This window comes from Streptomyces griseoloalbus (assembly GCA_014650015.1).
Classification (GTDB): Bacteria; Actinomycetota; Actinomycetes; order Streptomycetales; family Streptomycetaceae; genus Streptomyces; species Streptomyces griseoloalbus.
Genome location: BMUD01000016.1, coordinates 57,084 through 114,754, shown reverse-complemented (window position 1 = coordinate 114,754; position 57,671 = coordinate 57,084). Strand labels below are relative to the sequence as shown.

General features: G+C 72.1%; 41 protein-coding genes and 1 pseudogene (2 of these 42 cut by a window edge). 19 read left to right on the top strand and 23 right to left on the bottom strand.

Annotated elements, in window-relative coordinates; all coding sequences use genetic code 11:
• The 3 genes in view from IE178_RS23815 to IE178_RS23805 are tightly spaced (at most 3 nt apart) and all read right to left on the bottom strand, a layout consistent with a single transcriptional unit that may run on beyond the window.
• Window positions 1-4,363: the 5' end (the start) of a non-ribosomal peptide synthetase gene (locus IE178_RS23815; RefSeq protein ID WP_193513720.1), read on the bottom strand. Its footprint begins 4,604 nt before the window's first position; the window shows 4,363 of its 8,967 coding nt (coding positions 1-4,363); its start codon is at window positions 4,361-4,363; the stop codon falls past the left edge of the window.
• Window positions 4,360-12,123, bottom strand: a complete 7,764-nt coding sequence (locus IE178_RS23810) for a non-ribosomal peptide synthetase (RefSeq protein WP_193513719.1) — start codon at window positions 12,121-12,123, stop codon at window positions 4,360-4,362. The genes IE178_RS23815 and IE178_RS23810 overlap by 4 nt, the downstream gene beginning before the upstream one ends.
• 3 nt (window positions 12,124-12,126) lie before the next feature.
• The gene (locus tag IE178_RS23805) at window positions 12,127-19,815 is read right to left on the bottom strand and encodes a non-ribosomal peptide synthetase (protein ID WP_193513718.1); all 7,689 of its coding nucleotides are present in this window, start codon (window positions 19,813-19,815) and stop codon (window positions 12,127-12,129) included.
• A gap of 283 nt (window positions 19,816-20,098) precedes the next feature.
• Between IE178_RS23805 and IE178_RS23800 the strand changes: the two genes are divergently transcribed.
• From IE178_RS23800 to IE178_RS23790, 3 genes are all read left to right on the top strand, one after another.
• Window positions 20,099-21,322, top strand: a complete 1,224-nt coding sequence (locus IE178_RS23800; protein WP_193513717.1) for a cytochrome P450 — start codon at window positions 20,099-20,101, stop codon at window positions 21,320-21,322.
• A gap of 5 nt (window positions 21,323-21,327) precedes the next feature.
• Window positions 21,328-21,525, top strand: coding sequence for a ferredoxin (locus tag IE178_RS23795; protein WP_184765391.1), 198 nt, complete (start codon window positions 21,328-21,330; stop codon window positions 21,523-21,525).
• Window positions 21,526-21,649: 124 nt separating this feature from the next.
• The gene (locus IE178_RS23790) at window positions 21,650-22,450 is read left to right on the top strand and encodes a hypothetical protein (RefSeq protein WP_184765390.1); all 801 of its coding nucleotides are present in this window, start codon (window positions 21,650-21,652) and stop codon (window positions 22,448-22,450) included.
• Window positions 22,451-22,505: 55 nt separating this feature from the next.
• Here the strand turns inward: IE178_RS23790 and IE178_RS23785 are convergent, their stop codons facing one another.
• The 5 genes from IE178_RS23785 to IE178_RS23765 are packed head-to-tail and all read right to left on the bottom strand — an operon-like array spanning window position 22,506 to window position 24,889.
• Entirely contained in the window at window positions 22,506-23,435 is a 930-nt protein-coding gene (locus tag IE178_RS23785) for a 3-hydroxyacyl-ACP dehydratase FabZ family protein (RefSeq protein WP_193513716.1), read from the bottom strand.
• Window positions 23,432-23,857 carry a hypothetical protein gene (locus IE178_RS23780; protein WP_184765388.1) on the bottom strand — a complete coding sequence of 142 codons (426 nt, stop codon included), beginning with the start codon at window positions 23,855-23,857 and terminating at the stop codon, window positions 23,432-23,434. Before IE178_RS23780 ends, IE178_RS23785 begins: the two co-directional genes overlap by 4 nt.
• Complete coding sequence (locus IE178_RS23775; protein ID WP_184765387.1) at window positions 23,857-24,267, bottom strand: hypothetical protein; 411 nt, start codon at window positions 24,265-24,267, stop codon at window positions 23,857-23,859. Before IE178_RS23775 ends, IE178_RS23780 begins: the two co-directional genes overlap by 1 nt.
• On the bottom strand, window positions 24,267-24,638 hold the full coding sequence (locus IE178_RS23770) for a Rossmann-fold NAD(P)-binding domain-containing protein (RefSeq protein ID WP_318280214.1): 372 nt from the start codon (window positions 24,636-24,638) through the stop codon (window positions 24,267-24,269). The genes IE178_RS23775 and IE178_RS23770 overlap by 1 nt, the downstream gene beginning before the upstream one ends.
• Entirely contained in the window at window positions 24,638-24,889 is a 252-nt protein-coding gene (locus IE178_RS23765; protein ID WP_193513715.1) for an acyl carrier protein, read from the bottom strand. Before IE178_RS23765 ends, IE178_RS23770 begins: the two co-directional genes overlap by 1 nt.
• A gap of 232 nt (window positions 24,890-25,121) precedes the next feature.
• Here IE178_RS23765 and IE178_RS23760 point away from each other — a divergent pair, with 232 nt between their 5' ends.
• The 3 genes from IE178_RS23760 (at window position 25,122) to IE178_RS23750 (ending at window position 28,428) form a co-directional block, all read left to right on the top strand.
• The gene (locus tag IE178_RS23760) at window positions 25,122-26,267 is read left to right on the top strand and encodes a beta-ketoacyl-[acyl-carrier-protein] synthase family protein (RefSeq protein ID WP_193513714.1); all 1,146 of its coding nucleotides are present in this window, start codon (window positions 25,122-25,124) and stop codon (window positions 26,265-26,267) included.
• Between the two features lie 142 nt (window positions 26,268-26,409).
• Complete coding sequence (locus IE178_RS23755) at window positions 26,410-27,399, top strand: beta-ketoacyl synthase N-terminal-like domain-containing protein (protein WP_193513713.1); 990 nt, start codon at window positions 26,410-26,412, stop codon at window positions 27,397-27,399.
• Window positions 27,400-27,546: 147 nt separating this feature from the next.
• Window positions 27,547-28,428, top strand: coding sequence for a hypothetical protein (locus IE178_RS23750; protein ID WP_221492651.1), 882 nt, complete (start codon window positions 27,547-27,549; stop codon window positions 28,426-28,428).
• Window positions 28,429-28,530: 102 nt separating this feature from the next.
• On the opposite strand, the gene IE178_RS23745 is transcribed toward IE178_RS23750, so the two are convergent.
• From IE178_RS23745 to IE178_RS23725, 5 genes are all read right to left on the bottom strand, one after another.
• On the bottom strand, window positions 28,531-29,328 hold the full coding sequence (locus tag IE178_RS23745) for a thioesterase II family protein (protein ID WP_318280213.1): 798 nt from the start codon (window positions 29,326-29,328) through the stop codon (window positions 28,531-28,533).
• A 4-nt stretch (window positions 29,329-29,332) separates the two neighbouring features.
• Window positions 29,333-29,551, bottom strand: a complete 219-nt coding sequence (locus IE178_RS23740) for an MbtH family protein (RefSeq protein ID WP_184765382.1) — start codon at window positions 29,549-29,551, stop codon at window positions 29,333-29,335.
• A 47-nt stretch (window positions 29,552-29,598) separates the two neighbouring features.
• Entirely contained in the window at window positions 29,599-29,889 is a 291-nt protein-coding gene (locus IE178_RS23735; RefSeq protein ID WP_184765381.1) for a LysR family transcriptional regulator, read from the bottom strand.
• Window positions 29,890-30,518: 629 nt separating this feature from the next.
• A complete protein-coding gene (locus IE178_RS23730) occupies window positions 30,519-31,250 on the bottom strand; it encodes a DUF7873 family protein (protein ID WP_193513711.1) in 732 nt (243 codons plus the stop codon).
• Between the two features lie 60 nt (window positions 31,251-31,310).
• Complete coding sequence (locus IE178_RS23725) at window positions 31,311-32,849, bottom strand: hypothetical protein (RefSeq protein WP_193513710.1); 1,539 nt, start codon at window positions 32,847-32,849, stop codon at window positions 31,311-31,313.
• A 296-nt stretch (window positions 32,850-33,145) separates the two neighbouring features.
• Between IE178_RS23725 and IE178_RS23720 the strand changes: the two genes are divergently transcribed.
• Window positions 33,146-34,372 carry a cytochrome P450 gene (locus IE178_RS23720; protein WP_193513709.1) on the top strand — a complete coding sequence of 409 codons (1,227 nt, stop codon included), beginning with the start codon at window positions 33,146-33,148 and terminating at the stop codon, window positions 34,370-34,372.
• 117 nt (window positions 34,373-34,489) lie between these two features.
• On the opposite strand, the gene IE178_RS23715 is transcribed toward IE178_RS23720, so the two are convergent.
• The 7 genes from IE178_RS23715 to IE178_RS23685 form a co-directional block, all read right to left on the bottom strand.
• A complete protein-coding gene (locus IE178_RS23715) occupies window positions 34,490-35,755 on the bottom strand; it encodes a cytochrome P450 (RefSeq protein ID WP_184765372.1) in 1,266 nt (421 codons plus the stop codon).
• Entirely contained in the window at window positions 35,752-36,369 is a 618-nt protein-coding gene (locus tag IE178_RS23710) for a GTP-binding protein (RefSeq protein ID WP_184765371.1), read from the bottom strand. The genes IE178_RS23715 and IE178_RS23710 overlap by 4 nt, the downstream gene beginning before the upstream one ends.
• Complete coding sequence (locus tag IE178_RS23705; RefSeq protein ID WP_184765370.1) at window positions 36,350-36,706, bottom strand: DUF742 domain-containing protein; 357 nt, start codon at window positions 36,704-36,706, stop codon at window positions 36,350-36,352. The genes IE178_RS23710 and IE178_RS23705 overlap by 20 nt, the downstream gene beginning before the upstream one ends.
• Complete coding sequence (locus IE178_RS23700; RefSeq protein ID WP_184765369.1) at window positions 36,703-37,122, bottom strand: roadblock/LC7 domain-containing protein; 420 nt, start codon at window positions 37,120-37,122, stop codon at window positions 36,703-36,705. The genes IE178_RS23705 and IE178_RS23700 overlap by 4 nt, the downstream gene beginning before the upstream one ends.
• A gap of 116 nt (window positions 37,123-37,238) precedes the next feature.
• Window positions 37,239-39,059, bottom strand: a complete 1,821-nt coding sequence (locus IE178_RS23695; RefSeq protein WP_193513708.1) for a sensor histidine kinase — start codon at window positions 39,057-39,059, stop codon at window positions 37,239-37,241.
• Window positions 39,060-39,785: 726 nt separating this feature from the next.
• On the bottom strand, window positions 39,786-40,748 hold the full coding sequence (locus tag IE178_RS23690; RefSeq protein ID WP_318280212.1) for an NAD-dependent epimerase/dehydratase family protein: 963 nt from the start codon (window positions 40,746-40,748) through the stop codon (window positions 39,786-39,788).
• Window positions 40,745-41,359, bottom strand: a complete 615-nt coding sequence (locus IE178_RS23685) for a ScbR family autoregulator-binding transcription factor (protein ID WP_193513707.1) — start codon at window positions 41,357-41,359, stop codon at window positions 40,745-40,747. The genes IE178_RS23690 and IE178_RS23685 overlap by 4 nt, the downstream gene beginning before the upstream one ends.
• A gap of 107 nt (window positions 41,360-41,466) precedes the next feature.
• On the opposite strand from IE178_RS23685, the gene IE178_RS23680 reads away from it, so the two are divergent.
• From IE178_RS23680 to IE178_RS23650, 7 genes and pseudogenes are all read left to right on the top strand, one after another.
• Window positions 41,467-42,441 (top strand): ScbA/BarX family gamma-butyrolactone biosynthesis protein, encoded by a 975-nt coding sequence (locus IE178_RS23680; RefSeq protein ID WP_184765366.1) that lies wholly within the window; start codon window positions 41,467-41,469, stop codon window positions 42,439-42,441.
• 197 nt (window positions 42,442-42,638) lie between these two features.
• The gene (locus tag IE178_RS23675) at window positions 42,639-43,397 is read left to right on the top strand and encodes a TnsA-like heteromeric transposase endonuclease subunit (RefSeq protein ID WP_193513706.1); all 759 of its coding nucleotides are present in this window, start codon (window positions 42,639-42,641) and stop codon (window positions 43,395-43,397) included.
• A gap of 97 nt (window positions 43,398-43,494) precedes the next feature.
• Complete coding sequence (locus IE178_RS23670) at window positions 43,495-45,285, top strand: Mu transposase C-terminal domain-containing protein (RefSeq protein ID WP_318280211.1); 1,791 nt, start codon at window positions 43,495-43,497, stop codon at window positions 45,283-45,285.
• Window positions 45,282-46,334 (top strand): TniB family NTP-binding protein, encoded by a 1,053-nt coding sequence (locus tag IE178_RS23665; protein ID WP_193513705.1) that lies wholly within the window; start codon window positions 45,282-45,284, stop codon window positions 46,332-46,334. Before IE178_RS23670 ends, IE178_RS23665 begins: the two co-directional genes overlap by 4 nt.
• Window positions 46,331-46,996: a TniQ family protein gene (locus IE178_RS23660; protein ID WP_193513704.1), complete on the top strand. Its 666-nt coding sequence runs from the start codon at window positions 46,331-46,333 to the stop codon at window positions 46,994-46,996. The genes IE178_RS23665 and IE178_RS23660 overlap by 4 nt, the downstream gene beginning before the upstream one ends.
• Window positions 46,997-47,361: 365 nt before the next feature.
• Window positions 47,362-48,798 (top strand): carboxylesterase family protein, encoded by a 1,437-nt coding sequence (locus IE178_RS23655; protein WP_193513703.1) that lies wholly within the window; start codon window positions 47,362-47,364, stop codon window positions 48,796-48,798.
• A gap of 73 nt (window positions 48,799-48,871) precedes the next feature.
• Window positions 48,872-49,916, top strand: a pseudogene (locus IE178_RS23650) (alcohol dehydrogenase catalytic domain-containing protein).
• An 82-nt stretch (window positions 49,917-49,998) separates the two neighbouring features.
• On the opposite strand, the gene IE178_RS23645 reads toward IE178_RS23650, so the two are convergent.
• On the bottom strand, window positions 49,999-50,619 hold the full coding sequence (locus tag IE178_RS23645) for a TetR/AcrR family transcriptional regulator (RefSeq protein WP_193513702.1): 621 nt from the start codon (window positions 50,617-50,619) through the stop codon (window positions 49,999-50,001).
• Window positions 50,620-50,744: 125 nt separating this feature from the next.
• Between IE178_RS23645 and IE178_RS23640 the strand changes: the two genes are divergently transcribed.
• The gene (locus IE178_RS23640; RefSeq protein WP_193513701.1) at window positions 50,745-51,737 is read left to right on the top strand and encodes an aldo/keto reductase; all 993 of its coding nucleotides are present in this window, start codon (window positions 50,745-50,747) and stop codon (window positions 51,735-51,737) included.
• 54 nt (window positions 51,738-51,791) lie between these two features.
• Here the strand turns inward: IE178_RS23640 and IE178_RS23635 are convergent, their stop codons facing one another.
• Window positions 51,792-52,622, bottom strand: coding sequence for a helix-turn-helix domain-containing protein (locus IE178_RS23635; RefSeq protein WP_193513700.1), 831 nt, complete (start codon window positions 52,620-52,622; stop codon window positions 51,792-51,794).
• A gap of 237 nt (window positions 52,623-52,859) precedes the next feature.
• Between IE178_RS23635 and IE178_RS23630 the strand changes: the two genes are divergently transcribed.
• The 3 genes from IE178_RS23630 to IE178_RS23620 all read left to right on the top strand — a co-directional run bounded on the left by IE178_RS23630 (window position 52,860) and on the right by IE178_RS23620 (window position 55,034).
• Window positions 52,860-53,255, top strand: a complete 396-nt coding sequence (locus IE178_RS23630; protein ID WP_193513699.1) for an MmcQ/YjbR family DNA-binding protein — start codon at window positions 52,860-52,862, stop codon at window positions 53,253-53,255.
• On the top strand, window positions 53,252-53,620 hold the full coding sequence (locus IE178_RS23625) for an MmcQ/YjbR family DNA-binding protein (protein WP_193513698.1): 369 nt from the start codon (window positions 53,252-53,254) through the stop codon (window positions 53,618-53,620). The genes IE178_RS23630 and IE178_RS23625 overlap by 4 nt, the downstream gene beginning before the upstream one ends.
• A gap of 100 nt (window positions 53,621-53,720) precedes the next feature.
• Window positions 53,721-55,034, top strand: coding sequence for a replication-associated recombination protein A (locus tag IE178_RS23620; protein ID WP_193513697.1), 1,314 nt, complete (start codon window positions 53,721-53,723; stop codon window positions 55,032-55,034).
• A gap of 614 nt (window positions 55,035-55,648) precedes the next feature.
• On the opposite strand, the gene IE178_RS23615 is transcribed toward IE178_RS23620, so the two are convergent.
• Window positions 55,649-57,175: an MFS transporter gene (locus IE178_RS23615; protein WP_184765364.1), complete on the bottom strand. Its 1,527-nt coding sequence runs from the start codon at window positions 57,173-57,175 to the stop codon at window positions 55,649-55,651.
• A 103-nt stretch (window positions 57,176-57,278) separates the two neighbouring features.
• On the opposite strand from IE178_RS23615, the gene IE178_RS23610 reads away from it, so the two are divergent.
• Window positions 57,279-57,671 carry the 5' portion of a helix-turn-helix domain-containing protein gene (locus IE178_RS23610; protein ID WP_193513696.1) on the top strand. The gene runs 474 nt beyond the window's last position, so the window shows 393 of its 867 coding nt (coding positions 1-393); the start codon lies at window positions 57,279-57,281; the stop codon falls past the right edge of the window.

The following is a 57,671-nucleotide window of genomic DNA, read 5'->3' as shown; positions in this document are numbered from 1 at the left end:
CGCCGGGTTCGACGGGCCGGCCGCCGACGGTGATCCGGTCGTCGGTACGCCCGACGAGCTCGACGGTGCCGTCCCGGGTGATGCGGGCCAGGTCGCCGGTGCGGAAGAGGCGGGAGCCGGGCGGGCCGTACGGGTCGGCCACGAACCGCTGCGCCGTCAGGTCCGGCCGGCCGGCATAGCCGTGCGCCACCTGTACGCCGCCGACGTAGAGTTCGCCGGTGCTGCCGAAGGGCAACGGGGCGAGGTGCCCGTCGAGGACGTAGACCCGGGTGTTGCGGACCGGCCGGCCGGCCGGCGGGTGGGCGGCGGGCGTGCCGGTGGTGCCGTTCCAGGCCAGGGCGTCGAAGGACGCCTCCGTGGGACCGTGCAGTACGTGCAGTTCCGCTCCTGCCGACAGCGCCCGGAACCGTTCGGGCAGGCCGGCCGGCAGGGGCTCGCCGCCGCACAGCACGCGGCGCAGCCCGGTGCGGTGGGCGGCCTCCGGCTCGGCGAGGAACACCTCCAGCACGGACGGCGCGAAGTGGACCGTGGTCACGCCGGTACGGCGGATCAGCCGGGCCAGGTGGACCGGGTCGCGGTGGCTGCCGGGCCCGGCGACCACCTGGGCGGCGCCCGCGACCAGCGGGGCGAACTGCTCCCAGACGGACACGTCGAGGTCCTCGGGGGCCTTGTGCAGCACCCGGTCGTCGGGGCCGAGGCCGTAGGCGTCCCGCATCCACAGCAGCCGGTTCACCAGGCCCCGGTGGGGCACGAGGACGCCCTTCGCGCCGGACGTGTGGATCAGGTAGGCGGGTGAGTCCGGCAGCGGGCCCGGCAGCTCACGGACCGCGTCCACGGTCACGGCCGCGGGTTCGTCGACGAGCACCGGCTCCCGCACGGAAGCGGGCAGGGAGGGCAGTGTGTCCCGCGTGGTGAGGACGGCGGCGGGCGCCGCCGCGGCGAGGATGCCGGCGATCCGCCGGGCCGGGTCGTCCGGCTGGATCGGCAGGCAGACGGCGCCGGCCCGCAGCACCGCGAGGTGCCCCACGGTCAGGGCCGCCGAGCGCGGCACGGCGACGGCGACGACATCGCCCCCGCGTACGCCACGGGCCGCGAGCAGCGCGGCCAGGCGGCCGGAGCACTCGTCGAGCTCGGCGTAGCTCAGCTCGGCGTCCTCGGCGACGACCGCCGTCCGGTCCGGGGTCCGCGCCACCTGGGCCGCGAAGAGCCCGGGGACGGTGTCGGAGGATGCGGTCCCGTCGGAGTGCTCGGGCCGCTCGGAGTGCTCGGGTCCGCCGGAGCGTTCGGGTCCGCCGGTGTGCGCGATGCCGGGCCGGCCGGTCAGCAGCTGCTGCCACTCGCGCGGTTCGAGCAGGTCGAGCCGGCTCAGCGGCATGGCGGGGTCGGCGACGGCCAGCGTCAGCATGCGTACCAGGCGCCTGCCGAGGACGGCGACCGTGTCCTCGTCGAACAGGTCGGCGCTGTACTCGACCGTCACCTCGACACCGGCGGGCGCGCCCATGGCGTCCTTGCGTTCGACGAAGTTGAAGCCGAGGTCGAACTTCGCGGCCCCGATGTCCCCGTCGATCGGACGGGCGGTCAGTCCGGGCAGGTCCAGCGAGGCGACCGCGTTGTTCTGCAGCACGATCATCACCTGGAACAACGGGTGCCGCGCCAGCGACCGCGTCGGCTGCACCGCGTGCACCAACTGCTCGAACGGCAGGTCCTGATGCGCGTACGCCGCCAGGTCCGCCACCCGGACCCGCTCGACCAGCTCCCGGAAGCCCGGGTCCCCCGACACGTCGGTGCGCAGCACCAGCGTGTTCACGAAGAACCCGACCAGATCGTCCAGCGCGGCGTCCGTGCGGCCCGCGATCGCCGTCCCCAGCGGGACGTCCGGCCCGGCACCCAGCCGGGACAGCAGCCCCGCCACACCGGCCTGCAACACCATGAACAGGCTCGACCGCGTCGACCGCGCCAACCCGACCAGGTCCCGGTGCAGCCGCGCTCCCAGCTCCACGGACACCAGACCACCGCGGTACGACGCCACCGCCGGACGCGCCCGGTCCACCGGAAGGTTCAACTCGTCCGGCAGACCGTCCAGCGCGTCGCGCCAGTACGCCAGCTGCGCCGCGATCGGCGAATCCTCGTCGTCCTCACCGCCGAGCACGTCCCGCTGCCACAGCGCGTAGTCCGCGTACTGCACCGGCAGCGGGGCCCACTCGGGCGCCGCGCCGTCGGCCCGCGCCCGGTACGCCGCCCCGAGATCCCGCGCCAGCGGCGCCTGCGACCAGCCGTCCCCCGCGATGTGGTGCACCACGACGCACAGCACGTGCTCGGTCTCGGCGACCCGGAACAGCGACGCCCGCACCGGCAGGTCCACCGCCAGGTCGAAGCCGGACGAAGCGGCCGATCCGAGCGCCGCCGCCAGGCCCTCCTCGGTCACCTCGACGACCTCGAACGGCAGGCTCACCTCGGCGACCGGCACCACCTGCTGCCAGGGCTGCCCGTCCGCGTCGGGGAACACCGTGCGCAGCGACTCGTGCCGCCCCACGACATCCACCAGCGCCGACCGCAGCGCCGCCACGTCCAGCGTCCCCGACAGCCGTACCGCCAGCGGGATGTTGTACGTCCCGCTCGGCCCCTCCATCCGGTTCAGGAACCACAGCCGCCGCTGGGCGAACGACAGCGGCACCCGCTCCGGGCGCTCCTGCGCCGCGCGGACCGGCGGACGCCCGCCCGTCGACGAGCCGACCACCCGCTCCGCGAGGGCGGCGACGGTCTGCGCGTCGAACAGGGCACGGACCGGGAGTTCGATGTCGAAGACGCTGCGCACCCGGCTGACCAGCCGGGTGGCGAGCAGCGAATGGCCGCCCAGGTCGAAGAAGTTGTCGTCGACGGAGACCGAGGGCACGCCCAGGGCCTCGGCGAACAGTCCGCAGAGCACCTCCTCGTGCGGGGTCCTCGGGGCCCGTCCCCCGCCGGAGACGACGGTCAGGTCCGACACCGACGGGCCGGTACCGCCACCGGTCTCCGCCTCGGCGGCGGCCGTCCACCCCTCGGGGACGGCGATGGACGCCAGCGCGTCGGTCACCGCCCGCGTGTCGTCGTCGGCGAGGGCCGTCAGCAGCCCCTCCAGCGCGGCCAGCAGACCCCCCGCGACCTCGGGGGTGAACAGTCCGCCCTGGTACCCCAGACGCAGTTGGAGGCGCTCGCCGGGTACGACGATCAGGGTCAGCGGGTAGTGCGTGGCGTCGTCACCGGAGACACCGGTCACGGTGAGGCCGCCGATCGACGACTGGAGCGAGTCGGCGTCCACCGGGTAGCTCTCGAAGGCCACCAGGCTGTCGAAGAGGCGGCCGTGGCCCGCCGCGCCCTGGACCTCGGTCAGTCCGATGTAGTGGTGGTCGAGGAGGGCGGACTGCTCGTCCTGGACCCGCAGCAGCAGGTCGCGCAGGGACTCGCCGGTGCCGAGCCGGACGCGGACCGGCACGGTGTTGATGAACAGGCCCACCATGGTCTCGACGCCCTCGATCTGGGGCGGGCGCCCGGAGACGGTCGCGCCGAACACGACGTCGTCGGTGCGGGTGAGCCGGGCCAGCAGCAGGCCCCAGGCGACCTGGACGGCGGTGTTGACGGTGATGCCGAGCCTGCGGGCGAGCGCGGTCAGGCGCGCGCTCGGTCCGGCGGGCAGGTCGACGGTGAGCCGGCCGGGCAGCGCGGCCACGGAGTCGTCGGCGTCGGGGGCGACCAGGGTGGCGCCGGGGAGGCCGTCGAGCGCGGACCGCCAGGCCGCGAGGCCCTGCCGCTTGTCCTGCTTGCGCAGCCAGGCCAGGTACAGCTTGAAGGGGGCGGCGGGCGGCAGGGCGGACGCGTCCCCGCCCGCGCCGTACAGCGCGAACAGTTCGCCGAGGACGATCGGCATGGACCAGCCGTCCAGCAGGATGTGGTGGCAGGCGAACATCAGCCGCCAGCCGGCCTCGGCCGTGCGCACCACGGTGAACCGCAGCAGCGGCGGGGCGGTGAGGTCGAAGCGCACCTCCCGCTCGGCCGCGTCCAGTTCGGCCAGCCGCGCCGCCCGTTCCGGCTCGCCGAGGCCGGACAGGTCGTGCACGGCGACGGGGGTCTCGAACGCGCGCGGGACGACGCTGACGGGCCTGCTCAGGTTCTCCGAGAGGAAGCCGGCCCGCAGGTTGCCGCGGCGGATCAGCAGCGCGCGGACGGCGTCGCGGAAGACGTCCAGGTCGAAGGGGCCCTCGAAGTCGATGGCCAGCCGCACGGTGTAGACGTCGAGGGCGTCTTGGTCGTAGGTCGCGTGGAAGAGCATCCCTTCCTGCAGCGGTGCCAGGGGAAGGATGTCCTCGAAGAGGTCGTTGCTGGTCACTGGGTCTTCCTCCACTCTGCTTCCAGCACCCCGAGGTCGTCGAGTTCGAGGTCGATCAGTGACAGGTCCGAGGGGGTGAGCCCGGTGGGCTGTTCCCCGGCCGCGTGGTCGGCGAGCGCGGTGAGCGCGCGGAACCATCCGTCGGCCAGCCGGCGCAGCTCGTCGGGCTCCAGCAGGCGGCGCGGCCAGGTCCAGTGGGCGACCAGGCGCGGTCCGGCGGGGCCGTCCTCGACGACGACGTTGAGGGAGACCGCGTGCGGGGCCGGCATGTGCGGGTCGCCGCCGCCCAGTTCGCGCAGCACGTCGCCGTCGGCCGACATGCTCCAGTCGTCACCGGCGAAGTCGCCGGCGGACGCGTCGGCGACCGCCGTGCGGCCCAGGTAGTTGAAGCCGAACTGGGGCGGGTCGTAGGCGGCCAGCTCGTCGCGGGTGCGCGGGTTGAGGTGGCGCAGGAGGCCGTATCCGATGCCCTCGTCGGGCATCTCCCGCAGGGTCTCCTTGACCCGGGAGAGGGCCTTGTGCAGGGCGGTGGGGTCGTTGAACACCTGGCCCCAGGAGACCGGGCCGAGGTCGAGGCGCACCGGGGCGAGGCTGGTGAACCAGCCGACGGTGCGGGAGACGTCGAGGTCGTGTCCGGGCGGTATCTGCCGGCCGTGCCGTTCGACGTCCACCAGGACGTCGGTGCCCGCGCCGAGTCCGCGCCGCCTGCGCCAGTCGGCGACCGCGAGCGTGAACGCCGTCAGGAACACGTCCTCCACCCCGCAGCGCGCCGCGGTCGGTACGGCGGTCAGCAGCCGCTCGGTGACCTCCTCGGGCAGGGTGAGGGCGAGGGCGCTCTGGGTGCCCATGGTGTCGACGGCCGGGTCGCGCCGCTCGGCGGTCACCGGTACGTCCTCGTCGCGCAGTTGCTCCGCCCACCAGGCGACCTGCGCGGCCCGGGCGGGCTGGGCGGCCAGTTCGCCGAGCCACTGCGCCCAGCGCCGCCACGCCGTGCCGACCGGCTCGAGCGCGGGCTCCGTACCGGATGCGGCGGCCTGCCAGGCGGCGGCCAGGTCGGGGACCAGGATGCGCCAGGACACCCCGTCGACCACCAGGTGGTGGGCGACGAGCAGCAGCCGGCCCGGGGTGTGCGCCCCGGCGTCGAACCAGACGACCCGCAGCATCGCGCCGTCCGCCGGGGACAGCGCGGCCACCGCCTGCTCGGCGTGGTGCGCGATCGCGGCCCGCAGCTCCCCGGGCCCGGCGCCGGTGACGTCGACGCGGGTGACGCAGCCACCGGCGTCGACCGCGCCGCGCGCCCGTACCTCGTACGACCACTGTCCCGCCGTGTCCGACAGCGTGAGCCGCAGCGCGTCGTGGTGGTCGAGCACGGTGCGCACGGCGGTGGTCAGCGGCTCCTGGCCGAGACCGGCGGGCACCCGCAGCAGCACCGACTGGTGGAACCGCTCGGTACGGCCGCCCAGTTCGCGCAGCCAGTGGGTCATCGGGGTGAGCGGCACCTCGCCGATGCCGGCGTCCGGGTCCTGCTCGGGCAGGTCGTCCACGCTGCGGGCGACCGCCGCGAGACCCGCGACGGTCTTGTGCTCGAACACGTCCCGGGGCGTGATGACCAGGCCGCCCTTGCGGACCTCGCCGACCAGCTTGATGGAGACGATGCTGTCGCCGCCGAGTTCGAAGAAGCCGGTGTCGACGCCGACCTCGGACAGCCCCAGCACCTCGCGGAACGCCTCGGCGACGACCTTCTCCGCGTCGGTGGTCGCCGCCCGGCCGCCGTCGCCGGCCCCGAAGTCGGGTGCGGGCAGCGCCGCGTGGTCGAGCTTGCCGTTCACCGTCAGCGGCAGCGCGTCCACGACGACGACCGCCTGCGGCACCATGTACTCCGGCAGCCGCCCGGCCGCGTGGGCGCGTACGGTCTCCGGCGTCCCGTCCGCGTCGCCGTCGGGTACGACGTAGGCGACCAGCTGCCGTACGCCGGGCCGGTCCTCGCGGACGACGACCGCGGCGGAGTCCACCCCGGCGCAGCCCGAGACAGCCGCCTCGATCTCGCCGAGTTCGATGCGGAAGCCGCGCAGCTTGACCTGGTTGTCGCGGCGGCCGACGAACTCCAGCATGCCGTCGGGCCGCCACCTCACCACGTCGCCGGTGCGGTACAGCCGGGCGCCGGGCTCGCCGAACGGGTCGGCGACGAACCGCTCCGCCGTCAGCGCGGGCCGGCGCAGATAGCCGCGCGCCAGGCCGGTGCCCGCCACGTACAGTTCGCCCGCGACGCCGACCGGGCACGGGTTCAGTGCGCCGTCGAGGACGTACACCCGGGTGTTGGCGACGGGTCCGCCGATGGGCGGGGTGACGGTGCCGTCCACCGGGCCGGACGCCGTGGCGCACACGGTGGTCTCGGTGGGGCCGTAGGCGTTGATCACCCGGCGTCCGGGTGCCCAGCGGGCCACCAGGTCACGGGGGACCGCCTCACCGGCGAGCACCAGGGTCAGGCCGGTGGGCGCGGACTCCGGGTCGGCGCCGGACAGGGCGGTCGGGGTGAGGGTGGCGTGGGTGACGGCCCGCTCGCGCAGGAAGGCGGTGAGGGCGTCGCCGAGGACCGGTCCGTCGGCCGGGGTGAGCACCAGGGCGGCGCCGTTGAGCAGCGCCATCACGGTCTCCCAGGCGGCGGCGTCGAAGCTGGGCGCGGCGAACTGCCCGACCCGGCTGTCGGCCCTCACGCCGAGGTGGTCGGCCTGCCAGGCGGCCAGGCTGCCCAGCCCCCGGTGCCCGACGACGACGCCCTTGGGCCGGCCGGTGGATCCGGAGGTGTAGATCACGTAGGCGGGGTGGTCGGCGGAGAGCGGGGCCCGCCGGTCGGCGTCGGTGACCTCGGCCCCGCTGTGGCGGGCGAGGGCCGCGACGACGTCGGGGCTGTCCAGGAACACCGGCTCGGCGATCTGGTCAGGGAGCCGGTCGGCCAGCCCGGTGAGGGTGACCACGAGCACCGGGTCGCCGTCGGTGAGCATGTACTCGATGCGGTCGGCGGGGTGGTTGGGGTCGACCGGTACGTAGGCGGCGCCGGCGGTCGTCACCGCGAGGAGGGCGGTGGTGAGGTCCACGGAGCGCGGCAGGACGAGCGCGATCCGGTCCTCCGGTCCCGCCCCGCGTTCGATCAGCAGCCGGGCGAGCCGGTTGACCCGGTCGGCGAGCGTGGCGTAGTCGATGTCGCCCGCGTCGGAGACGACGGCGGTCCGGGTGCCGTGGTCGGCGGCCCGTTCGGCGAACAGTTCCGGGACGGTGGCAGCGGGCACCGGCCGGCGGGTGTCGTTCCAGCCGGTCAGCAGCTGCTCGCGCTGGGCGGGCGGCAGGATGTCCAGCGCGCGCACCGGCCGGGCCGGGTCGGCGACGGCGGCCCGCAGCAGCGCCACCAGATGGGCGGCGACGCGCTCGGCGCTGCTCCGGTCGAACAGGTCGGTGGCGTAGTTCAGCAGGCCGGAGATGCCGCCGCCGGCGGTGTCCTCGACCAGGGTGAGTTCCAGGTCCACCTTGGCGACCGGCAGCAGCATCTCGTGCGGGGTGACCCGCAGGCCGGGCAGCTCGACCTCGCGCAGGTCGTTGTTCTGGTAGGCCAGGATCACCTGGAACAGCGGGTTGTGGGACAGCGAGCGGTCGGCGCCGACCAGGTCGACCAGCCGCTCGAAGGGCAGGTCCTGGTGGGCGTAGGCGCCCAGCGCGGTCGCCCGTGCCCTGCGCAGCAGGTCGACGAAGCTCGGGTCGCCGGACACGTCGGTGCGCAGCACCAGGGTGTTGACGAAGAAGCCGATCAGGTCGTCGGCCGCCGCGTCGGTGCGGCCGGCGACCGGGGTGCCGATCGGGATGTCGTCGCCGGCGCCGAGCCGGGACAGCAGCGCGGCCAGGGCGGCCTGGAACACCATGAAGGGCGTGGTGTCGGTTTTGGCGGCCAACGCGCGCAGGGCGGCGGTCAGTTCGGCGTCGACGCGCACCGGCACGGCACCGCCCCCGTGACCGGCGACCGCCGGGCGCGGGCGGTCGGTGGGCAGGTCGAGTTCCTGCGGGGAGCCCGCGAGCCGTTCGGTCCAGTACGCCAGTTGGGTGGCGGCCGTGCTGTCGCCGGCCTGCTCGTCGCCGAGCAGTTCGCGCTGCCAGAGCGTGTAGTCGGCGTACTGCACCGGCAGGGGCCGCCAGTCGGGGGCGGCGCCGTCGAGGCGGGCCCGGTACGCCGTCGACAGGTCGCGGACCAGCGGCGCCTGGGACCAGCCGTCGCCGGCGATGTGGTGCACGACCGCGCAGAGCACGTGCTCGTCCGGGGCGACGCGGAACAGCCATGCCCGCACCGGCAGGTCGACGGCGAGGTCGAAGCCGGCCGTGCCGGCCGCGTGGAGGGCGGCGGACAGCCCGGCCTCGGCGATGTCGGAGACCTCGATGTCCACGACGGCACGTTCGGCGGGCAGGACCTGCTGCCACGGTTCGCCGTCGGCGTCGGGGAACACGGTGCGCAGGGCCTCGTGCCGGGCGACCACGTCGTTGAACGCGGCGGTCAGCGCGGGCACGTCCAGCGCGCCGGACAGGCGTACGGCGAACGGGATGTTGTAGGTGGCGCTCGGGCCTTCCATGCGGTTGAGGAACCAGAGCCTGCGCTGCGCGAAGGACAGCGGCACCCGCTGCGGACGGTCCGCCGGGCGCAGCGCCGGGCGGGCGGCCAGCGGGGTGTCGGTGAGCCGGGCGGCGAGCGCGGCCACGGTCGGTTCCTCGAAGACGCGGCGGATGGGCAGTTCGACGCCGAGCACCGAGCGGACCCGGCTGACCAGGCGGGTCGCCAGCAGCGAATGACCGCCCCGCTCGAAGAAGTTGTCGTGCACGGAGACCGACTCGAGGCCGAGCACCTCGGCGAACAGCCCGCACAGCAGCTCCTCGTGCGGGGTGCGCGGCCGCCGGGTCTCCTCCTCGGTGTGTTCGGGCGCGGGCAGCGCCTGGACGTCCAGCTTGCCGTTGGTGGTCAGCGGCAGGGCGTCCAGGGCGACGACGGGCCGGGGCACCATGTACTCGGGCAGCCGCTCGGCCGCCCACGTGCGCAGTTCCTCGGTGTCCAGCCGGGCGCCGGCGGCCGGGACGGCGTAGCCGACCAGGTGGCGCACTCCGGGCCGGTCCTCGCGGACGACGACGGCGACCTGGCCGACGGCGTGGTGTCCGGCGAGCACGGCCTCGATCTCGCCGAGTTCGATGCGGAAGCCGCGCAGCTTGACCTGGTTGTCGGTGCGGCCCACGAACTCCAGCCGGCCGTCCTCGCGCCAGCGCACCACGTCGCCGGTGCGGTACAGCCGGGCGCCCGGCTCGCCGTACGGGTCGGCGACGAAGCGCTCGGCGGTCAGGTCGGCCCGGCCGACGTAGCCGCGGGCCAGTCCGACGCCGGCGACGTACAGCTCGCCCGCGACGCCGACCGGGCACAGCCGCAGGTCGCTGTCGAGGACGAGGACGCGCTTGCCGTCGAGGGGGCGGCCGATGGGCACCGGTTCCGGTACGGGCTCGCCCGGCGGCAGGCGGTGCGCGGCGGCCATGACGGTGACCTCGGTCGGACCGTAGGCGTTGACGACCGTGAGGTCGGGGCAGGCGTCGAGGACCTGGCGTACCGAGGCGGCGGGCAGCGCTTCGCCGCCGGTCCACACCTCGCGCAGCGGCCGGAGGATCTCGGGTGCCTCGGCGGCGATCAGCCGGAACAGGCCGGTGGTGAACAGGGTGGCGGTGACCCGGTTGTCGACGAGGGTGCGGCCGATGGTGGCGATGTCCAGGTCACCGGGCGGGCCGACCACGAGGGTGCCGCCGTTCAGCAGCGGGATCCACATCTGGTAGGTCGAGGCGTCGAAGGCGTGCGCGGACTGGAGCAGCACCCGCTCCTGCGCGCCGCCCGCGAACAGGCCGTCGGCGGCCAGGTCGCCGATCCCCCGGTGGGTGACGGCGACGCCCTTCGGCCGGCCGGTCGAGCCGGAGGTGTACATGATGTACGCGACGCGATCGGCGCCCGGCGGCATCGGGACGCCGCCCTCGGGCAGCGGGTGGTGGTCGGGCAGGTCGCCCTGCTCCAGGATCAGCGAGATGCCGCTGTCGGCGAGGACGTGCGCGCGCCGGGCCGGCGGCCAGCGGTGGTCGACGGGGACGTACACGGCGCCCGCGCGGATCACGCCGAGCACGGCGAGGACGTACTCGGCGGAGCGGTCCATGGCGATGCCGACGGGCTCCTCGGCGCGCACCCCGCGCTCGCGCAGCCAGGCGGCGATCCGCTCCACCCGGTCGGTGAGTTCCGCGTACGTCAGCGAGAGGTCGCCGCAGACCAGCGCCTCCCGGTCGGGTCCCTCGGCGGTGCGCAGGGCCAGCAGTTCCGGCAGCGTGCGCGGCTCGGCGGGGACCGGCCGCGGGCTCCACTCGCCGAGCAGCCGGGACCGCTCGCCGGCGTCCAGTACGTCGACCGTGCCCGCCGTGACGGCGGGGTCGGCGACGAAGGACTCCAGTACGGCGGTCAGCGCGCGGCTGTACGCCTCGACACGGGCCTCGTCGAAGGCGTCGGCGCGGTAGGTGAAGCGCAGTTCGAGCTCGTCGCCCGGGATGACCATGAGGGCGAGCGGGTAGTGCGCGCCGTCGGTGGAGAAGACCCCGGCGACCGACAGCCCGCCGGGGAGGGTGAGTGCCGCCGGGTCGACGGGGAAGTTCTCCGTCACGGTGAGGGTGTCGAACAGGTCGCCGTGCCCGGCCGCCCGCTGGATCTCCGCGAGGCCCAGGAACTGGTGGGCCATCAGGGCGCGTTGCTCGTCCTGGATCCGACGGCACAGCGCGAGCAGCGTCTCACCGCGGTCGAGGCGGACCCGTACCGGCACGGTGTTGAGGAACAGGCCGACCATGGTGTGCACGCCGGGTATCTCCGCCGGGCGGCCGGCGAGGGTCATGCCGAAGGTGACGTCGGTGCGGTCGGTCAGCCGGCCGAGCAGCAGGCCCCAGGCGGCCTGCACGACGGTGTTGAGGGTGAGGCCGAGCTCGCGCACGCGCCGGGTGAGCCGGTCGGTGGTCCCCGGTGACAGCCGGACGCCGACCTTGCTGGGCAGCACGGAGGTGGACCGGTCGTCGGGCAGGGCGGCCAGCAGGGTCGGCCCGTCGAGCCCGTCGAGCGCGTCCCGCCAGGCCCCGGTGGCGGCGGCGCGGTCCTGCTTGGCGAGCCAGGCCAGGTGGTAGCGGAACGGCGTGACCGGGGGCAGTGCCGTCGCGTCGCCGCCGGCCGCGTACAGCTCGAACAGTTCGCGCACCAGGACGGGCGCGGACCAGCCGTCGAGCAGGATGTGGTGGTTGGTGACCAGCAGCCGGTGCCGCAGCGGTGCCGTGCGGACGACGGTGAACCGCAGCAGGGGCGGCCGGTGCAGGTCGAAGCGGGCGGCCCGGTCCCGCTCGGTGACCTCGCGCAGCGCGGTGTCCCGCTCCGCCTCGGGCAGGTCGGTCAGGTCGACCTCCCGCCAGGGCGGTTCGGCCGACACCGGGATGAACTGCAGGGGGCGCGCCCCGCCGTCCCGGAAGCCCGCGCGCAGGTTGCCGTGCCGCTGGAGCAGGGTGCGGGCGGCGGCGCGCAGGGCGGGGACGTCGAGCGGACCGTCGATGTCCATGCCGAGCTGCATGACGTAGACGTCCGGGCCGTCCTGCTCGTCGTACTGGGCGTGGAAGAGCAGGCCTTCCTGCAGCGGGGTGAGCGGCAGGACGGCTTCCAGCGACGAGGGCTCGGTGCTCATTGACTAAACGCTCCAATTCGATGCGAACTCGTCCAGCTCGTCCTGGGAGACCAGGGGGATGTCCCACTCGCCGGCGGCCGGCCGGTCGCCGGTGCCGGTGTCGTCGGGTGCCGGTGTGGCCGCCGCGGCGATGGCCCGTACGGTGCGGTGGGCGAAGACGTCCTGCGCGGTCAGGGAGAGTCCCGCGGCCCTCGCCTTGCTGACCACCTGGATGGAGACGATGCTGTCGCCGCCCTGGCGGAAGAAGTCGTCGTCCGCGCCGACCCGGGAGAGCCCGAGCACCTCGGCGAAGATCCGGGCGATGGTCTCCTCCTCGGGCGTGGCGGGCGCCAGGTGCGAGGCGGAGGCGGCGGCGTCGGGGGCGGGCAGCGCCTTCTGGTCGAGCTTGCCGTTCGGGGTGACCGGCAGCGCGTCCAGGACGACCAGCGCGGCGGGCACCATGTAGTCGGGCAGGCGTCCGGCGAGCGCGTCGTGCAGTTCGGTGACCAGGGCGCCGTCCCTGCGGCCGGCCAGCGGGTCGTTGGCGTAGCGCTCGGGGGCCGGTCCCGTCCGGTACAGGTCCCGGTAGGCGGGCGCCGGTTCGCCGGTGTCGGCGGCCGGGACGAACACGGCGTCCAGCCGGCCGTCGGTGACGCCGGCCGTCCAGGTGACCAGCGTCCGGTAGCCGCTGCGGGATCCGATGTCGGTGAGCGCGCTCACGCCGACCCCGTCCGGTGCCGGGACGCCGTCGATCTCGGCGAGTGCCACCAGGTCCGCGGCGAGCCGCCCGTTGGGGATGCCGGTGACGCGCAGCGGGGCCGGGTGGGCCTCGCGCAGGCGCGTGGCCAGTCCGGTCAGGCCGTCGGCGTCGTCCCAGGTCAGGGACGGCACCGAGGCGAGGGAGACGGTGTCCGACGGGCGCTTGTGCAGCACCACGTCGTAGCGGTAGCGGCTCAGCTCGTTGTCGTAGGCGCCCTGCTTGATCCGGATGTCGACGCCGCCGAAGCCGTCCAGGGCGTCGGCGAGGGAGTCGAACAGGCCCGGGTCGACGAGCAGTTCGGTCTCCCGCTCGACGGCCCGGTCGACCGCGGACCGCGCGGCGGCCGGGCTGTCGCCGGGGTGGGCGACGCGGTGGACGCCGGCCCGCATGCAGCGCAGCAGCCGGAGGTCGCGGAGGTCGCCGAGGAAGACCGCGCCCGTGTCGCCCAGCAGACCGAACGCCTTGCCGATGACCTCGGTCAGGTAGTCGGCGCTCGGGAAGTACTGCGCCACGGAGTTGATGACGACGGTGTCGAACGTCCCCTCCGGCACCCCGTCCAGGCGGTGCGCGGGGGCCGCGGTGAACCGGGTCCGCCCGGCCAGCACCGGGTCGGCCGCGGTCTGGCGGCGCAGGGTGTCGATGACCGTGCCGGACAGGTCGGTGCCCCAGTACAGGTCCACGTGCGGGGCGACCGGCGCCATGATCAGACCGGCGCCGACGCCGATCTCCAGCACCCGGCGCGGCCTCAGTTCCATGATCCGTTCGACGGTGGCGGCCCGCCAGGCGCGCATCTCCTCCTCGGGGAGCACGGAGCCGTCGTAACTGCTGTGCCAGCCCGCGAAGTTCTCGCCGAGCGGCGGTCCGTCCTCGGCGGCGGCGCCGTACACCTCGTCGTTGATGACCTGCCACTTGTCGACCTGGTCGGTCTCCAGGCCGGTGTCGCGGACCTCGGCGGTGTGCTGCGCGGGCACCACGTAGCCGACGAGCCTGCGCTCCCCGGGCCGGTCCTCGCGGATCACGACGGCCGCCGACGCCACCTGCGGCTGGTCGGTCAGCACACCGGCGATCTCGTCCGGCTCCACGCGGAAGCCGCGCAGCTTCACCTGGTCGTCGGCGCGGCCGACGAACTCCAGCTGCCCGTCGGCGCGCCGGCGCACCACGTCTCCGGTGCGGTACATCCGCTCCCCCGGCGTCCCGAACGGGGCGGCGACGAACCGCTCCGCGGTCAGACCGGGCCGGCCCAGGTAACCGCGGGCCAGGCCGACGCCGGCCACGTACAGCTCGCCGTCGACACCGACGGGGACCGGGCTGAGCCGGGAGTCGAGGACGTACGCCCGCATGTTGGCGATCGGGGTGCCGATGGGCGGGACGGCCGCCTCGGTGAGCGGCTCGCTCATCGTGGCGCAGACCGTGGTCTCGGTGGGGCCGTAGGCGTTGATCATGCGGCGGCCGTGGGACCAGGTCCCGGCCAGTTCCGCCGGGCACGCCTCACCGGCGACGGTGAGCACCAGGTCCGCGGGCACGGCGGCCGGGTCGAGGCCGGTCAGCGCGACCGGTGGGATGGTGGCGTGGGTGACGCGGTACTCGGTGAGGAACCGGGCCAGGGCGTCGCCGAGCAGCAGGCCGGTGTCGACCGGGAGCACCAGCGCGGCGCCGCGGAGCAGGGCGATGCAGGTCTCGGACACGGCCGCGTCGAAGCTCGGCGTCGCGTACTGGACGACCCGGCTGTCCCGCTGGATCGCGAACCGCTCGATCTGCGCGGCGGCCAGGTTGCCGATGCCCCGGTGGGTGACGACGACGCCCTTGGGGCGGCCGGTGGAGCCGGAGGTGTAGATGATGTAGGCGGCGTGGTCGACCGAGGCGGGCCGCAGCCGCTCGGCGTCGGTGAGCCGGGTGTCCGCCCGTGCGGCGATCTCCGCGGCGGTGGCGGGGTCGTCGACCACCAGCCGGGGCGTGCCCGGGATCACCTCGGCGGCCATCCGCGCGACCTCGGCGCAGGTCAGCATCAGGGCGGGCGCGCAGTCCCCGGCCATGAACGCGACCCGGTCGCGCGGGTACGCGGGGTCGACCGGCACGAACGCGGCTCCCGCGGTGACCACGGCGAGCTGGGCCACGACCAGGTCGACCGACTTCGGCATGACCAGCAGGACACGGTCCTCCGCGCCGATCCCCCGCGCGACGAGCTGCCGGGCGAGCCGGTTGACCCGCACCTCCAGATCGGCGTACGACAGCTCCTCGGCGCCGGCGACCAGGGCGAGGGCCTCGGGCGTACGGGCGACCTGGGCGGCGAACAGGGCGGGCAGGGTGTCGAAGTCGACGGCGCGTGCGGTGTCGTTCCAGTCGACGAGGACGCGGCGGCGCTCGTCGTCGCGGAGCACGTCCAGTGCGCTCAGCCGGGTCCCCGGCCGGGTGGTCGCCGCGTCCAGCATCCGCACCAGCCGCTCGATGAGCAGCTCGACGGTGGAGCGGTCGTACAGGTCGGTCGCGTACTCGACGGCGCAGACCATGTGGTCGGGTGCGTCGCCCTCGCCGTGCACCTCGCGGAAGTCGAAGAGCAGGTCGAGCTTGGCGGTGTGGGTGACGGCCGGCTCGATCCACGCGTCGAGGCCGGGCAGGTCGAGGGTCGGCGTCGCGTTGTTCTGGAAGCCGAGGCCGATCTGGATGAGCGGGTGCCGGCCCGCCGACCGCTCCGGGTTGACGGCCTCGACCAGCCGCTCGAACGGCAGGTCCTGGTTGGCGAAGGCGGCGAGGCCGTCCGCGCGCGCCTTGCCGAGCAGGTCGTCGAACCGGGGGTCGCCGCTGAGGTCGGTGCGCATCACGAGGGTGTTGACGAGGAAGCCGACCAGGTCGTCCAGTGCCTCGTCGGTGCGGCCCGCGATGGAGATGCCGAGCGGGATGTCGTCCCCGGCGCCGAGCTTGCTCAGCAGCGCGGCCAGCGCGGTCTGCACGACCATGAAGGGGCTGACGTCGAACTCGCGTGAGCAGCGCATGAGGTGCTGGTACTGCTCGGGTGTCAGCGCGAAGCGCAGCGTCTCGCCGCGGTAGGAGGCGACGGCCGGCCGGGGCCGGTCGGTGGGGAGGGTGACCTCCTCGGGCAGCCCGGCCAGGTACTGCTTCCAGTGGGCGAGCTGGGCGGAGATGGCCGAGGACGGGTCGTCCTCGTCGCCGAGGATCTCGCGCTGCCACAGGGTGTAGTCCGCGTACTGCACCGGCAGCGGCCGCCAGTCGGGGATCCGGCCCTGGCTGCGGGCGGTGTAGGCGGTCTCCAGGTCGCGGGTGAGCGGCACCAGGGACCAGCCGTCGCCGGCGATGTGGTGCACCGGCATGAGCAGCGCGTGGTCCTCCGGCGCGACGCGGAAGAGGTGGGCGCGCACGGGGGGCTCGGTGGCCAGGTCGAAGCCGATGCCGGCCATGTCGGCCATGGCGCCGTCCAGTTCCTCCGCGGCGATCTCGGTGACGCCCATGACCGGGGTGGCCTCGGCGGCGGACAGGATGTGCTGGCGCGGGGTGCCGTCCCGGTCGGGGAAGACGGTGCGCAGGCTCTCGTGCCGGGCGATCACGTCGCCGATGGCGGCCTGCAGCGCCTCCTCGTCGAGCGAGCCGCGCAGCCGCACCACGAGCGGGATGTTGTACGTGCCGGCCCCGCCGTCGATCTTGTCGACGAACCACAGCCGCAGCTGGGCGAAGGACAGCGGGATGTCCTGCGGCTTGTCCATGACGGTGAGCGGGCGGCGGGCCTCGGGCACGTTGCCGGTGCCGGCCAGCCAGGCGATCAGCGCGGCCGGGGTGGGCTGCTCGAAGACGGTGCGGATCGCCAGCTCCACGCCGAACGCGGCGCGGATGCGGCTGACCAGCCGGGTCGCGAGCAGCGAGTGGCCGCCCAGGTCGAAGAAGTTGTCGTCCATGGAGACCGACGGCAGGCCGAGGATCTCCGCGAACAGGCCGCAGAAGATCTCCTCCTCCGGCGTGCGCGGGGTGCGGCCGGCCGTGCTGCCGCCGAAGTCGGGGGCGGGCAGCGCCCGGGTGTCGAGCTTGCCGTTGGTGGTCAGCGGCAGCGCGTCCAGCGGGACGAACCAGGACGGCACCATGTGGTCGGGGAGTTCGGCGGCGGCGTGTTTGCGCAGCGCCGCCGTCTCCGGCACGGTGCCGTCGCCCTGGCCGCCGACGACGTAGGCCACCAGCCGCTTGTCGCCGGGGGTGTCCTCGCGCACGACGACCGCGGCCTGCCGCACGTCCGGGTGGCGCAGCACGGCGGACTCGATCTCGCCCGGCTCGATGCGGAACCCGCGGATCTTGACCTGGTGGTCGGAGCGCCCCAGGTACTCCAGGTTGGCGGTGCCGTCCACGGCCCAGCGCACCACGTCACCGGAGCGGTACATGCGCTGCCCGGCGGGGCCGAACGGGTCGGCGACGAACCGGGTGGAGGTCAGGTCGGGGCGCCCGAGGTAGCCGTCGGCGACGCCGGGCCCGCTGACGTACAGCTCGCCGGGGACACCGGGCGGGGCCGGGCGCAGCGCGCCGTCGAGGACGTACAGGCGCAGGTCCCGGATGCCGAGGCCGATCATGCTGCCGGTGCCGGCCGAGGCGTCGGAGGCGTTGAGCATCAGCTCGGTGGTGTGCACCGTGGTCTCGGTGATGCCGTACATGTTCACCAGCCGGGGCGTGTCCTCGGCGTGCCGCTCGTACCACTGGGCGAGCCGGCCGAACTCGAGGGCCTCACCGCCGAAGATGACGTAGCGCAGGGCGAGTTCGGCGCCGGTCTCCGGCTCGTCGGCGTCGGCCTGGATCAGCTGGTAGAAGGCGGACGGGGTCTGGTTGAGCACGGTGACCCGTTCGCGGGCCAGCAGCCGCAGGAACTCGTGCGGCGAGCGGGTCACGTGGTGCGGGGGCACCAGGAGGCCGGCGCCGTGCAGCAGGGCGCCCCAGATCTCCCACACGGAGAAGTCGAAGGCGTAGGAGTGGAACAGCGCCCAGGTGTCGTCCGGTCCGAAGCCGCTCCAGTGGCGGGTGTGGTCGAGCAGCCGGATCACGTTCTGGTGGGCGACCACGACGCCCTTGGGGCGGCCGGTGGAGCCGGACGTGTAGATGACGTAGGCGGCCTGGTGGGGCAGGACCGGGCCGCCCCGGTCGCCGTCGCCGACGGGGGCGTCGGACAGGGCGGCGAGGGCGATGCGGATGAACGGGTCGTCCAGCACGATCGTGGGGACGTCGCCCGCGGGACGCGCCGCCAGGGTGTCCTGGTGCGCGGTGACCATGGCGGTCGGGCGGGCGTCGCCGAGGATGTAGGCGGCCCGGTCGGCCGGGGAGTCGGGGTCGATCGGCAGGTAGGCCGCGCCGGCCTTCACCGTGGCGAGCAGGGCCACCGGCAGGTCCACCGAGCGGGGCATGGCCAGGGCGACGAGGTCCCCGCGCCGTACGCCGCGGGAGATCAGCAGCCGGGCCAGCCGGTTGGAGCGTGCGTCGAGTTCCCGGTAGGTCAGGGTCCGGCGGTCGTCGCCGTCGAAGGCGATCACGGCCGTGTTGTCCGGGTGGGCGGCGGCCGCCCCGGCGAACCGTTCGGTGAGCGTCGACAGCACGGGCTCCGGCGTCGAGTCCACGCCGCCCCACTCGTGCACGAGCCGGGTCAGCAGCTCGTCGTCGACCGTGTCCAGGGCGCCGATCGGGCGGTCGGGACGGGCGGCGAGTTCGCCGAGCAGCCGCAGCACGAGGCGGTGGTGACGCTCGGCGGCGCCCGAGGGGTAGACGTCCGGGTTGGCCGACATGTCGAACCGGAAGCCGCCGTCCGGCTCGGCCATCACGATCAGGGAGAAGTCGTCGTCGTGACCGGCCGTCAGCGGGTGCAGGGTGGCGGGGATCCCGGCGAACTCCACGGAGTCGGAGGCCACGTGCAGGTTGAGGCGCGGGCCGAGCAGCCGGCCGTCGGAGCCCAGCAGTTTCAGGTCGCGCCGCAGGTCCTCGTAGCGGTACCGCTTGTGCCGGGACGCCTCGCGCATCCGGCGGTGGGCGTGCCGGATGAGTTCGGCCGCCGTCATCTCCGGCCGCACGTCCAGGCGTACGCCGATCACGTTGGAGACCATGCCGGGCACGGCGCGGCCCGCGACGGTCGTGCGGGCGGCGACGGACAGCGCGACGACCACGTCGCTGCTGCCGGTGACACGGCTGGTGTAGGCCGCGAGGGCGGCCAGCACGGCGGCGGGCCAGCCGACGCGCACCGAGCGGGCCGCGTCGCGGATCTCGGCCCCGGTGCCGGCCGGGACGTGCGCGCTGCCCCGCACCTGGCGGTGGGGCATCGCCGTGGGCCGGTCGCCGAGGCTCGGGACGGCCGGGGTGTCGGCGAACTCGGCGGTCCAGTAGTCCCGGTCGGCCTCGAAGGCGGCGGACCGCCGGTAGGCCGCCTCGTCCTCGATCAGTGTGCGCAGCGGCGGGAACGCGCCGACGGCGGTGTCGTCGCCGGCGACGAGCCGGGTGTAGATCTCGGCGACCCGGGCCGCGACGAGGCTCGCGCCCGCGGCGTCCATCACCACGTGGTGGTAGCGGTAGTAGAACAGGCTCCGGTCGTCGCCGAGCTTGATGAGGGCGAACCGGTACAGCGGCTCGCCGCCCATGTCCAGCGGGGTGTCGGCGTCGGCCCACATCCACGCCTCGGCCTCCTGCCACGGCCGCTCGGCGGACGTGAGGTCGAGGACGTGCACGGGCTGTTCGGACCAGTCACCGATCGGCTCGACGACCTGCGCGGGGCCGGTGCCGTCGTCGGTGATCCGGGCCCTGAGGGCCTCGGCCTCGGTGACGGCCTGCCGCATCGCGGACACGAACAGCCGCTCGTCGACGGCTCCTTCGATGTCCAGGTACAGGGCCGCGTTGAACGTCGCGTTCGGGCCGCTCAGGCTCTGTGCGTACCAGATCCCGGCCTGGCCGGCGGTCAGTGGCAGAACCGTGGCTGACGAGTCAGACATCTGTCCTCTGTTTTCTTCGGGCCGGGCCGATGGATGTTCGGCGGTCAGGGCGTGAAAGGCCGTTACTCAGACGTACTGACTCAACGGATACACGATCGGATATTCGCTGTCGCGGGCCGGTGCAATTTCCGGAAACGGCCCCGACCCGGGCCGCCCGCACGGGAATTCAGCTTCTTCGAACCGACTCCTCTGCAGCTAGCGGCAAGCGGCTCCGAGAAGCGCGGGCGGCTCCTTAGGATCGGCCCGCAGGAAATGTCCTCAGCTCAGATATAGGGGTAACGTCATGAGCGACGCCGAGACCAGGATGGCGACGTGCCCTGTCGCCCCGCACGGCTGGCCCAACCCGCTGCTGCCGGAGTACGACCAACTGCCGGAAGGCCGCCCGCTGACCCAGGTCACCATGCCGTCGGGCAGCACGGCGTGGCTGGTCGCGCGGCACGACCAGATCCAGCGTCTCCTGGCCGACAACCGGTTCAGCGTCGAGCCGCACCCGACGTTCCCCATCCGGTTCCCCGCGCCGCAGGAACTGCTCGACATGATCGCCCGCGACGCGAAGAACCTGCTGGTGACCATGGACCCGCCGCGGCACACCCGGGTCCGTCAGATGGCTCTGCCGGACTTCACCATCAAGGCCGCGGAGAAGCTCCGGCCGCGGATGCAGGACCTGATCGACTACTACCTGGACCGGATGGAGGCCGAGGGCGGCCCGGCCGACCTGGTCCAGGCGCTGGCGCTCCCCTTCCCCGCGCAGGTGATCTGCGAGCTGGCCGGCATCCCCGAGGGCGACCGGGAGATCTTCACCCGGAACGCGGCGATCATGGTGGGCACGCGCCACTCGTACACCATGGAGCAGAAGCTCGCCGCCAACGACGAGCTCATGAAGTACTTCGCGACCCTCGTCACCGACAAGCAGAACAACCCCACCGACGACATGCTCGGCAACTTCATCGCCCGGGCGGGCAAGACCGACGAGTTCGACCACCACGGTCTGACCCTGATGACCAAGATGCTGCTGCTCGCGGGCTACGAGTTCATCGTGAACCGCATCGCGCTCGGCATCCAGGCACTGGTCGAGAACCCCGAACAGCTCGCCGCGCTGCGCGCCGACATGCCGGGTCTGATGCCCAAGACCGTGGACGAGGTGCTGCGGTACTACAGCCTGGTGGACGAGATCATCGCCCGCGTCGCGCTGGAGGACGTCGAGATCGACGGCGTCACCATCAAGGCGGGCGAGGGCATCCTCGTCCTCAAGGGCCTGGGCGACCGCGACCCGGCCAAGTACCAGGACCCGGACGTCTTCGACATCCACCGCGACTCCCGCGACCACCTGGCCTTCGGCTACGGCGTGCACCAGTGCCTCGGCCAGCACGTCGCGCGCCTCATGCTGGAGATGTGCCTCACCAGCCTGGTCGAGCGCTTCCCCGGGCTGCACCTGGTGGAGAGCGACGAGCCGCTCGAGCTCATCGACGGGCTGCCGCCGGTGCACAAGCTGACGATCGGCTGGTAGCCGCGATGAAGGTCCACGCCGAGCGCGACCGCTGTATCGGGGCCGGGCTGTGCACGCTGCACGCCCCGTCCGTCTTCGACCAGGAGGACGACGGGATGGTGGTCGTCCTGAACGAGACGCCCACCGGCACCGACGCCGACGACGCCCGCAAGGTCGCGGAGCACCTCTGCCCGGGCAAGGCAGTCCGGATCTCCGGCGGCTGATCCCGTCCCCCGTCCCCGGGCCGCGGGTCCGGTGCCCTCCTCGACGTCTCCTCGGGCGTCGGCGAGGCACCGGACCCGCGGCCGTTTCCCGTGTTCCCGCCCCCGTACTGGAGTGGACAGACCCATGACACAGCTCAGCGGATGGAAAGTGCTCAACCCCGGCCGGGGCGGCGGCGGCCTGGTGCTCGCCGTCGACTTCGCCACCACGGGCCGGTCCGACTCGGCCTTCTCGGACCTCGCCCCGCGCCTCGACCCGGCGCTCGCCCTGTGGGAGACCCGGCAGCCCGCCGGCACCGCCCGCCCGACGGCCGAGGACTACCTCGCGCTGTGGGACGGCGAGGCGGCGGCCGACGGCCGTACGGTACGGGCCGTGCTCGGCTACTGCGCCGGCAGCGTCTTCGCCGGCGAGCTCGCCGCCCGGATCGCCGCCCGGCAGGGCGAGGCGCCCCACCTGGTGCTGTTCGAGCCGGAGGTGCCGGCCCCGGCCGGCCTGTACCGGGACTTCGCCGCGATGATGAACCAGTTCGCCTCGGTGCTGACCGCCGACGAGGTGAGCGCCGCCCAGCAGGAGGCGGACGCCGCGCGGAGGGACGCCGTGGACTTCGGCGACTACGGCGGCATCCTCGAACGGATCTTCATGGAGCGGGCCGGTGCGGCGTTCACCCGCGAGGAGCTGGACACCGAGCTGCTGGACGAGTTCGTCGCGGTGTTCCGGTCGTACGTCTCCTACCTGGACGCCGCGCGTCGCGTCGACCCGGCCGCCGCCTGGCGCACCGGGACCGCGGTGAGCTCCCGTACGCCCTCGGCGGGTGCGGCGCTGGCCGGGCGGACCGTGGACGTCGACGTCGACCACGCCGACATGCTGCGCGACGGCCGCGTGGCCGAGGTGGTCAACGGGATCATCGGCACGTACGCGGCGCCCTGAGACGGCGAAGCGGCCCCCGCCGGGAGGGTGGCGGGGGCCGCTTCGAGGCCGGAATTCAGGAGGCGGAGGTCAGCGCGCGGTCGACCCGCTCGCGCGGCCGGCTCGACCCGACGAGGGCGCCGACCGTCATCACGCACCGGTCGCCGTCCCAGGTCTGTCCGGAGACGAAGACGTTGTCGGCCATCAGCCGGTCGATCCGCGACACATGGCGCAGCACGGCGCCGGGGCGCACCTCGCCGAAGAAGCGGCAGTCGCGGAAGGCCGCGGCCACGGGCACGCCCTCGGCGGTGCCGGTGGACAGCCACAGCAGCACCGAGGCCTGCCCGAAGGACTCCAGCATCAGCGACCGGGGGTACATGTACCGCGACAGGGGCAGTCCGTCGGGCAGCCCCTGGTAGCAGGGTTCGGAGCCGGAGACCGCCTTGGTGACGGTGATCACGCGGCCGGGGTCGAGGGCCTCGACCCGGTCCACCATGAGCATGGGGTGACGGACCGGCAGCAGGCCGAGGATCCCCGTGTAGTCGGGTCCGGGCGGCCCGTCGGCGGCGGGGGGCGCCAGGTCCGCCGGCGGCTGCGCGGCGAGGACGGCGTCACGGTCGCCGAGCGTCGCCTTCACCGCCGCGACGGGTGTGCCGTCCTGCCGGACGCCGTCCGCGGTCACCAGCCGGCGCCCGGCGCCGGCCTGTGTCACGGTGACGTCCAGGCGGATCTCGTCGCCGCCCTGCATCGGCGCCAGCCAGCGCCCCGACCGCACCTCGAGCAGGTTCAGCGGCTCGTCCGCGCCGACGAGGGTGGTCACCGCCTGCCGCAGCGCCTCGAGGACGAACACGGCCGGCAGCAGGGTCAGCCCCGGGAAGTGCCCCGCCATGTACGGGTCGTCGGGGTCGACGGTCTTGTGCAGCACGAGCCTCGCATCGGGCCCCTCGGACAGCACCTCGATCCGGTCCACCGCGCGCAGCGGTGCCGCGTAGGCAGCCCCGGTCATACGAACCACACCTGGTCGTACTCGGGCCAGCGCAGCGCCAGTTCGGCCGCATCGACGCAGATCGTCCCGGCGACGAGCCGTTCCGGGGCGAATCCCAGCGCCGTCACCGCGTCCCGGTCCACGTAGACGGTGAAGTCCTCGGCGATCAGGTCGCGCACGGAGCCGCGGTAGTCCGGCAGCGTGTCCAGCGTCATCGTGCCGAGCCGCACCGACGGCCGGTAGACGTCCTCCTCGACGGCCATGGTGACCGCGGCGCCGCGCAGCGCGACGTCCACCCGCTGGAACTGCCCGTGCAGATCGAGCAGTCCGTACAGGGCGTGGAAGAACTGCACCTCGACGGCGCCCCGGTAGGCGCGGTCCAGGACGCACAGCACGGGCGGGCCCAGCCCGGTGCGGGCGGCGGCGGTGGTGGTGCTGCTCATCAGGCCCCTCCGAGGTAGAGCGTCTGCCGGGCACTCGCGATGGTCCTCGCCAGCCGCAGCGGCGAGCGGTGCCGTACCTGGGGGACGTGGTGCACGGCACCGCGCTCCTCGGAGCAGGCGGTGCAGGCGATCCAGCCGAAGCGGCCCTCGCCGTCGGCGATCATCCGCTGCACGACGGCCGACGGGGACGGGTAATGCCCCTTCGGGTCACGGGTGTTGGGCAGCTTGGTGTCCCCGAAGGTGTCCTGGGTCATCATGTTGGCGTAGCCGCAGGCCCAGACCCGTACCGAACCGCCCCGGTCGAGTACGGCCTGGGACAGGCGCAGTGCCGAGGTCACCACGTCGCCGGAGTGCGGGGCGGCGGTGAGGATCAGCAGCAGGTCCCACATCCGGCGTTCCATCACCGCCATCAGTGCCACACCCCCCGGCAGCCGTCCTCGGTCAGCGCGGCGGCGGCGACGTCCATGCCGGCGAGCCTGACGTGCGGCGACAGGGTGGTGGCGGACAGCGCGCGCTGCGCCGCCGAGAAGTCGTCCACGAGGATCTCGACCCCGGCCCCGGCGAGCCGCCGGATCTCGGGGGCGTCGGTGCCGACGGCGGTCAGTACGCCGTCCTCCACGAGGAGGACCCGTACCCGGTGGCCGGCTTCGGCGAGCGCCACGGCGTCCAGGAGGAAGGTGCCCGCGTTGGGGCCGGCCCAGTTCCCCTTGCTCTCGATCAGGAAGTAGGACGCGGCGCCGGTGGGGGTACCGGCGCCGGGGGCCGCCGTCCGCGCGTCCATCAACCGCCCAGCTTCCGGTTCAGCAGACCGCGGATGTCGGGGAACGTGCGGACCGTGCCGAGTTCCTCCTCGGGAATCCTGATCCCGTAGCGCTGCTCGAGCGTGACCGCGAGCTCCAGGGCCACGACCGAGTCGACTCCCAGTTCCTCGATGAGGAGGATGTCGTCGGTCAGCGCCGACAGTTCGACATCCAGCGTGTCCGCCACCAGCTCGCGAAGTTCCGACACGTCCAGCGTGGTTTCGGCACTCACCGGAATTCCCTTTCCTCGGGTAGTTCGCGCAGTTTTCCGAATCGCGATTCCTTGAATTGCGTTTCGCCGTTGGATGCTAGATCAGCGCGGCGGAAGGCGACGAGGCGCGCGGCTGATCGCTGCAGGTACTTGCAAGCGCGGCGGGCCGCGAATCCCGGGGAATGCATCCTGAATGGTGTCGGCCATTGTGCCGCGCCATCGGGAAAGACCGGACAGCGAGGCAGGTGCACAGGTGACGGTGGTGGTCACGGGACTGGGCGCGGTGAGCTGCTTCGGCAGCGGCACCGGGGCCCTGTGGGAGGGGCTGCTGGGCGCGAGCCGGCGGCCGGATCCCGCGCCGGACGTCTGCGGCCTGCCGGCCCGCCCGCACCTGTACGCGGCACCGGACACCGGCGGCCCCGAGGGGGGCACCGGGCGGACCGGTGCGCTGCTGGCGACCGCCGTCGCCGAGGCCGTCGCGGAGGCCGGGCTGACTCCGCAGGACCTGTGCGACGCCGGCCTGACCGTGGGCACCTCCCTGGGCGACATCGATCTGGCCGAGCGGCCCGAGGGGACGGCCCCGCCGTTCCCCGCCACCCACCGGGTCACGGCCTCACTCGCCACCCGGTTCGGCATCGGCGGCCCCGGCCAGACCCTCTCCACCGCCTGCTCCGCCGGCGCCTACGCGGTCGCCTGGGGCGCCGAGCTGATCGAGACGGGCCAGGCCGACATCGTCGTGGCGTGCGGTGGGGACGCCTTCTCCCGCGTCGCGGTCGGCACGCTGGAGCGCTTCGGGCTGCTCGACGGCGAGTGCTGCCGTCCCTTCGACGCCGACCGCGCCGGCATGGTCACCGGGGAGGGCGCCGCCGCCCTGGTGCTGGAGTCCGCCGCGTCCGCCGAGCGGCGCGCAAGGCCCGCGCAGGCCGTGCTCGCCGGACACGGCTGGAGCTGCGACGCCCACCATCCGATGGCCCCGGAACCGTCCGGGGAACAGCTGCGCCGTGCCACCGCCCGGGCCCTCGCCGGCCTCGGCACCACCCCGGGCGCGGCCGTGCTGCACCGCGCCGGGGTGGCGCTCAACGACACCGTGGAGGCCACCGCGGTCAGTGAGGCGGTGACCGCCGCCGGCGGGACGGGCGGCGAGGTGCTCGGCTACGCGCCGAAGGCCGTCATGGGGCATACGGCGGGCGCGGCCGGCGTGTTCGGCTGCGTGATCGCGACGCTCGTCCTGCGCCACCGCCTGGTCCCGCCCAACGCCCACGTCACCACCCCGGACCCCGACTGCCCGTTGTCGGTCCCGCTGGACGGACCGGCCCCGCTCCCCCGCCCCTCGGTCCTGGTGAGCGGCACCGGCTTCGGCGGCAACAACGCGGTGCTCACCTGGCGGGCCGCCGCATGAGCGCACTCACCGCCGCCGTTCCCGCTCCCGCTCCCGCTCCCGCTCCCGCTCCCGCTCCCGCGACACTCGCCGGCCCCCCGGTCCTGGCGAACAGAAGCGGCTTCGGCGGCGACCACGCCGTACCCACCCGGAGGGCCGCCGCATGAGCGTGCAGATCATCGGGGCCGGCGCCGTCGCCGAGGAGCCGCGCCCGGGCGGGTGCGACCCGTGGTTCGACCCGGCCGCCCACCTCGGCCGGCGGGGCTGGAAATACCTCACCCCGGCCACCCGCTACCTCCTGGCGGCGGGCAACGAGGCCCTCGGCAGACGCCATGACGACCCGCCGCTCACCGGAACCGCCGCCGAGCGGTTCGGTGTGGTCACCGGGACCCAGTACGCGATCGCCCGTGTCCACCACCGGATGAACTCCGTGCTGAGCACCGAGGGCGTCCACGGGATCAGCCCCGCCGAGGTCCCTGGTTTCTCGATGAACACGCCCGGCAGCCAGCTGGCCATCAGCACCGGCGCCCGCGCCTTCTCGGTCACGCTCACCAACCCGGTGACCGCGGGTCTGGAGGCCGTGCAGTTCGCGGTGACGGCGCTGCGCACCGGCCGGGCGGACACGGTGGTGGCCGCCGCGACCGACCAGGCCCCGGAGGACCACGGCGGCAGCGGCGAGTACGACGCCGCCGCGGCCGTCGTCCTGTCCGTGAGGGGGCGGACTCCCGGCCCGGCAGGCGCCGCCCGCCCCCTCGCCACGGTCACCGGCGGGCTCTCCCGGTTCCTCCCTCCGGGACCCGCCGGTGACGCGGATCCCGCGGCCCTCGCCGCGAGCGCCGCCCGCGTCGCCGCCCTGGCCCGGGGGACGGGCGGCGTGCGCCTGGCGGTCGGCGCACCGCCGGCCGCCGCCCCCCTCGCGACAGCGGTCCACGACGCCGTGACCAAGGCCCTCGCCGACGACGGGACCCCGGTACGGGACCCGGCCGCCGGCGGGATACGGCCGGCACGGCACTGCGCGGCATCGGGCCTCCTGGACCTGGTCACCCTGGCCCGCGCGGGCGGACCGGCACTGCTGCTGTCCATTTCAGAACTCGGGCATCTCACCGCAATAGGACTCCACAGCGCCGATACCGTTGGTTCAGAATTCATCTGAGTGGCGGATATCAGCGGATGCGCCGGGAAGGTTTTGACCCGTCCACCGACCCCCGGATAGCGTGCCGATATGACAGTAAGGGCAGAACAGCCGACCGACCGATTGACCAGGTTTCGCCAAATCGGCGGCCTTGGAGCAGCCATAGCGGTGACACCGTACCTGCTCATCAAAATCGTCTGGACTTTCGGTTTCTTCATTCCGACCGAGGAAATGGGCGGCGCGGACTGGCGTGCGATCAACGCGGCGACCGCGTTCCTCGCCGCCGTCGGCATCGTGCTGGCGATGGCGTTCTCCCGGCCCTGGGGCGAGCGCCTGCCCGCGTGGCTGGTGGCGCTGCCCGTCTGGGTGGGCACCGGTCTGCTCGTGCCCATGCTGCTGCTGGCGCCGGTCCTCGGCCCCGCCGCGATGAACCGCGACCAGGATGCCGGCTCCCCGGACTTCTGGATCTACGAACAGATCCTCGTGATGATCTCGCTGGTCGGCGTCGGCGTCGGCCTGCCCCTCGCCCTCGCGGGCTACGCCAAGGCACGCTGGCCGGAGGCCCTGGGCGGACCCCTGGCGTACGACGAACCGGTGGGCGGCACCCGTGAGTTGCAGGTGACGCTGGCCCGGCTGGTCGCGGCCGGCTGCGTCCTGCTCGCCTGCGGCAAGATCTTCTGGGCGGCGGGCGGCACCCTGGGCCTGGACCCGGACGAGCTGGACCGCCGCGACCTGTGGTGGCACATGCTGTCGCTGAGCACGGCCGTCTGGGCGCTCGCCGGGGCCTGGGGCATCCTCGTCCTGACCGCCCGCCGCGGCACCCGCGGGTTCCTCCCGCCGATGGTCGCCGCCTGGGTGTCCTCGGGCATGCTGTTCTCCTACAGCGTCTACAACCTGCTCACCCTCACCGACATGCAGCAGCCCTCCCCCGAACTCCCCATCGCGGGAGCACTGGCCCGGGACGTCAGCGCGGTCCTCGGTGTGATGATGGGCATGACCCTGCTGCTGGTCCTGCACGACCGCAGGCGCGCCCTGCGCACCACGATCTGACCCGCACCGAGCAGACGGAGGACGCCGTGTGCTTCCCCGCCCGCGAGGTGCGGGAAGGGGAAGCACACGGCGGTTGCGCACGAGGCGCTGGGGCGCACCGGTTCAGCGGGTGGCCCGGGGGGCGCTCCCGGGCACGGGCAGCACGCACCACTGCGGCAGCGTCGACCACACGTCGGGCGTGTAGAAGTGCCCGCCGGGCAGTTCCACGGCCTGGAAGGGACCGTCCGTCAGCGGCCGCCAGTGCCGCTCGACATCGGCGAAGGGCGCGGCGTCCTCGGTCCCGTACAGCACCCGCAGCGGCACCGACACCCGCGAGCCCGGCACGTACCGGTAGGACTCCGACACCGCGAGATCCGCGCGGAGCAGATCCACCGCGATCTTGACCAGTTCCGGTTCGGCGGCGATCGCCGGGGACACCTGCCCCAGGTCGCGCATCCACCGCACCAGGGCCTCCGTGCTGTCGTCCGACCGCGGTACCACGTCACCGGACACCTCCCGGCGCCTGGGCGGTGCCACACCGCCCGACACCACGAGCGCCTCGGGCGGTGTCATGCCCAGCCGCTCGAGTTCCGCCGCGGTCTCGAAGGCCACCCAGGACCCCATGCTGTGTCCGAACAGGAGGTAGGGGCGCCCGGTGAGACCGCGTACGGCGCGCACCACGTCGTCCCGCAGGTCCGTCCAGTCCCGTGCGAACGGGGTGCCGAACCGCGCCTCCCGCCCCGGGTAGCAGATCAGCGCCAGTTCCACGTCGTCCGGCAGGACGTTCGCCCACTGCCGGAACGGTGCGGTGCCGCCGCCGCAGTAACTCAGGCACACCAGGACCCGCTCGGCGTCCGGCCGGGGCCGGGGCCGGTGCACGGCGGCGCCGCCGGCCGTCTGGAGGATCGTCGGTCTCGCCACCGGCTTACTTGGCGTCTTCCATCTGGCGGACCAGACTGAGCGGGCGCATGTCGGTCCAGTTCTCGTTGACGTAGTCGAGGCAGGCCTGCCGGCTGTCCTCGGGGTGCGCCACCGTCCAGCCCGCCGGGACCTCGGCGAACGCCGGCCACAGCGAGTGCTGGCCCTCGTCGTTGACCAGCACGCGGTACTGGGCGTCGTTGTCCTCGAAAGGATTGCTGCTCATCGTCCACTCTCCAAGCAAGGTCGCTATTCGTTCCCTGAACGGCGATGTCAGGCGCTGCGCTCCAGGTCCCGGCCCTCGCCGGACTGCGAGCCGTGCGCGTCCCGCATGCTGTCGATCAGCAGGAGCACCGCACGCACCGACGGCAGAATCATCCGCCCGTCCCCCGTCAACCGGGCACCACCGGGGTGCCTGGTGAACAGCTTGACGCCGAGAGACTGCTCGAGACGCTGGACCTGATAGGTGATCGCCGGCTGGGAATAACCCAGTTTCCGCGCCGCGACATCCATGCGCCCGGTTTCCGCGATCAGCACGAAAGCCCGGAACTCGCGCTCATGCATCGTGCCCCCATCTGTGGCCATACCAACGGCAGAACCCGACCACAAACCCGCCGCACCCTCACGCTACCGACCCCGAACTGCCCCTTCTTCGCCCTTTCATGAACCTGCACCAGTCGTCGAGCCGTGAAAAGTGGGACTACGTCCCGGCGCACGGGCAAGGGAATCGACGCGCACGTGACGGGGCCCGGGAGTCGTATCCAGCTCCCGGGCCCCTGGGGATGCCACCCAATTGCGCACGCCGGCGGCGTTTAAGAGGACGGATCAGTCATCAAACCGTCGTGTTCTTCCTTTGAACTACCGCACCGGGCAAGAGGTGCAGGCGAGATTCGAACTCGCATCCGACGGCATTCGTCCGTCCCCGGTCGATCCGGCGATCGGCGGCCATGCTGAGACTGGAGCGAGAGTCTGAGATTGACCGCGGCTGCCTCTGCCATGTTGGGCTACCCCGGCCCGCGACTGCTGTGGTGCCGGGGGAAGGACTCGAACCTTCACTGTGACCGCTTCTTCAGGCTGAACTTCAGTGTCAGCTTGCGCTCATCGCGCGCACCGGATCTCCATTCCGGCCCGCGCTGTCGCGCACCCCCGCGCTCGCACGCGGGGGCGATCGTGGATGCTACCCGTGGCCGGCGTCAGCCGAACAGGTAGCCGAACACCGCGTCGCCGACCCTCTGGTCGGTGACCTCGGTGCCGTTGGCCTCCTCGCGGGCGAACTTGACCGCCTGCTGGAGCTTCTCGACGCGCTCCACCAGCTCGTTCACCCGCCGAGCCGGGAGGGCGCCGGAGAACTTCACCGTCGTCCAGTAACCGATCGGCACGTCCTCGTAGTACACCTCGACCTGTGCCGGGTGCTTGTCGGTCGCCTCCGCCTTGACGTGGTTGCGCGGGACCTTCTTCGTACGGATGGTGCGGACCGGGTCCGTCTTCCACCAGTCGGTGGACGGGTCGTGGGACCAGGACTCGGCGGCGTCGAGCGTGGGGAGCTTCTTGACGAAGGTGTGCAGGTCGGTGAGCTGCTTCTCCAGGAAGAGGAGGTAACTGACCGGGACGTCCGCGACGACGGTGCGTCCGTCGACGGTGACGTCCGCGCGGGCCGCGCAGTTCGCCCAGTCCTTCGTGGCGGTCACATCGAACAGCCGGGTCAGGGACGCCGCCATCTCCCGCAGCACGTCCTCGCCCTGCACCTGTACGCGCGTGGACTCGGGCGGCAGCTGCTCGCCCTCCTCGTCCTTCGGCTGGTACGTACGCGAGATGCCGGCCATCAGCGCGGGCTTCTGCACCTTGTGGTGCGCGGCGGTGATGTCCTGGAGCGACTTGCTCTTGACACCCTTCTCGACAGCGATGATCTGGTTCAGCTTCGCCACGTGGGTCCCCCTTCGAACAGGCAGGAACATACCTCACCCGGTCGAACGCACGCACCGGCTTTAGTCGCGGTCCGCAGCGCAGGGCGCCTTCCCCGACTCCGCCGGGCGCAGCCACACCTGGTTCGCCGGCAGTTTGACGGGTTCCCGGGTCTCCGGGTCCCACAGGACCGCCGTCTCCCCCGAGACACCGAACGAGAGGTAGGGGGCGTCCGGTCGCAGGCGCGGGCCCTCTCCGGGCAGGTCCGCGGCCGGGACGACGGGGCGTACGCAGGTCCACTCCGGTGCGACGCCGAAGTACGACGGCGGGTCGTCACCTCGTTCCGCCGCCGCGGTCGTCCGGTCCACGGCGGCGTCCGCGGATTCGACGGCCTGGATGCCCGCCCCGGCGAACATCGCCAGGAGGAGGCCGACGTTCAGGATGATGTTCGTGCCGTCCCCCGGAGTGGCATACGAGTGGTGCCGGTGCTTGGCGAACCCCCACCAGGCCGGGACGATCATGACGAGGCTCAGCATCACCAGCAGCTTCACCGCGGCCAGAGCCTGCCAGGCGGGAGGGATGTCGAGGTCGTCCGGGGTGAGGGAGAGACCTTCGGCGTACAGGGCGTGGAGGACGGAACCCGCGGCGACGAACGCGGAGACCGCCAGGGTCACCACCAGCGGGACCGCCCAGGCGACCCACTCGCCCCAGGTCCACTGCCGAACGAGGAGCCACAGTCCGGAAATCACCGCGACCACCACAGCGGTCATGACGGTCCGGCGGGGAGTCCATGCCCCGCCGTCCACGTCCAGGAGGCCCGTGCCGAAGGCGGCGAAGACCAGCACACACAGCAGAGCGATGACGACACCCTCGGACCTCCTGCCCTCCCCGCTCAGTTCCCGTCCCCACCGCACCGCCCCGCACGCGCCGAGCAACGCCACCGGTATCCACAACCACCAGGTGACGGCCGGGGCGGCGGAGGCCATGCTGAGCGCGCCGGCGGAGAGCAGGGCCCACAGGACCACCCGGACCACCCGTCGCTGCAGTTGCTCCTCCCGCTTGTAGGGCGCCGATTCGCGCCAGCGTCCGTCCAGTGGCCGGACGGCCGGGGCAGGGCGGGCGGCGTCCGTCGGGGCCGCCGCCGCACGCGCCAGCCGCAGTGCCTGGCGCGGCCCGCCGGAGACGAACCCGCCGACGTCGTGCCTGCCCAGCAGCATGGCGACCCGGACGAACCGCCTGCGCCAGGCCGGTTGTCCGCCCGGACGCCGGTGGGCCGTGCCGACGATCCGCCAGTGCGGGTACAACTCACGGTCCCGCGCCAGTGCCTCGGCACGGCGGACGTAGCCTTCCAGGCGGGCGCTCCGCAGCACCTTGCGCACCCGGTCGGCCGCGCCGCGGTCGCTTCCCTTCGCCGCGCCGAAGAGGCGGACCTCTATCTCGTACACGCGGCGGTCGGGGTCGTGTTCCAGTGCCGGGCCCAACGGCCCCTGGCCCGAGGGGTGGGCGTCACGCACGGGCCAGCCGTGCCGGTCGAAGCACGTCTCGGCCTCCTGCCAGTCGTGGGCGCCGCCGTGGATCTCGACGAAGACCCGGACCCGCTGGTCGTACCGCGTCTGCGTCATGCCGTGTGCTTCCTCCTGGATCTCGCTGCCCCGACCGGCCCCTCGGCCGAGCCGGAACGCGGGCGACGGTGGGTACCGTACCCACCCGGCACACGACCGTGGCGACCGCTGCGCGAGCCGACGGGGACGGACCGCCTTTGTGTACGGCTGCCGCCCATCACGTCCGGGCGGTGCCCGCAAGAGGCGGTTTTCGGCCGGACGTGGGTTCCGGGCCCACCGGTGGCCGGCAGCCCTGTCACATCTGATGGTTGATCAATAACCTTGTCGGTAAGTGATCCACGATCCCAGGGAGCCCCATGTCCACCGCGCAGCAGGTGCCCGACATCCTCTCGCCCGAGTTCGCGGCCGACCCCTACCCCGCCTACCGGGTGATGCGGGACACCGCGCCCCTCATCTGGCACGAGGCGACGAAGAGTTACATCATCTCGCGTTACGAGGACGTCGAGCGCGTCTTCAAGGACAAGGCCGGCGAGTTCACCACCGACAACTACGCCTGGCAGCTCGAACCCGTACACGGCAAAACGATCCTCCAGCTCAGCGGCCGGGAGCACGCCGTGCGCCGGGCGCTCGTCGCCCCCGCCTTCCGCGGCAGCGACCTGCAGGAGAAGTTCCTGCCCGTCATCGAGCGCAACTCGCGCGAACTGATCGACGCCTTCCGGCACACCGGCTCCGCCGACCTGGTCACCGACTACGCCACCCGCTTCCCGGTCAACGTCATCGCCGACATGCTGGGCCTGGACAAGGCCGACCACACGCGCTTCCACCGCTGGTACACGGCCGTCATCGCGTTCCTCGGCAACCTCTCGGGCGACACCGAGGTGGCGGCGGCGGGCGAGCGGACCCGGGTGGAGTTCGCCGAGTACATGCTGCCGATCATCCGGGAGCGCCGCGAGAACCCGGGCGACGACCTGCTGTCCGCCCTGTGCGCCGCCGAGGTCGACGGGGTGCGGATGAGCGACGAGGACGTCAAGGCGTTCTGCAGCCTGCTGCTCGCCGCCGGCGGCGAGACCACCGACAAGGCCATCGCCGGCATCTTCGCGAACCTGCTGCTCCACCCCGACCAGCTCGCCGCCGTCCGCGAGGACCGCTCGCTGATCCCGCGCGCCTTCGCCGAGACCCTGCGGTTCACCCCGCCCGTCCACATGATCATGCGGCAGTCCGCCACGGAGGTGGAGCTCAGCGGCGGCACGATACCCGCGGGCGCCACCGTCACCTGTCTGATCGGCGCCGCCAACCGCGACGGGGACCGCTACCGCGACCCCGACCGCTTCGACATCTTCCGCGACGACCTCACCACCACGACCGCCTTCTCAGCCGCCGCCGACCACCTCGCCTTCGCGCTCGGCCGGCACTTCTGCGTCGGCGCGCTGCTGGCCAAGGCGGAGGTGGAGATCGGCGTCGCCCAGCTCCTCGACGCCATGCCCGACCTGCGCCTCGCCGACGGCTTCGAACCGGCCGAGCAGGGCGTGTTCACCCGTGGACCGGAGCGCCTGCCGGTGCGGTTCACCCCCGCGAGCGGCTGACCCGTACCGGGCCGGTCCCGCCCGCCGGTCCGCGCCGCGGTCCGGGCCCCTGCCACGGGGCCCGGGGCACGCGCCGTGGTGACGATCCGCGCCCCGGCCACGGGGCCGGGCACCGCGCTACTGCACCACCGGGGTGAACCGCACCGGAAGCGCCGACAGCCCCCGCATCCAGATGGACGGACGCCAGGTCAGCTCCTCCGGATCGGCCGCCAGCACCAGGTCGGGCAGCCGCTCCAGCAGCGTCTCGACCGCCGTCCGCGCCATCACGTCCGCCAGCAGGGGGGCCGGATACGGGCAGCGGTGCTCGCCGTTGCTGAACGACAGGTGCGCGGCGTTCTCCGCGCCCACGTGCGCCTCCGGCCAGATCTGCGGGTCGGTGTTGGCCGCGGCCAGCCCCAGCACCAGGCAGTCGCCGGCCCGGATCTGCCGGCCGCCCAGCTGGACGTCCCGCACGGCCCACCGCCCGATGAAGTTCTGTGTCGGCGTGTCCAGCCACAGCACCTCGTTGAGCGCCTCGCCCACGCTGAGCCGGCCGCCCGACACATTCACGGCGAACCGTTCGTCCGTCAGCAGCAGCCGCAGCGTGTTGCAGATCCAGTTCGCCGTCGGCTGCTGCGCCGCGGCGATCACGGAGATCAGGTCCTGGACGATCTCCTCGTCGGTCAGGCCCGCCGGGTGGGTCAGCATGCGCGAGGTGACGTCCGGCCCCGGGTCGGCCCGCTTGTCCTTCACCAGTTGCCGCAACCGCTCGGCGACACGCCCGTACGCGGCCACCGGGTCGTCGCCCTCCCCCGCGTCCAGCGAGATCCGCAGGTCGTCGACGAGCCGGCTGGTGTCCTCGCCCGAGGTCGGCATGCCGCACATCTGCACCACGGCCCGCATCGGCAGGGCGTGCGCGTAGTCGGCCATCAGCTCCGCCTGGCCGCTGCCGGCGAAGCGGGCGATGAGGTCGTCGGAGATCAGCTCGCAGTCGCGGGCGAGTTCGAACTGGTCGACGCCCTCCAGCGCCTCGGTGATCACCCCGGCCCGCCGCCGGTGCTCGTCGCCCTCGGTGAACAGCACCGACGGCTGGTATCCGACGAAGGGCAGCAGCGGCCAGTCCTGCGGGATGTGCTCCCACTGGTTCCAGCGCCGCGAGTCGCGCGCGAACAGCTCGTCGTGGCTGGTCACGTACGTGACCTCGGAGTAGCCGAGCACCAGCCAGGCAGGGATGTCGCCGTCGAGCAGCACCGGCGCGACCGGGCCGTGCTCCCGGCGCATCGCGCGGTAGAGCTGCGACGGCGTCTGCTGGTACTGGAGCCCGCCCAGGCGCACCGCGCCGGCGTGGGCGGGGCAGCCCGGTGGGGGCGCCTGGTGCTCGGAGGGGTAACCGGAGTCGGTCACAGTGTCGTCTCCTCGGCGATGGCCATGGCATGGAGGTGGTTGACGAGGGTGATCAGCACGTCCTTGCCGGACTGCCGGACCCGCGCGTCGCAGTCGACCATCGGCACGTGCGCCGGGAGGGCGAGTGCCTGGCGGATCTCGTCCAGGGAGTACCGGGCGGTGTCGTCGTCGAACCGGTTCACGGCCACCACGAAGGGCGTGCGGTGGTGCTCCAGCCGGTCTATCGCGTACCAGGAGTCGTCCATCCGGCGCGTGTCCACGAGGACCACGGCACCCAGCGTTCCCGAGAACAGTCTGTCCCACAGGAACCAGAAGCGCTCCTGGCCGGGCGCTCCGAACAAGTACAGCACCATGCGGTCGTTGAGGCTGATCCGGCCGAAGTCGAAGGCGACCGTCGTGGTGGTCTTGGACGCCACCGCGCTGGTCTCGTCGACGCCCACACCCGCCTGGGTCATCACCTCCTCGGTGTTGAGCGGCCGTATCTCGCTCACCGAGCGGACCAGGGTCGTCTTGCCGACACCGAACCCGCCCACGACGACGATCTTCAGACCGGTCTCCGCTGTGTCGTTCAGCGGTGTGCGGTGGGAGGGCAGCTCAGAGGTTGCGGAGCCCATGGAGCACCTCCTGGAGTAGGGCGGAATCGGGCAGCGAGGCGACGGACCGTGGCGCGGGCGGATGGCGGGCGGTGATGCGGCCGGTGTCCAGCAGGTCGCCCAGCAGGATCCGCACCACCGTGATCGGCAGACCGATCTCCGCGGCGACCTCGACGACGGCGGTGGGATGCCGGCACAGCTCCAGGATCCGGGCGTGCTCCGACTGCATCCCCGGCACGGGCCCGGACTCGCTGACGATGAGGGTGACCAGGTCGAAGGAGTCGTCGGCGCGGCTCCGTCCGCCGGTGACCGTGTAGAGCCGGTCGGGGTCACCCGTGTCGACGGGTTTGCGCATCACGAGGTGCCGCTCTCCCGGGCCTGGTCCCGCGGTTCGGCCCGCAGGTGCTCGCCGATCTGCTCGACCAGCTCCGTCATCTGGTGGCCCACCACCCCGGGATCGGCGTCCTCCCCGGCGACGACGGCGAGGTGCGCCCCCTCGCCGGCCTCCACGATGAACAGCAGGCCGCCGTGGAACTCGGTCATCGACTGCCGGACGCCGCCGGTGCCGTCGCCGAACTCCACGGAGGCACCTTGGGCGAGGGCCTGGATGCCGGAGCAGATCGCCGCGAGCTGGTCGGCCCGGTCGAGCGTCAGGTGTTCGCTCCAGCAGAGCTTCAGGCCGTCCCGGGACAGAACCAGGGCGTGCCGCGTGCCGGGGGTCTGCTCCAGGAGACCGTGGAGGAGCCAGCTAAGGCTGTTGTCGGTGGTCTGCATGATGGGTGTTGGGACGGTGGTGCCCGGCTGACCGGTCACCGGCCCGTTCCTCCTATCTCACGAACTCGAGCGGGAAGGGCGCCGTCGCCCCGGGCGCCGTACGGGAAGGGGTGGGACTACGGAGCCGTCGGCGGCTCGGCCTCGGGCCGGGCGCCCGGTGCGGCGGTGCCGTTTCCGGACTGGCGTGCGCGGGCGAAGGCGCCGAACCGCGAGCCCGCGTCGCGCGCCGGGCGCTGCGTCGCCGGTACGTCACCGGTCTGCTCGGACGCCGCCGACAGCCGCTGCTCGCGTTCGCGCTCCGCCTCGGCCATGGTGCGGCCGGGGGCGCGGACCGGCAGGCCGTTCGGCGTGCTGGCGTCGGACCGCCGGTGCCGTCCCTGTTCGGGCAGCTCCGGCCGCGCGGCGGGCCGCTCCGTGACCGCGAACCGCTCCGCGGCTGCGGGACGGTCGGTGACGGCGGGCAGCTCCGGGGCGCGCGCGGGCGCGGCGGGCAGCTCCGGGGCGGGCGCGGGCGCGGCGGGCGGGAGCGCGGCAGGCGTGGACGCGGCCACCGCGGCGGGCCTGGGGGCCGTCTCCTGCGGGACCATCTCGCGCTGCTGGGCGAGCAGATTCAGGGGCAGCAGGACGACGACGCCGGTGCCGCCGCGGGAGGAGGGGCGGTAGTTGACGCTGATGCCGTACTTCAGCGCGAGCCGTCCCACCACGGCCAGGCCGAGCCGGGTGCCCTGCAGCGAGGCGAGGTCGGTGACGCGGCCGGTCACGGCCTCCTCGGCGCGGCGCATCGCCGCGTCGGCCATCTTCAGGCCGCTGTCCTCGATGGTGACGACGATGCCGGCGCTGCGGTCCTCGACGTAGACGTGCACCTCGTCGATGGGCGGGGAGAAGTTCGCGGCGTTGTCCATCAGCTCGGCGAGCAGGTGCATGACGCCCTCGGCGGCGAAGCCGGAGACCGCGGCGCGGGTGGAGCAGTGCAGGCGCACCCGCTGGTAGGCGGCGATGCGGCCGACCGCACCGCGCAGGATGCTCTCCATCACGATCGGCTTGTTCCAGGCGCGGCTGGACCTGCCGCCCATGAGCAGTGCCAGCCGGTCGGTCATCAGACCGAGCTGGGAAGTGCTGTGGTCCAGCTTCAGCAGGTCTCCGAAGACCTCCTCGCCGTGCCGCTCCTGCATGTCCCGCAGGTCGGCGAGCATCCTCACGGCCTTGGCCTGGACGCGGCTGAGCGCCTTGGCGGAGGCGGCCTGTGCCGCGGCGGCGCGCCGCTCGCTGTGCGCGAGCTCGCGGACAAACGATTCGGCCGGGGTGCGCACCGCGGGCAGCCGGGGCAGGTCGACCTCGGCGAGCACGGTGTCGGCGGACCGGCCGTCGCGCAGCCGGGCGACCGCGGTGGGCAGCGTCTCCCGTGCGAGCCGGTCCAACTCGGCCACCGCCTGGTCCAGTTCGTGCCGCGCCTTCCGGTACTCGCCGTCCAGAGCGGCCGCCCGCCGCACGTCCTCCTCGACGGCGGTGGCGAAGGCGTGCGAGAGCCGCTGCAGCTGCGGGTCGGACGGCGGGGGCACGCTGCCCAGCACCTCGGCCGCGCTCGTGCCCTCCCGCAGCCGCTTGGCCACGGCGGGCAGCGTCACACCGGCCAGGTGCGAGATCTCGGCCGACTGCCGGGCCGCCTCCGCCCTGAGACGGCTGTTCGCCGACTCCTGCTCGGTGGCCGCGCTCCGGGCCCGGTGGACGAGCCGGTGGCCGACGAGGACGGTGACGGCCACGCACACCCAGGCGGTCACCACCACGATCAGGGCCCAGGTGTGGGCGTCGGACGGTGCCAGGGCGACCGCCGCGCCGCCGGCGGCGGCGCTCGTCACCAGCACGGCCAGCGACGGGGCGGGTGAGGTGCGCGGCGCCCTCGCCGATGGATGCTGGCGGGGCGGAGCAGGCACTGACATGGTGCGGTCCCTCGGTCCGTGAGAGCAGGGGGTGGGGGCGACCGGAACAGGGCGGCCGCGGGCCGGGAAGGGGGTCAGCCAAGAGGAGGGCGATCTTCCGACCGGGTACGGCCCATGCTAGCCACCCCATTGAGCGAGGGAACGCAGCTGACCGCATAGTCAGTAAGCAATCCGAGTTCGTCGTGAATCGATCGCCCGTACGGCCCGTCGTGGTAGCGCGGGTGAGGCCGAACGAACCGGACATCGGGGGAGAAGACGAGGGATTACTTCCACTCACTGTCACTGACGGAGCGTCAAAAACGTTCCCGCCCAGAGCGTTCATGGCCCGAATCCCACCACCAGCTGTTCAATTTCGGCCAACCATCGACCACGAAGCCCTTCTCGCGCTCCGTTTGTCCGAGGTGGCCCGCTCGTCGAACGTGCCCGAGGTGGCCGCTCCTCGACGTGCGGAGCACCGCCGACGGTGACCGCTCCGGCCCCGCGCGCGAGGCCGCCCCCACGCCACCCGCCCGCGACGCGTGCCCCGGAAACCCTCGCCCCCGTTCCCCGCGCACGGAGTCGCCGCGGATATCACCTGGCCCGAAGCCGAACGCCTCACCCTGCCGGATACTGCATCCGACGCCGAGGTCGAGCGCGATCCGGTAGCGGTCGGCCGGCGGCTCCTTGTCCGGCCGACCGCGTCACCGGCGCCCACCCCACGGCGCCGGTACGCGTGCGTCCCCGCCCTCAGCCTTCCGCGAGGAACGACCGGTACCAGGGGGCCGCGGCAGCGAGGCGGGCCACGGCTCCCGGGCCCGGGGGGCAGGCCGTCAGGCGCCAGATCTCGTCGCTGCGGTACCAGTGGTCCTGGGCGAGCAGCGAGAACTGACGCTCACTCACGCGGCCCGGGACACGGCCCAGCCGGTCGAGACACGCCTCCCACGTCCAGTTCTCCTCGGCGGCCGGCAGCACGTCCAGCGCGGCCAGCTCCGCCATCAGGTCGCCGTTGGACACGGGTTCGGGGTGGCCGGCGTGGTACACACCGGACGCGGGGGCGTCCGGAGCGGTCGCCAGTGTGGTGATCAGGCGGGCCAGGTCGTCCACGTCCACCAGGGACAGCAGGCCGCGGCCACCGTCCCACCGGGCCGGTACGCGGTCCATCAGCTCCGCGAGGGCGGGCACGACCCAGCGATCGCCGGCGCCGAGTACGAGCCCGGGTCGCAGGACGATCCCGCCCGCCGCCAGCACCGGTTTCTCGCCGGCCAGCCGGGTGCGGCTGGCCGCGGACACCGGCGCGGGGGCGATCTCGTCGACCGTGATCCCGTGGTGCGGGCCCGGTCCGTAGACCGCGGCGGTCGACAAGTGCACGATGCGGCCCACGCCCCATCGCGCCGCTTCGTCGACGAGTGCCGCCGTGCCCTCGACGTTGACCTTCGCGCACTGGGCCTCGTCGCCGGAGATCCGTGAGGCGAGGTGGACCAGGACGTCCGCGCCGCTCGCGGCGTTCCGCAGCGACCCCCGGTCCGTCAGGTCCACGGGCGTCCACGTCACGCCGGGCGCGGCCGAGGAGGGCGCGGGAGCGGCGCGGCCGAGCGTCTGGATCGTGATCTCGCGGCCGCTCTCGCGCGCGGACGCGGCCAGTCCGTACAGCACCCGTGAGCCCACGAAGCCCGTCGCCCCGGTCAGCACGATCCGAAGGGGACGGCTCACGTGGCGCCCACCGTGTCACCCTCGGGGATCCGCAGGCCGGAGATGACAGAGGCCGGCGCCAGGGCCGGCAGCAGACAGCGCCACATGTCGGCGATCCGACGGGGCAGGTCGGCACGGCCGGTGGAGAGCTGGGACATGACTTGCGTACCGGTGTACGCGGCGACCAGGAGCTGCGCGAACGCGGCCTCGTCCACGCCGTCGAGCAGCTGGTCCTTCTGGCGGGCCACGACGAGCTCCTGGTGGAAGCGGTCGGCCCACCACTCGTAGATCGAGTACTCCTGCTTGCCCACCACCCCCTGCTCGACCGCCAGTCGGACACCGGCCCGCAGCAGGGTGTTGCGCTGCATCTCGACCGCGAGATACCCGGTCATGTCCAGGAGCTGCTGGAGGCCGCCCTCCCCCTCGGGGAACTGCAGATCCGCGGCCTGTTCGAGGATGACCGCGCGGGCCAGTCCCTCCTTCGACCGGAAATGGAAGTACACGGCACCCGCCGTGACGCCCGCCCGCTCCAGAATCTTGGTGATGCTCGCGCCGAGGTACCCGGATTCGTCGAACACTTCCGCTGCGGCCCGGAGCACCAACTCCCTTGTGCGGATTGCCCGTTCCTGCATTTGTCCCGCCACTGGCCCGGTACCTCGTATTACCTCGACAAAGAAAAAGAGTGACCACTATCTTATGTGCGCGGACAGTCGAGACACCAGTGCTCGAAACCCCGCGAATGTCGTGGAACAGTCAGGGGAGAACTGTTGTGCCTTCGATAGACCTTGCGAGAGACCGGGCGACCACCGGTCCCGCGCCTGTGCCCATGTCGTACACCCATAAGACGAATCCCGCCGAAATACTCCTCACGAGCTGGCATCGGACGGGGGACGACACCTTCACCGTCACCGCCCGATGGCCACGTGACCACGCGTTCTACCTGGCCCGGTTCGGAAGGCACGACCCCCTCCTCCTGACGGAGACGGTACGCCAGACGCTGCCGCTGCTGTCCCATGCCGCGTACGACGTTCCTTTGGGGCACCACTTAGTCTGGAAGGACTTCGGCTGGGACGTCGACCCGGACGCGCTGTGGGTCGAGGCCGGCGCCGACGCCGAGATCGAGCTCCACATCACCTCCTCGGACGTGAAGTACCGCAAGGAACGGGCGACCGCCGTCACGCTCTTCGTCGAGGCCGAACGCGCGGGCCGCCGACTGGCCACCGCCAGGACCAGTTTCACCATCCAGGACCGGGCCGTCTACGAGCGGCTGCGCGGACGGTACGCCGACGTCGAGAGCGCGAACGCGCGGGCCCTGCCGCTGCCGCCGCCCTCGCCCACGCAGCAGACGGGCCGCGACCGCTTCCAGGACGTCGTGCTCTCGTACACCGACATCCCCCTCCGCTGGCAGCTGCGGACGGACATCTCGCACCCCGTCCTCTTCGACCACCCCGTCGACCACGCCCCGGGCATGCTGCTCCTCGAAGCCGCGCGCCAGGCCGCGCAGGCGGCGGCGCACCCGCGGCAGACGCTGGTCGTCGGCATGCAGTGCGACTTCAGCCGGTACGCCGAGCTCGACGCGCCGTGCTGGGTCACGGCCAAGGCCCTGCCCCGCGACCTGGACGGGCGGCCTCGCATGCTGATCACGGCGGAGCAGAACGACGCGGAGATCTTCACGTCGGTCGTCGCACTGCACGAGGTTCCGGCGGACCGCTGACGGCGCCGGTCACCCGCACCCGGTGGGCCCGGACGGCATCTGTCTGTGCGGGCCCCAGTCCTCCCACGGGCCACGGGCCGAACGCGTCGGCCTCCTGTCCTTTGTCATCCAATCGAGGCGTTTGACAGCGAACTCAGTCGTTTCGACTTTTCTGACAGTGAATCTAGTCGAAGGGGCGATCACGCTGGGGGTGTCGAATGCCGGTATCGACAGGGGTGGAGAGCACTGCCCCGTACGTCGAGGTGTCGTGTCCTGTGGACGACAAGCGCGGGAGTAAGCGGCGTCGTCCGTTACTGGACTGCGCGACGGCCAGGTTCGAAGACTCGGTGCCGGTCCGGCCGTTTCGGTGGTCGTGGGGTGGCCGCAATTTCCCCGGGTGGTACTGGGCGGCGACTACAGGGCAGCACGTCGGTTTCGAGTCCTGGTTGGAGCGGGACCGGCTGGTGCTCATGGACTTCGATCCTGCTGTGGTGGGGATAGCGTCCCAGCCATTCTGGCTGCACTGGCACGACGGGGAACGTGAGCGTCGGCATGCCCCGGACTTCTTCGTACGCCGGGTCGATGGCTCGGCGGTGGTCGTCGATGTCCGTGCCGACGGCTGGATCGCGCCGCGGGACGCCGAAGCGTTCGAATTGACGCGCAGGGCCTGCGCGGAAGTTGGGTGGAGGTTCGAGCGGGTGGGGACGCCGGAGGCAGTCCTACTGGCGAATGTCCGGTGGCTGTCGCGCTACCGGCACCCCCGCTGCCGACGGGAGCCGGTAGCAGCTCGGCTGTTGGAGGTCTTCTCGCAGCCGGGGCCGCTGATGGCCGGGGCCGATGCGGCTGGCGACCGGCTCGCGACGCTGCCTGTGTTGTTCCACCTCATGTGGAAGCACGAGTTGTCGGCCGAGCAGATGGACATCGAACTGCTCGGGCCGCGCACGGTCGCGCACCGGGCTGGCGGGAGTGCCGGATGACGAGCAAGGAGTGTCGGGTCCCGCCGACGGCGCGGATCGCGGAGTTCCCCAAGAAGGCTGTGAACAGGCCCGTTGGTGGGAAGGACACATCCTGGAGGTGCTGCACGGATTGCCCCCGGATGCTCCCCACGGGACAGTGCCGCGACCGGAGTTCGACCCTCGGCAACGTTGCCTGGCCGAGCGAGAGCGGGCCAAGGCCGCCGAGCTGACCGCGGCGGGCCATCGGATGACGGCCAGTGGAATCAAGCAGCGGCGCCAGCGTTATCAGCGCGACGGGCTGGTCGGGCTGGCGGACGGCCGGTCAGCCAAGAAGCTGCCCGACTTCGGCCAGATCTCCCCAGTGGTGGTCGAGGCAATGAGGCAGGCGATCGCCGAGACGGCCGATGCCTCCTCAAGGACGGTCCGGTTCATCATCTGGCGGACGAAGGAGATCCTGGCGTCCCGCGAGGACACTGACGGCATCGAATTGCCTACGGAGCGCACGCTTTATCGCCTGTTCGACAAGTTGGCGGTCGGCACGCACGCGACCGGTTCGGCGAGGACACGCCGCTCGTTGCAGGCGCGTCCGGCCGGCCCGTTCGGGGAAATCCCGGCTATCGCGCCGGGCGAGCTGATGCAGATCGACTCCACTCCGTTGGACGTTTTGGTACGGCTGGATGACGGCATCGCGGAGAAGGTCGAGTTGACCGTGCTGGTCGACATCGCGTCCAGGTCGATCACGGCGGCAGTGCTGCGTCCGACGACGAAGGCGGCCGACGCCTCCGCCCTCCTGGCCCGCAGCATCACACCGGAGACGATGCGGCCGGGCTGGCCACAGGCGCTGCGGATGTCCCGGTCGGTCCTGCCGCACCGGCGGCTGCTGGCCTTGGACGAGCGGCTGGAGCAGGCGGCGGCGCGACCGGTGATCGTTCCAGAGACAATCGTCTGCGATCACGGCAAGGTGTTCATCTCGCAGAACTTTCGTGCCTCCTGCCGCTTCTTGGGCGTCTCGCTGCAGCCGACGCACAAGGCGTCGCCCTTCGAGAAGGGCGTGATCGAGAAGACGCTGGGATCGGTGGCGACGCTCTTCGCGCAGTTCGTCGCGGGGTACACCGGCCGCTCGGTCGACCGCCGTGGTCGGCATGTGGAAGACGGACCGCTGTGGTCGTTGCCCGAGCTGCAGGACCTGCTGGATGAGTGGATCGTCACGGTCTGGCAGAACCGGCCGCACGACGCGCTGCGCGATCCCAGCGCGCCGAAGCGGGCGTTCTCGCCGAACGAGAAGTACGCGATGCTGCTGGAGTCGTGCGGCTACGTTCCGGCCCCGTTGAGCGGTGAGGACTACGTCGAGCTTCTGCCGGAGCGGTGGCACGCGATCAACGCCTACGGCATCCGGATCAAGCGCCGCACCTACGACAGCTCAGAGTTGAACCCGCTACGCCGTCAGCACTCCGGAGTCGCAGAGAAGAAGGGCTTGTGGGAGGTCCGCTACGACCCCTACGACATCTCCCGGATCTGGGTACGCGACCGCCGCGGCGAAAGGGACCGGTGGATCACTGTGTTCTGGCGGCATCTGCACCGCGTCGGCGTCCCGTTCGGCGAGATGGCCTGGGACCACGCCCTCCAGCAGAATCCGAACGGCAGCGAAACCCAGATCGCGGAAGCGGCAGCCGCCCTACTCAAGCGCGCCCACGACGGTCCTGCAGGCGAGAAGAGCCCTCCGGTCAAACGATCAAGGAGGGATCGCCGGGTCGCAGCCCGCACCCGAGCGACCGCCCCGAGCCGGGAGATCCCTGACCCACCGGCCGAGAGCGAGCCCATGGACAAGGACACGGCGGACTCCGCGCTGGCAGAGGTCATCCCGCTGGGCCTGTTTGACCCGCTGGCCGATCCTTGGAGGCGCACGTGACCATCTCCAAACCGGCGGCCCGACGCACCGTGCTGCAGGAGACCGACGGCGAGGCCGACCGGCAGCTGAACACGTTGACTGGATGGCGCAGGTTCATCGACGGCCCACCCACCCCCCTGGTCTTGGCGTCGCGCAGTGCCTGGCAGCAGATGAACCCAGCCAAGCGGGATCTCTATGACGAGTCCCGCCTTGACCATCACGCTCGGATGCTCACCGTCGCCACCTCGTTCGTCGAGCGGACGGCGATCTGCGGCCGTCGTCTGGTGCTGCTGAACCGGCACGCGATCAGCGCCCGCCGCGGGCTGATCGTTTCCGGCCCGGCGGGAACCGGAAAGAATATCGCCATCACTCAGTTGGGGCTCTCCCATGAACTACTGGACCGGGCCCGGCACCCTCATGCCACACACCGGATTCCGGTCGTCTATGTCACCGTCCCGCCCGCCGCGACCGCCCGCATGATCGCGACCGAGTTCGCACGCTTCCTCGGCCTACCGGTACGGGCCCGCTCGAACATGACGGACATCATCGAGGCTGCCGTCGGTGTCTGCACCGACACCCGCACCGCTCTGGTGCTGGTCGATGAACTCCACAACATCTCACTCACCAGCCGCCACGGCGCCGAAGTCGCCGACACCCTCAAGTACTTCTCCGAACGCCTGCCCGCCACCTTCGTCTATGCCGGCATCGACATCGACGAATCCGGGCTGCTGTCCGGGACACGCGGCGCCCAGATCGCCGGCCGCTTCACCCTGATCCCCTCCCGCCCCTTCCCCTACAACAGCGAATGGAAGGGCCTGGTCGCCACCATGGAAGACACCCTGCGACTGCACGAACCCCGCCCTGGCACACTCACCGAGCTGGACCGCTTCCTGCACAACCACACCGGCGGCATGATCGGATCTCTCTCCCACGCCATCCGCGGAGCCGCCCTCGACGCCATCCTCACCGGCACCGAGAAAATCACCAAGAAGAGCCTCCAGGCCATTCCGCTCGACCACACCGCCCACACCACGGCGTCCATGGCCACGAAATCCGCTGCGTCCCGATGAACAGCGAACTTCCGCCCCGGTTCGCGCCGCTGCCGGTCCGACTCCGCCCCTGCCTCGGAGAATCCACCAACTCCTACATCCGACGCCTGGCGCGCGCCAACCATCTCCAGCCCAGCTTCCTGCACTGCTATCTCTGCGGCCCACCGCAGTGGTTCGGCAGGCCCCTCCTCGAACACCTCGCCACCACCGCCGGCCACTCGCCCGAAGCACTCGAACGGGCTCTCGCCGACGCCAACTCCCTGGGCGGCACAAACAGACCACGCCGACGTCTCCCCAGCAGAAATCCCTTCGCCGGACGCCAGGACCTGGCCCACCGCATCGCCCAAGAGGCCCTCAAGGGGACCCAGATCCGCACGCTCGCAAAGCGCCACAACCTCCGCTGCTCGGACATCCGCTTCGCCCTGGAGGTCCCACGCCTGACCACCGCAGAGATGAGTCCGCTGACCGAACCCATCACAGGGGAACTCGCCGACTTGGTCGAGGGCATGATCGGCAGGAAGCTCAACGGAAGGCAGATCTGGACCGAACTCATGGACCACCACGACCACTTGGTCACATACGACAGCATCCGCCACTACATCCGATACACACGATCCCGAACAGCGTCAGCACGCGTAGGGAACCCAGAGGCGCATACAGCGGCCCCAGCTGCCTCTCCCTGACAGCGGTGAAGTACGAGGCCCCATGCCAGAGCCGCATGCATAGGTCACGGCCGTCGTAGACAGCGACGCCACCGAGCTTGCACGGGGCGGCGACGCTCCGGGGAGGCAAGCGCGCAGGCGTGGTCCGGCGACTCGGAAGGGCCACCGGCGGAGGGGCAGCGGAGTGACGCCCGGGGCGGCAGGGACGCAGGGGCCGTGGATGACGAAGAAGAGGAGCGGCAAAGTGTCACCTGGCGACCATCGAGTGACCGCTCTCCGCCGGGCGATTTGTCGGATCCCGGGGAAGGATGGGAGGGCGCCACGGCGAGCAATCAGCCGCCGACGCACCCTCCCACATCACCCGAACCGCGCCGGAAGGACATGTCATGGCCGCCACCACACCCAAGGCTCCGACTGCACCAGGGGTACGGTCCTGGTGGGGGATCCCGTATGCCACCGCCGAGCGGTACCGCCGCCCCGTGGTCGCGGAGTTCGATCCGGACCCCCCCTATGACCGCAAGGGCGTCGTCTCCGTCCAGCCCGACAGCGGTGACTGGCTCGAAGCGGACAGCGGGATGGGCGAGGACTGCCTGAACCTGAACGTGTGGGCTCCCGAGCAGCCGGCCAGGGAGGCGCTGCCGGTGGCCGTGTACATCCACGGCGGCGGATTCGAGTACGGCGCGAACACGCAGATCACCTCGAACGCCGCCGGCCTCGCCGCGACGGGGCGCGTGGTGGGTGTGTCGATCAACTACCGGCTCGGCGCCCTGGGCGCGCTCTCACTCTCGCAGTACGGCGGGCGGCTCGCCGAGGCCAGCAACCTCTTCCTGCAGGACGCCATCGCCGCGCTCACCTGGATCCAGCGGAACATCGCCCACTTCGGCGGCGATCCCGACAACGTCACCGTCTACGGCCACAGCGGCGGCGCCTATACCACCTTCGGGCTGCTCAGTGCCTCCTCCGCCAACGGCCTGTACCGGCGCCTGGCCGGGTTCTCCGGCGGGCCCGCCCGCTCCATCCCGGCCTGGTGGGCCGAGGAGCTCGCGCACCAGTTCGTCACGGAACTCGGTGTCGCAGACAACCCCGACAAGCTGATCGACCTCGACACGGCCTCCCTGGTGGCCGCCCTGAACAAGGTCGCCCCGACGGATCTCGGAGTCCGTGGCGGGGTGGACAACCAGGCCACCGGCGTCGTCCTGGACATCGGACAGCCCGGCGCGGTGGTGCACGCCCACCCCATGGACGTCCTGGCCTCGGGCGCGCACCGCGGTGTCGACGTGCTGCTGAGCATGGCCAGCGACGACATGGGCTGGTGGGTGGCGAACGACCTCGACCGGTTCGACCCGCACACGCTCGACCGCGTCACCGACGAGGTCACGGGCTGGCGCATCTCCCGCTCCCGCGCCAAGAAGATCGTCCATGCCTACGACCAGGGCGGCCGTACCCCGGCCGAGGTTCGCGCCGCGCTCATGGCGGACTACCTCTTCGCGCTCCCCGCCGCCCGCGGTGCCCTGGCCCACGCCGCCGCGGGCGGCAACGCCCATCTCCTGGTGATCGGACCCGCCGAGGGCGCGCCCGCCGTGCACGGCACCGAGATGTACGCCCTGGTCGGCCAGGAAAAGCCAGGCCGCAGTGCCGAGCAGGACGAGCGTGACACGCGTATCCGCGACATCCTGCTCGACTTCGTCACCGGCGAGCAGTCCCGTCTGTGGCCCGCCGTCACGGACCGTCCGACCTCGGAAAGCGTCGGCAACCCTCCCTTCGAGGCGAGCGCCCACTACCAGGCGGCCCTCGACCTGTGGGAGGGCATCGACCGCCCCTAACGGCCATCAGGCAATACGGACATGCGGAACAGCACAGAGCCACCCGGGGACGAACACGGTAAAGGAGCTGGGTATGAGCCAAGGGACAGCAGCCGGCGACGCCGCACCGGCGACGATGCGGGCCGTCGTCGTCACCCGGCCCGGCGGCCTCGAAGCACTGGAGATCAAGGACGTGCCGGTGCCCATACGCAAGCCCGGCTGGGTGCGGATCCAGATGAAGGCGTTCGGCGTCAACGAGTCCGAGATCACCACCCGCAAGGGCGAGTCGGACGCGGAGGTCACCTACCCGCGCGTTCCCGGCATCGAGGGCGTCGGCGTGGTCGACGAGGCCGACGAGGCCAGCGGACTGCGGCCGGGACAGCAGGTGGCGACCATGACGGGCAACATGGGCCGCTCGTACGACGGCTCGTACGCCCAGTACGTGACCGTCCCTGCGGCGCAGGTCATCCCGTTCGAGACCAGTCTGCCGTGGGAGGTCGTCGGTGCGCTGCCGGAGATGTTCCAGACCGCCTACGGATCGCTGACCACCGGCCTGGACCTCAAGGCCGGGCAGACGCTGCTGATCCGCGGCGGCACCTCCACGGTCGGGCTGAGCGCGGCCCACGGTCGGGCTGAGCGCGGCCACCATCGCGAAGGACCTCGGAGCCACCGTCCTGTCCACCACCCGCAGCCCCGGCCGGGCCGGGGAACTGCGGGCGGCGGGCGTTGACCATCCCCTTGTCGACGACGGCACCCTCGCCGACCAGGTGCGCGCGCTGCTGTCGGACGGCGTGGACGCCGCACTGGAACTGGTGGGCTGCTCGGCCCTCGCCGACACCCTCCGCACCGTCCGCCGCCACGGCACCGTCTGCTTCACCGGAGCCCTGGCGGGGCAATGGACGATCCCCGACTTCACCCCGTTCATGATCCCCAACGGGGTGCGGCTGACCAGCTATGCGGGCGAGGCCGCCGACCTGCCGGCCGACGTCTTCGCCCACCAGCTCCACGCCATCGCCGATGGGCGCCTCAAGGTCCCGGTCGCGAAGGTCTACCACGGCCTGGAACAGGTCCGTGACGCCCAGGCCGACCTCGAGTCCGGTACCACGCCGGGCAAGCACGTCGTCGTCCTGGACGACTGAGCCCGGATCCCTCGACTTGAGCGGCAAGAGCGATCGGGGCCGTCACGGATTGTTCGCGCAGGGCGGCCGCCAGTCCGGGGACTCAGCGCGCTCGAGGGAAAAGCCGCTCGACAGCGGTCACCACCGCGGCGCGGCGGGCGGCGGTGGTGGGGTCCACGGCGTGGGCCGCGGCGGCCTCGCTGAGTTCGGGTTGCGACGCCCAGGTCATGGCGATCTGGTTGACCAGGGCAAGGACGTCGGCCGGGTCCCAGACGGGGTCGAGCTGTCCAGTCTGCTGCACCCGGCGGAGCTGGTCGATTTTGCGGGCGATCACTGCCTGGTCGGGATCGTCGGCAACGGCTCTGGTGCCCGGCAGTTCGAGGCGGCCCCAGGTGATCAGGCGGTGGTGGTCCGGACGGGCGACGAAGTAGTCGAACAGGCGGCCCGCGTAGCCAGGCAGGTCGGACGGGTCCATCCGGGTGGCCTCGGCGATGACGACATACTCCCGTGCAGCGACAGCGGCATAGAGCGCATCTTTGCCGCGGAAGTAGGCGTAGACGCGTTCTTTGCTGGTCCTGGCGAGCTTGGCGATGCGGTCCACGCGGGCGCCGGCGATGCCGTGGCGGGCGAACTCCTCCATGGCAGCGGCAAGAATGCGCTCGCGCGTGGTGTCGCCGCCGGAGGCGGGCGCTGCGGTCTGGCCTGAGTCGCGGGACTGGGACATAACCCGAGGATAAGACACCGAACCGTTCGGTTTGGCGCCACGGGTGATCGGTGCGTAGAGTCAAACAGAACAGTTCGGTTTGGCCTTCGTGGGTGAAGCCGGCGAAACACTGAGGGAGTGAACTCATGCAGCACCGCAATCTGGGCTCTCAGGGTCTGCGCGTCTCGGCGCTCGGCCTGGGGACCATGGGCATGTCCATGGCCTACGGCGCCTCGAACGACGACGAGGGCATCGCGACCATCCGCCGCGCCCACGAACTCGGGATCGACTTCTTCGACACCGCCGAGCTGTACGGCGCCGGTACCGGCAGCAACGAGATCCTCCTCGGCAAGGCAGTCAAGAACTTCCGCGACGAGGTGGCCCTCGCCACCAAGTTCGGCTTCGACATGACCGCCCCGGCGACCAGCCCCGCCTTCGACAGCCGCCCGGAAAACATCCGCAAGGTCGCCGAGAACAGCCTGCGCTACCTGCAGAGCGACCACATCGACCTCTTCTACCAGCACATCTCCGACCCCGACATTCCGGTCGAGGAGGTCGCCGGCGTGGTCGGCGAACTGATCACCGAAGGCAAGGTGAAGTACTTCGGCCTGAGCAACGTCGGCCCCCAGTACGTCCGCCGCGCCCACGCCGTCACCCCGGTCTCCGTGCTCCAGTACGAGTACTCGCTCTTCGAGCGGGAGGTCGAGGAGAAGATCCTTCCCGTCCTGCGGGAACTCGGCATCGGCCTGGTGCCCTACTCCCCGCTCGGCCGCGGCTTCCTCACCGGCCAGGTCAAGCCCGCCAGCGAGTACCCCGCGGACGACATGCGCAGCTGGGACGAGCGCTGGCAGGGCGAGAACTACACGTACAACCTGCACGCCATCGAACAGCTCAAGAACCTGGCCGACACCAAGGGCATCACCACCGCCCAGCTCGCGCTGGCCTGGCTGCTCGCCCAGGGTGAGGACATCGCGCCCATTCCCGGCACCCGCAGCACCAAGCGCATCGAGGAGAACGCCGGCGCCGTCGACGTCCAGCTCTCGGCCGCCGATCTGGCCCGCATCGCCGAGATCCTTCCCCACGGCTCGGCAGGCAGCCGCCTCCCGGCCGCGGTACTGTCCAGCTTCACCACAGAGTGACCGCGCCGGGAGCCATCTCCTTCTGACGGGCAAGGGGCCTGCGCCGTGTTTCCGTCATGCGTCGGTCCCGGCTGCGCGGGCCGCGAAGGCGGCCGGGGTGAGGCCGGTGCGGTCGCGGAAGAAGCGGCCGAAGTTCGCGGGGTCGGTGAAGCCGAGGTGGACGGCCACGGCACGGGCGTCCCACCGGGCTGCTCCCAGCAGGCGCCGGGCTTCCAGGAGGCGCCGCTCGTCGATGAGTTCACGTACTCCCTTGCCGGCGGCATCCTGGGCGGCGCGGCTGAGGGTGCGGACCGAGCAGCCGAGCAGTTCGGCGTAGTCCGCGGCTTGGTGCAGCTCGCGAAAGTGCAGCTCCAAGGCGTCCAGGAAGCGTCGGTATCTGTCGGCGCGGCCCGCGCCGGCCGCGGCCGTCCCGGTGGGGGCGATGCCCGGGGAGTTGGCCAGGCGCAGCAGCAGTGATTCGAGCAGGCTGCGCCGCAGGGCGTGGTGGATGTCGAGGGGGCGGCGTCCCAGTGCGCGGTGTTCGTCCAGGAGCTGGAGTGCGGTCTGCTGGAGCCAGGCGGTGTCGTCGGGGGGCGGGCTGAGCACGGCAGGGGCGTCGTGCGCGGTGAGCGGGGCCAGGAGACGGGCGAGGTCGGGCCGCAGCACGTCCGGTTCGAACAGGATGAACGGGCCGCGGGCCGCGCCGGGCGGATGCCAGCACTGTGCGTGTCCGGGACGCACCCACAGCCACTGGCCGGGGGTGACGGTCCGCGTGACGTGGTCGACGTCGTGCCGCAGCTCACCCTCGGTGACCGCGATGAGGTAGTGGAAGGTGGCGCGGCCCGGACGGGGCGGGTTCCACGGCCAGTCGTCGTGGTGGGCGAAGAAGTCCTCGACGGTACTCACCTCAAGGCCGTACGGGGTACCGACCGGGGGCTGGAAACCGAACAGCGGAACCGCAGCCGGACCGGCCGCGCGTCCACTCGGATCGGGGTGTCGCATGTCGACCATCACGTGTCCGCAGCCTACCGCCCTTCCGGGCGGCTGCGGCGGAAGGATGGGACGAGCCACCGCGCCCGCGCGGCGCGCCCTCCACATTCCTCGATGCCACAGTCCGTCACCACCTGAGGAAGGCAACGCCCCATGAACGGATCTGCCCTGCACCAGACCGCCGCCGACTGCGCGGAGGAACTCCCCGGAGCCCACCTGGAGCACCCCTTCGGCCCCGACTGGGAGGTCTATAAGGTGCGCGGCAAGGTCTTCATGCTGATGACGGAAGTCCCGGGGCGGCCCGTCGTGATCCTCAAGGCGGACCCCGACGAGGCCCACGCCCTGCGGGAGCAGTACAGCCACATCACCCCCGGCTATCACATGAACAAGAAGCACTGGATCACCGTGGAGGGCGGAGAAGGCGTCGACAAGGAGCTCGTCAGGGAGCTCGTCACCGACTCCTACCGGCTCGTCGTCGCCCAGCTGCCCAAGGCCGAGCGGCCTGTCGACCCGCACACCTACGGCACCGGCACGCGGGGGGACCGGTGAGCGCGGCCGGTGACCGGCTTCAGGGCACCGCCCGCCGGGCGGCCCTGGCCCTCCCGGGCGTCAGCCACGGCTACCCCTTCACCCCGGGACTCGACGTGTACAAGGTCGCGAGCAAGGTGTTCCTGATCGTCACCGACGACCCGGTCGACCAGATCATCACGGTCAAGTGCGAACCCGAACACGCCCGCGCGCGCGTGCACGGTTATGCCTCGATCACACCGGGCCGCTACCTCGACAAATACCACTGGATCTCGCTCGGGCCGGGCCCCGGCATCACCGAGCGGCTGATCGCCGACGCGGTCGAGGATTCCTACGACCTGGCCGTCGAGCGGCTGCCCAGGCGCGACCGCCCCCGTAGCCGATGAGCACCGCCAGCGCGCCCACGAGCCGCTGAGCCCACGTCTGTCAGTGCCCCGTGCAAGGCTCGCCACGCCCGCACACCTTTGCCTGCGATCCGAGAGACCAATGGAACCGAACGAAGCGACCCTGCCGCTCTTCGACGAGGAGTCCGCCCGGCCCCTCGCCGACCGCCTGCGCCCCACCCAGCTGGATGAGGTCGTCGGGCAGGACCACCTCCTGGCCCCGGACGCCCCGCTAGGTCGCATGGTCGCTCAGCAACGCCTCGGCTCCGCCATCCTGTGGGGTCCGCCCGGCGTCGGGAAGACGACCATCGCCCGCCTGCTCGCGGACGGCAGCAACCTGGCCTTCGAACCGGTGTCGGCCACCTTCTCCGGCGTGGCCGACCTGCGCAAGGTCTTCGCCGCCGCCCGCAGCCGGCGCACCATCGGCCAGGGCACCCTGCTGTTCGTCGACGAGATCCACCGCTTCAACCGCGCCCAGCAGGACAGCTTCCTGCCCTACGTCGAGGACGGCACGATCACCCTGATCGGCGCCACCACGGAGAACCCGAGCTTCGAACTCAACGGCGCCCTCCTCTCCCGCACCCAGGTCCTCGTCCTCAAACGCCTCGACGAAGCCGCCCTGTCCACACTCCTCGACCGTGCCGAGGGCCTCACCGGCCACCGGCTGCCCCTGGACGACGACGCCCGCCGCGCCCTGATCGCCATGGCCGACGGCGACGGCCGCTACCTCCTCAACATGGCCGAACAGCTCCAAGCCCTCCCGAACCCCGGCACCCCCCTGGACACCGCCGCCCTCGCCCACCACATCCAGCAGCGCGCCCCGCTATACGACAAGGCGCAGGAGAGCCACTACAACCTGATCTCCGCGCTCCACAAGTCGATGCGTGGCTCCGACCCGGACGCGGCCCTGTACTGGCTCGCCCGCATGCTCGACGGCGGCGAGGACCCCCTGTTCGTGGCCCGCCGCCTGGTCCGCTTCGCGAACGAAGACATTGGCATCGCCGACCCGCACGCCATCCAGCAGGCCCTCGCCGCTTGGGACGTGTACGAGCGACTCGGCTCCCCTGAGGGCGAGTTGGCGATCGCCCAGGCCGTTCTATACCTCGCCACGGCCCCCAAGTCCATCGCCGTCTACCGCGGCTTCAACGCGGCCCACCGATCCGCCAGCCGCACCGGCTCACTCATGCCGCCCGCCCACATCCTCAACGCCCCGACCCGGCTGATGAAGGACCTCGGCTACGGCAAGGATTACCAGTACGACCCCGACACCACCGGCGGCTTCTCCGGCGCCGGCTACTTCCCCGACGACATGGACCGCGAGACCTATTACCAGCCCACACGCAACGGCTACGAAGCCCAGATCAGCGAACGGCTACGCCACTGGGCCGCCCTCCGCGCTCGCCGACGCAGCGGCTGACGCGGACGCGTGGGCAGCGCACAGAATGTGCACACGGCAGATGTCGCGCACAATCCGCATCCAGCGTCCCCCTCCGACACGATGTTCCACGCTATCGCCCGCCGTGTTGACATCCAATCCAGTCGACGCAGGTCAGCGCGCTGCGCACGACTAACTTCGCTGTCGTAGGACACCTCCTCCTCGCCGCCGCCGGCAGGCAACCCGGACGTGGTCACGATCGCTTCACCAGGCAACCAGGTATGCCCGACCCGAGACCTGGGTTCCCCATTCGGTCGAGTGCCGGGGGAAGGACGTCCGCGTACGTCGAGCGGGCGGCCTCGCACCGTGCGCGCACCTCGTCCGTGATCACCGCGCAGACCCCGCACGTCGGACGGGCACAGGTCCGTGTCGGCGAATCCGGCCACGTCGAGCCGGGCGACGATGCGCGTCACCGACGCCTGGCCGAGACGGACCCGCTCGGCCAGGTCGTGCATGTCGACGGCGGCTTCACGGCTGGAGGCAACCGTGCCCCGGTCCGCAGGGGGGGAGGCTGCGGACCGGGGCACGGCCGTTCATGTCCTGGTGATCAGGAAGCCGGAGGGCGAAGGAACCCCTCGCCACCGGGACCGGTGCCGTCAACGAGGCGTGCTCTCCACCGGATCGGCCTTCTCCTCGACCAGGGAGTCCGAGGCCTGCTGCGCGGTCTCGGCCTTGGGCAGCCAGCGAAGTGCCAGGATGCCGAGCGCGAAGTGCAGGACGCTGGCCACCGCTACCGCCGCGTGCAGGCCGGTGACGTAGGCCGACTTCGCGTCCGTGACCACCGCGGACGTCAGACCGGGCAGCTGCAGGGTCTCGTCGAGCGTGGGCGCGAGGTCAGGCCCTTGGAGCCGGAAGAGCAGCGCGGCGAGGGAGCCGATGAGCGCGATGCCGAGGGCGTTGCCGATCTCGTTGCTGGTCTCGGCGATCGCGCCGGCCGAACCCGCTCGTTCGGCGGGCACCGCGCCGACCGCGGTGTCGGCGACGACGCTGAAGGAGATGCCGTAGCCAAGGCCCGCGACGGACGTGGACGCGATGTACCAGCCGACCCCGCCGCTGATGGTGGTGGGGAGCAGGAACAGCAGTCCTGCCGCGATGGAGAAGTGGCAGATGATGAGAATCGTCCGCTTGCCGATGCGGTCGACCACCATGGGCGTGACGACACAGGTGACGGTGAGGACCACCGCGCCGGGAAGTGCCAGGAGTGCTGCCTTCAGGACGGGAAGGTCCAGAACGGACTGGAGGTAGACACCTGACAGGTAGGCGGCTGCCGACCAGGCCGCCAGCGGCAGCAGGCCGGTGATGATCGCGACGGTGAAGACCCGGTCGCGGAAGAGGGAGAAGTCCATCAACGGGTACTCGAGGTGCCGCTGCCGACGCACGAACAAGGCCAGCAGCACGACGCCGCCCAGTCCCACGAGAACGGAGAGCACCGAGAACCCTTCGGCGGCCGCGTGCTTGAGGGCGTACACGGCGCCCAGGAGGCCGGCCGCGGAGGCCACGACGCTGAAGGCGTCGATGCGGCCGGGACGGGTCGTACTCACTTCACGCAGCAGGATGGGCGCGAAGATGAGGAACAGGGCGATGACGGGCAGGTTGATCAGGAAGACCGAGCCCCACCAGAAGCGTTCCAGCAGGATGCCACCTGCGACGGGGCCGATGGCGAACCCCGCCGCGAAGGCCGCGGCGAAGATGCCGATGGCCTGCGCCCGCCGTCGCGGGTCGCTGAACAGCTCGCTCAGCACAGCCAGTGCCGACGGCAGAAGAGTCGCGCCGGCCACACCCATCAGAGCGCGGGACGCGATGAGGAGCTCCGCGTTGGGCGCGAAGGCGGATGCCGCGGACGCGAGCCCGAAGACGGTCGCTCCGATCATCAGCAACTTCAGCCGACCGTACCGGTCCCCGATGTTACCGAACGCGATCAGCAGCGAGCCGACCGCGAATCCGTAGATGTCCAGGGTCCACAGGGCCTGATCGGCCGTGGGGGTGAGGTCCTGACTGACCCGGGGCATCGCCAGGTACAGGATCGACCCGTCCATGGAGACCAGCAGGACGGGCCCGAGTACGACCAGCAGCCCCAGCCACGCGCGCAGGCCGGGTTTGTTGTGTGAGTGCTCTTCCGACATGCCTCGACCGTCGGGCATCGTCATGTCGACAACCACCCCCCTGCTGGGGGTACACCTGACAGGTATACCCAGCGGTGCGCACGTCCGGCTTACGCTTGCCGTCGTGGAGAGCCTCGGGACGTTTCTGAAGAGCCGCCGCGACCGGGTCACCCCGGACGAGATCGGACTGCGCACACATGGCACAGGGCGCCGCGTTCCCGGGCTGCGACGGGAAGAGCTCGCCCAACTCGCGGGAGTGAGCGCCGGCTACTACACGCGGCTGGAACAAGGGCAGGCCGAGACGGCCTCGGAGCAGGTACTCGACGCGCTCGCCCGGGCGCTGCAGCTCAACGCGACCGAGACCGTGCACCTGCACAACCTCGCTCGGCACTCGGCGACGCCACGACTCGCCGAACCCCCGGCGGAAAAACCCCACAAGCACGTCCTCGCGCTCCTGGAATCCCTCGGCGAGGCCACACCGGCGATCGCCCTGGGCCGCCGCGGAGACGTGCTCGCG

Coding starts and splice junctions, on each gene's coding strand:
- IE178_RS23810 (WP_193513719.1), bottom strand. CDS start 12,123: ATGAGCACCGAGCCCTCGTCGCTGGAAGCCGTCCTGCCGCTCACCCCG.
- IE178_RS23805 (WP_193513718.1), bottom strand. CDS start 19,815: ATGTCTGACTCGTCAGCCACGGTTCTGCCACTGACCGCCGGCCAGGCC.
- IE178_RS23800 (WP_193513717.1), top strand. CDS start 20,099: ATGAGCGACGCCGAGACCAGGATGGCGACGTGCCCTGTCGCCCCGCAC.
- IE178_RS23795 (WP_184765391.1), top strand. CDS start 21,328: ATGAAGGTCCACGCCGAGCGCGACCGCTGTATCGGGGCCGGGCTGTGC.
- IE178_RS23790 (WP_184765390.1), top strand. CDS start 21,650: ATGACACAGCTCAGCGGATGGAAAGTGCTCAACCCCGGCCGGGGCGGC.
- IE178_RS23785 (WP_193513716.1), bottom strand. CDS start 23,435: ATGACCGGGGCTGCCTACGCGGCACCGCTGCGCGCGGTGGACCGGATC.
- IE178_RS23780 (WP_184765388.1), bottom strand. CDS start 23,857: ATGAGCAGCACCACCACCGCCGCCGCCCGCACCGGGCTGGGCCCGCCC.
- IE178_RS23775 (WP_184765387.1), bottom strand. CDS start 24,267: ATGGCGGTGATGGAACGCCGGATGTGGGACCTGCTGCTGATCCTCACC.
- IE178_RS23770 (WP_318280214.1), bottom strand. CDS start 24,638: ATGGACGCGCGGACGGCGGCCCCCGGCGCCGGTACCCCCACCGGCGCC.
- IE178_RS23755 (WP_193513713.1), top strand. CDS start 26,410: ATGAGCGTGCAGATCATCGGGGCCGGCGCCGTCGCCGAGGAGCCGCGC.
- IE178_RS23740 (WP_184765382.1), bottom strand. CDS start 29,551: ATGAGCAGCAATCCTTTCGAGGACAACGACGCCCAGTACCGCGTGCTG.
- IE178_RS23735 (WP_184765381.1), bottom strand. CDS start 29,889: ATGCATGAGCGCGAGTTCCGGGCTTTCGTGCTGATCGCGGAAACCGGG.
- IE178_RS23725 (WP_193513710.1), bottom strand. CDS start 32,849: ATGACGCAGACGCGGTACGACCAGCGGGTCCGGGTCTTCGTCGAGATC.
- IE178_RS23720 (WP_193513709.1), top strand. CDS start 33,146: ATGTCCACCGCGCAGCAGGTGCCCGACATCCTCTCGCCCGAGTTCGCG.
- IE178_RS23710 (WP_184765371.1), bottom strand. CDS start 36,369: ATGGGCTCCGCAACCTCTGAGCTGCCCTCCCACCGCACACCGCTGAAC.
- IE178_RS23700 (WP_184765369.1), bottom strand. CDS start 37,122: ATGCAGACCACCGACAACAGCCTTAGCTGGCTCCTCCACGGTCTCCTG.
- IE178_RS23695 (WP_193513708.1), bottom strand. CDS start 39,059: ATGTCAGTGCCTGCTCCGCCCCGCCAGCATCCATCGGCGAGGGCGCCG.
- IE178_RS23685 (WP_193513707.1), bottom strand. CDS start 41,359: ATGCAGGAACGGGCAATCCGCACAAGGGAGTTGGTGCTCCGGGCCGCA.
- IE178_RS23680 (WP_184765366.1), top strand. CDS start 41,467: ATGTCGTGGAACAGTCAGGGGAGAACTGTTGTGCCTTCGATAGACCTT.
- IE178_RS23675 (WP_193513706.1), top strand. CDS start 42,639: ATGCCGGTATCGACAGGGGTGGAGAGCACTGCCCCGTACGTCGAGGTG.
- IE178_RS23660 (WP_193513704.1), top strand. CDS start 46,331: ATGAACAGCGAACTTCCGCCCCGGTTCGCGCCGCTGCCGGTCCGACTC.
- IE178_RS23655 (WP_193513703.1), top strand. CDS start 47,362: ATGGCCGCCACCACACCCAAGGCTCCGACTGCACCAGGGGTACGGTCC.
- IE178_RS23645 (WP_193513702.1), bottom strand. CDS start 50,619: ATGTCCCAGTCCCGCGACTCAGGCCAGACCGCAGCGCCCGCCTCCGGC.
- IE178_RS23640 (WP_193513701.1), top strand. CDS start 50,745: ATGCAGCACCGCAATCTGGGCTCTCAGGGTCTGCGCGTCTCGGCGCTC.
- IE178_RS23630 (WP_193513699.1), top strand. CDS start 52,860: ATGAACGGATCTGCCCTGCACCAGACCGCCGCCGACTGCGCGGAGGAA.
- IE178_RS23620 (WP_193513697.1), top strand. CDS start 53,721: ATGGAACCGAACGAAGCGACCCTGCCGCTCTTCGACGAGGAGTCCGCC.
- IE178_RS23615 (WP_184765364.1), bottom strand. CDS start 57,175: ATGTCGGAAGAGCACTCACACAACAAACCCGGCCTGCGCGCGTGGCTG.